At 61.9% G+C, this 53520-nt stretch carries 66 protein-coding genes (1 of these 66 only partly in view); 22 read left to right on the top strand and 44 right to left on the bottom strand.

Features of this window, described 5'->3' with window-relative positions; genetic code table 11:
* The first annotated feature begins 332 nt into the window (after window positions 1-332).
* Window positions 333-1481: a glutamine-hydrolyzing carbamoyl-phosphate synthase small subunit gene (gene carA, locus O3306_RS17020; RefSeq protein WP_272009480.1), complete on the top strand. Its 1149-nt coding sequence runs from the start codon at window positions 333-335 to the stop codon at window positions 1479-1481.
* Between the two features lie 144 nt (window positions 1482-1625).
* On the opposite strand, the gene rplT is transcribed toward carA, so the two are convergent.
* The 4 genes from rplT to pyk form a co-directional block, all read right to left on the bottom strand.
* Window positions 1626-1991 (bottom strand): 50S ribosomal protein L20, encoded by a 366-nt coding sequence (gene rplT, locus O3306_RS17025; protein WP_272009482.1) that lies wholly within the window; start codon window positions 1989-1991, stop codon window positions 1626-1628.
* 15 nt (window positions 1992-2006) lie between these two features.
* Window positions 2007-2207, bottom strand: a complete 201-nt coding sequence (gene rpmI, locus O3306_RS17030) for a 50S ribosomal protein L35 (RefSeq protein WP_272009484.1) — start codon at window positions 2205-2207, stop codon at window positions 2007-2009.
* A gap of 203 nt (window positions 2208-2410) precedes the next feature.
* Window positions 2411-2635: a hypothetical protein gene (locus O3306_RS17035; RefSeq protein ID WP_272009486.1), complete on the bottom strand. Its 225-nt coding sequence runs from the start codon at window positions 2633-2635 to the stop codon at window positions 2411-2413.
* Window positions 2636-2684: 49 nt separating this feature from the next.
* Window positions 2685-4130, bottom strand: coding sequence for a pyruvate kinase (pyk, locus tag O3306_RS17040; RefSeq protein WP_272009488.1), 1446 nt, complete (start codon window positions 4128-4130; stop codon window positions 2685-2687).
* 119 nt (window positions 4131-4249) lie between these two features.
* On the opposite strand from pyk, the gene O3306_RS17045 reads away from it, so the two are divergent.
* Genes O3306_RS17045 through O3306_RS17055 form a run of 3 tightly spaced genes read left to right on the top strand, consistent with a single transcriptional unit; the run spans window position 4250 to window position 5723 of the window.
* Window positions 4250-4990 carry an N-formylglutamate amidohydrolase gene (locus tag O3306_RS17045; RefSeq protein ID WP_272009490.1) on the top strand — a complete coding sequence of 247 codons (741 nt, stop codon included), beginning with the start codon at window positions 4250-4252 and terminating at the stop codon, window positions 4988-4990.
* An 18-nt stretch (window positions 4991-5008) separates the two neighbouring features.
* Window positions 5009-5350 (top strand): 5-carboxymethyl-2-hydroxymuconate Delta-isomerase, encoded by a 342-nt coding sequence (locus O3306_RS17050; RefSeq protein ID WP_272009492.1) that lies wholly within the window; start codon window positions 5009-5011, stop codon window positions 5348-5350.
* A 58-nt stretch (window positions 5351-5408) separates the two neighbouring features.
* Window positions 5409-5723 carry a DUF1244 domain-containing protein gene (locus O3306_RS17055; RefSeq protein ID WP_272009494.1) on the top strand — a complete coding sequence of 105 codons (315 nt, stop codon included), beginning with the start codon at window positions 5409-5411 and terminating at the stop codon, window positions 5721-5723.
* Window positions 5724-5762: 39 nt separating this feature from the next.
* Here the strand turns inward: O3306_RS17055 and O3306_RS17060 are convergent, their stop codons facing one another.
* From O3306_RS17060 to O3306_RS17075, 4 genes are all read right to left on the bottom strand, one after another.
* A complete protein-coding gene (locus tag O3306_RS17060; protein WP_272009496.1) occupies window positions 5763-6626 on the bottom strand; it encodes a D-amino-acid transaminase in 864 nt (287 codons plus the stop codon).
* A gap of 11 nt (window positions 6627-6637) precedes the next feature.
* Window positions 6638-7600: an N-acetyl-D-Glu racemase DgcA gene (gene dgcA / locus O3306_RS17065; RefSeq protein ID WP_272009497.1), complete on the bottom strand. Its 963-nt coding sequence runs from the start codon at window positions 7598-7600 to the stop codon at window positions 6638-6640.
* A gap of 75 nt (window positions 7601-7675) precedes the next feature.
* Window positions 7676-8677 carry an N-acetyltransferase DgcN gene (gene dgcN / locus O3306_RS17070; protein ID WP_272009499.1) on the bottom strand — a complete coding sequence of 334 codons (1002 nt, stop codon included), beginning with the start codon at window positions 8675-8677 and terminating at the stop codon, window positions 7676-7678.
* Window positions 8678-8814: 137 nt separating this feature from the next.
* Window positions 8815-8988, bottom strand: a complete 174-nt coding sequence (locus tag O3306_RS17075) for a hypothetical protein (RefSeq protein ID WP_272009501.1) — start codon at window positions 8986-8988, stop codon at window positions 8815-8817.
* A gap of 114 nt (window positions 8989-9102) precedes the next feature.
* Here O3306_RS17075 and O3306_RS17080 point away from each other — a divergent pair, with 114 nt between their 5' ends.
* From O3306_RS17080 to O3306_RS17090, 3 genes are all read left to right on the top strand, one after another.
* A complete protein-coding gene (locus O3306_RS17080; RefSeq protein WP_272009503.1) occupies window positions 9103-10062 on the top strand; it encodes an L-malyl-CoA/beta-methylmalyl-CoA lyase in 960 nt (319 codons plus the stop codon).
* A gap of 209 nt (window positions 10063-10271) precedes the next feature.
* The gene (locus O3306_RS17085) at window positions 10272-11069 is read left to right on the top strand and encodes an ion transporter (protein WP_272009505.1); all 798 of its coding nucleotides are present in this window, start codon (window positions 10272-10274) and stop codon (window positions 11067-11069) included.
* A gap of 79 nt (window positions 11070-11148) precedes the next feature.
* Window positions 11149-12381: an MFS transporter gene (locus tag O3306_RS17090; protein WP_272009507.1), complete on the top strand. Its 1233-nt coding sequence runs from the start codon at window positions 11149-11151 to the stop codon at window positions 12379-12381.
* An 8-nt stretch (window positions 12382-12389) separates the two neighbouring features.
* Here O3306_RS17090 and O3306_RS17095 read toward each other — a convergent pair whose 3' ends face one another.
* From O3306_RS17095 to ffh, 26 genes are all read right to left on the bottom strand, one after another.
* Window positions 12390-13325 (bottom strand): alpha/beta fold hydrolase, encoded by a 936-nt coding sequence (locus tag O3306_RS17095; protein WP_272009508.1) that lies wholly within the window; start codon window positions 13323-13325, stop codon window positions 12390-12392.
* Window positions 13322-14239 (bottom strand): ornithine cyclodeaminase family protein, encoded by a 918-nt coding sequence (locus tag O3306_RS17100; RefSeq protein WP_272009510.1) that lies wholly within the window; start codon window positions 14237-14239, stop codon window positions 13322-13324. The genes O3306_RS17095 and O3306_RS17100 overlap by 4 nt, the downstream gene beginning before the upstream one ends.
* Window positions 14236-14856 carry an HAD family hydrolase gene (locus O3306_RS17105; RefSeq protein ID WP_272009512.1) on the bottom strand — a complete coding sequence of 207 codons (621 nt, stop codon included), beginning with the start codon at window positions 14854-14856 and terminating at the stop codon, window positions 14236-14238. Before O3306_RS17105 ends, O3306_RS17100 begins: the two co-directional genes overlap by 4 nt.
* Before the next feature lie 3 nt (window positions 14857-14859).
* On the bottom strand, window positions 14860-15822 hold the full coding sequence (locus tag O3306_RS17110; protein WP_272009514.1) for a DMT family transporter: 963 nt from the start codon (window positions 15820-15822) through the stop codon (window positions 14860-14862).
* Window positions 15823-16086: 264 nt separating this feature from the next.
* A complete protein-coding gene (locus O3306_RS17115; RefSeq protein ID WP_272009516.1) occupies window positions 16087-16533 on the bottom strand; it encodes a YaiI/YqxD family protein in 447 nt (148 codons plus the stop codon).
* 80 nt (window positions 16534-16613) lie between these two features.
* Entirely contained in the window at window positions 16614-18047 is a 1434-nt protein-coding gene (gene sthA / locus O3306_RS17120) for a Si-specific NAD(P)(+) transhydrogenase (RefSeq protein WP_272009518.1), read from the bottom strand.
* A gap of 3 nt (window positions 18048-18050) precedes the next feature.
* On the bottom strand, window positions 18051-18884 hold the full coding sequence (gene fghA / locus O3306_RS17125; protein WP_272009520.1) for an S-formylglutathione hydrolase: 834 nt from the start codon (window positions 18882-18884) through the stop codon (window positions 18051-18053).
* Between the two features lie 158 nt (window positions 18885-19042).
* Window positions 19043-19975 carry an AEC family transporter gene (locus O3306_RS17130; protein ID WP_272009522.1) on the bottom strand — a complete coding sequence of 311 codons (933 nt, stop codon included), beginning with the start codon at window positions 19973-19975 and terminating at the stop codon, window positions 19043-19045.
* Between the two features lie 273 nt (window positions 19976-20248).
* A complete protein-coding gene (gene mbfA / locus O3306_RS17135; RefSeq protein ID WP_272009705.1) occupies window positions 20249-21226 on the bottom strand; it encodes an iron exporter MbfA in 978 nt (325 codons plus the stop codon).
* 188 nt (window positions 21227-21414) lie between these two features.
* Window positions 21415-22599: an amino acid aminotransferase gene (locus tag O3306_RS17140; RefSeq protein ID WP_272009524.1), complete on the bottom strand. Its 1185-nt coding sequence runs from the start codon at window positions 22597-22599 to the stop codon at window positions 21415-21417.
* Entirely contained in the window at window positions 22599-23456 is an 858-nt protein-coding gene (gene sseA, locus O3306_RS17145; protein ID WP_272009526.1) for a 3-mercaptopyruvate sulfurtransferase, read from the bottom strand. The genes O3306_RS17140 and sseA overlap by 1 nt, the downstream gene beginning before the upstream one ends.
* 114 nt (window positions 23457-23570) lie before the next feature.
* Complete coding sequence (locus tag O3306_RS17150) at window positions 23571-23846, bottom strand: hypothetical protein (protein WP_272009528.1); 276 nt, start codon at window positions 23844-23846, stop codon at window positions 23571-23573.
* 102 nt (window positions 23847-23948) lie between these two features.
* Window positions 23949-24425, bottom strand: a complete 477-nt coding sequence (smpB, locus tag O3306_RS17155) for an SsrA-binding protein SmpB (RefSeq protein ID WP_272009530.1) — start codon at window positions 24423-24425, stop codon at window positions 23949-23951.
* Window positions 24426-24690: 265 nt separating this feature from the next.
* Window positions 24691-24912 carry a 50S ribosomal protein L31 gene (gene rpmE, locus O3306_RS17160; protein WP_272009532.1) on the bottom strand — a complete coding sequence of 74 codons (222 nt, stop codon included), beginning with the start codon at window positions 24910-24912 and terminating at the stop codon, window positions 24691-24693.
* 11 nt (window positions 24913-24923) lie between these two features.
* Window positions 24924-25307: a 50S ribosomal protein L19 gene (gene rplS / locus O3306_RS17165; protein WP_272009533.1), complete on the bottom strand. Its 384-nt coding sequence runs from the start codon at window positions 25305-25307 to the stop codon at window positions 24924-24926.
* A 295-nt stretch (window positions 25308-25602) separates the two neighbouring features.
* Window positions 25603-25908: an EthD family reductase gene (locus tag O3306_RS17170; RefSeq protein WP_272009535.1), complete on the bottom strand. Its 306-nt coding sequence runs from the start codon at window positions 25906-25908 to the stop codon at window positions 25603-25605.
* Window positions 25909-25952: 44 nt separating this feature from the next.
* Window positions 25953-26759 (bottom strand): tRNA (guanosine(37)-N1)-methyltransferase TrmD, encoded by an 807-nt coding sequence (gene trmD / locus O3306_RS17175; RefSeq protein ID WP_272009537.1) that lies wholly within the window; start codon window positions 26757-26759, stop codon window positions 25953-25955.
* A 40-nt stretch (window positions 26760-26799) separates the two neighbouring features.
* Window positions 26800-27633: a hypothetical protein gene (locus O3306_RS17180; RefSeq protein ID WP_272009539.1), complete on the bottom strand. Its 834-nt coding sequence runs from the start codon at window positions 27631-27633 to the stop codon at window positions 26800-26802.
* A gap of 167 nt (window positions 27634-27800) precedes the next feature.
* Entirely contained in the window at window positions 27801-27959 is a 159-nt protein-coding gene (locus tag O3306_RS17185; protein WP_272009541.1) for a DUF1328 family protein, read from the bottom strand.
* Between the two features lie 84 nt (window positions 27960-28043).
* Window positions 28044-28571 carry a ribosome maturation factor RimM gene (gene rimM, locus O3306_RS17190; protein WP_272009543.1) on the bottom strand — a complete coding sequence of 176 codons (528 nt, stop codon included), beginning with the start codon at window positions 28569-28571 and terminating at the stop codon, window positions 28044-28046.
* 238 nt (window positions 28572-28809) lie between these two features.
* Window positions 28810-29214, bottom strand: coding sequence for a 30S ribosomal protein S16 (gene rpsP, locus O3306_RS17195; RefSeq protein WP_272009545.1), 405 nt, complete (start codon window positions 29212-29214; stop codon window positions 28810-28812).
* Between the two features lie 78 nt (window positions 29215-29292).
* Window positions 29293-29592, bottom strand: a complete 300-nt coding sequence (locus O3306_RS17200) for a chorismate mutase (protein ID WP_272009547.1) — start codon at window positions 29590-29592, stop codon at window positions 29293-29295.
* A 101-nt stretch (window positions 29593-29693) separates the two neighbouring features.
* Window positions 29694-30293 (bottom strand): GNAT family N-acetyltransferase, encoded by a 600-nt coding sequence (locus O3306_RS17205; RefSeq protein WP_272009549.1) that lies wholly within the window; start codon window positions 30291-30293, stop codon window positions 29694-29696.
* The gene (locus tag O3306_RS17210; RefSeq protein WP_272009551.1) at window positions 30290-30817 is read right to left on the bottom strand and encodes a GNAT family N-acetyltransferase; all 528 of its coding nucleotides are present in this window, start codon (window positions 30815-30817) and stop codon (window positions 30290-30292) included. The genes O3306_RS17205 and O3306_RS17210 overlap by 4 nt, the downstream gene beginning before the upstream one ends.
* On the bottom strand, window positions 30814-31347 hold the full coding sequence (locus tag O3306_RS17215) for a GNAT family N-acetyltransferase (RefSeq protein ID WP_272009553.1): 534 nt from the start codon (window positions 31345-31347) through the stop codon (window positions 30814-30816). Before O3306_RS17215 ends, O3306_RS17210 begins: the two co-directional genes overlap by 4 nt.
* 5 nt (window positions 31348-31352) lie before the next feature.
* Entirely contained in the window at window positions 31353-32864 is a 1512-nt protein-coding gene (gene ffh, locus O3306_RS17220; protein WP_272009555.1) for a signal recognition particle protein, read from the bottom strand.
* A gap of 572 nt (window positions 32865-33436) precedes the next feature.
* On the opposite strand from ffh, the gene O3306_RS17225 reads away from it, so the two are divergent.
* The 4 genes from O3306_RS17225 (at window position 33437) to O3306_RS17240 (ending at window position 36620) form a co-directional block, all read left to right on the top strand.
* Window positions 33437-33826: an MbcA/ParS/Xre antitoxin family protein gene (locus O3306_RS17225; RefSeq protein ID WP_272009557.1), complete on the top strand. Its 390-nt coding sequence runs from the start codon at window positions 33437-33439 to the stop codon at window positions 33824-33826.
* On the top strand, window positions 33786-34502 hold the full coding sequence (locus O3306_RS17230) for an RES family NAD+ phosphorylase (protein WP_272009559.1): 717 nt from the start codon (window positions 33786-33788) through the stop codon (window positions 34500-34502). Before O3306_RS17225 ends, O3306_RS17230 begins: the two co-directional genes overlap by 41 nt.
* Window positions 34503-34848: 346 nt before the next feature.
* The gene (locus tag O3306_RS17235; RefSeq protein ID WP_272009560.1) at window positions 34849-35730 is read left to right on the top strand and encodes a LysR family transcriptional regulator; all 882 of its coding nucleotides are present in this window, start codon (window positions 34849-34851) and stop codon (window positions 35728-35730) included.
* Entirely contained in the window at window positions 35727-36620 is an 894-nt protein-coding gene (locus O3306_RS17240; protein WP_272009562.1) for a DMT family transporter, read from the top strand. The genes O3306_RS17235 and O3306_RS17240 overlap by 4 nt, the downstream gene beginning before the upstream one ends.
* 19 nt (window positions 36621-36639) lie before the next feature.
* Here the strand turns inward: O3306_RS17240 and O3306_RS17245 are convergent, their stop codons facing one another.
* The 4 genes from O3306_RS17245 to O3306_RS17260 all read right to left on the bottom strand — a co-directional run bounded on the left by O3306_RS17245 (window position 36640) and on the right by O3306_RS17260 (window position 38590).
* The gene (locus O3306_RS17245) at window positions 36640-36822 is read right to left on the bottom strand and encodes a hypothetical protein (protein ID WP_272009564.1); all 183 of its coding nucleotides are present in this window, start codon (window positions 36820-36822) and stop codon (window positions 36640-36642) included.
* A 9-nt stretch (window positions 36823-36831) separates the two neighbouring features.
* The gene (locus O3306_RS17250; RefSeq protein WP_272009566.1) at window positions 36832-37068 is read right to left on the bottom strand and encodes a trypsin-like peptidase domain-containing protein; all 237 of its coding nucleotides are present in this window, start codon (window positions 37066-37068) and stop codon (window positions 36832-36834) included.
* Between the two features lie 130 nt (window positions 37069-37198).
* Entirely contained in the window at window positions 37199-37816 is a 618-nt protein-coding gene (locus O3306_RS17255; protein ID WP_272009568.1) for a hypothetical protein, read from the bottom strand.
* A gap of 438 nt (window positions 37817-38254) precedes the next feature.
* Window positions 38255-38590, bottom strand: coding sequence for an ArsR/SmtB family transcription factor (locus O3306_RS17260; RefSeq protein ID WP_272009570.1), 336 nt, complete (start codon window positions 38588-38590; stop codon window positions 38255-38257).
* 113 nt (window positions 38591-38703) lie between these two features.
* Here O3306_RS17260 and O3306_RS17265 point away from each other — a divergent pair, with 113 nt between their 5' ends.
* From O3306_RS17265 to O3306_RS17290, 6 genes are all read left to right on the top strand, one after another.
* A complete protein-coding gene (locus O3306_RS17265) occupies window positions 38704-39120 on the top strand; it encodes a universal stress protein (protein ID WP_272009572.1) in 417 nt (138 codons plus the stop codon).
* Window positions 39121-39334: 214 nt separating this feature from the next.
* A complete protein-coding gene (locus O3306_RS17270) occupies window positions 39335-39700 on the top strand; it encodes an AtpZ/AtpI family protein (protein WP_272009574.1) in 366 nt (121 codons plus the stop codon).
* Entirely contained in the window at window positions 39690-40475 is a 786-nt protein-coding gene (locus O3306_RS17275) for a F0F1 ATP synthase subunit A (RefSeq protein WP_272009577.1), read from the top strand. Before O3306_RS17270 ends, O3306_RS17275 begins: the two co-directional genes overlap by 11 nt.
* Before the next feature lie 97 nt (window positions 40476-40572).
* Window positions 40573-40809 carry a F0F1 ATP synthase subunit C gene (locus O3306_RS17280; RefSeq protein ID WP_085799500.1) on the top strand — a complete coding sequence of 79 codons (237 nt, stop codon included), beginning with the start codon at window positions 40573-40575 and terminating at the stop codon, window positions 40807-40809.
* Window positions 40810-40900: 91 nt separating this feature from the next.
* Window positions 40901-41485 carry a F0F1 ATP synthase subunit B' gene (locus O3306_RS17285; RefSeq protein ID WP_272009582.1) on the top strand — a complete coding sequence of 195 codons (585 nt, stop codon included), beginning with the start codon at window positions 40901-40903 and terminating at the stop codon, window positions 41483-41485.
* 4 nt (window positions 41486-41489) lie between these two features.
* On the top strand, window positions 41490-42047 hold the full coding sequence (locus O3306_RS17290) for a F0F1 ATP synthase subunit B (protein ID WP_272009584.1): 558 nt from the start codon (window positions 41490-41492) through the stop codon (window positions 42045-42047).
* Between the two features lie 554 nt (window positions 42048-42601).
* Here the strand turns inward: O3306_RS17290 and O3306_RS17295 are convergent.
* The 3 genes from O3306_RS17295 to O3306_RS17305 all read right to left on the bottom strand — a co-directional run bounded on the left by O3306_RS17295 (window position 42602) and on the right by O3306_RS17305 (window position 45811).
* Window positions 42602-43876, bottom strand: coding sequence for a bifunctional folylpolyglutamate synthase/dihydrofolate synthase (locus tag O3306_RS17295; protein WP_272009586.1), 1275 nt, complete (start codon window positions 43874-43876; stop codon window positions 42602-42604).
* The gene (accD, locus tag O3306_RS17300; protein ID WP_272009589.1) at window positions 43873-44826 is read right to left on the bottom strand and encodes an acetyl-CoA carboxylase, carboxyltransferase subunit beta; all 954 of its coding nucleotides are present in this window, start codon (window positions 44824-44826) and stop codon (window positions 43873-43875) included. The genes O3306_RS17295 and accD overlap by 4 nt, the downstream gene beginning before the upstream one ends.
* Window positions 44827-44923: 97 nt before the next feature.
* Entirely contained in the window at window positions 44924-45811 is an 888-nt protein-coding gene (locus O3306_RS17305) for a CPBP family intramembrane glutamic endopeptidase (RefSeq protein WP_272009591.1), read from the bottom strand.
* A 227-nt stretch (window positions 45812-46038) separates the two neighbouring features.
* Between O3306_RS17305 and ilvD the strand changes: the two genes are divergently transcribed.
* The 4 genes from ilvD (at window position 46039) to O3306_RS17325 (ending at window position 49817) form a co-directional block, all read left to right on the top strand.
* The gene (gene ilvD / locus O3306_RS17310; RefSeq protein WP_272009593.1) at window positions 46039-47796 is read left to right on the top strand and encodes a dihydroxy-acid dehydratase; all 1758 of its coding nucleotides are present in this window, start codon (window positions 46039-46041) and stop codon (window positions 47794-47796) included.
* A complete protein-coding gene (locus O3306_RS17315; protein WP_272009595.1) occupies window positions 47777-48595 on the top strand; it encodes a hypothetical protein in 819 nt (272 codons plus the stop codon). Before ilvD ends, O3306_RS17315 begins: the two co-directional genes overlap by 20 nt.
* 63 nt (window positions 48596-48658) lie before the next feature.
* Window positions 48659-49429: a DUF6478 family protein gene (locus O3306_RS17320; protein ID WP_272009597.1), complete on the top strand. Its 771-nt coding sequence runs from the start codon at window positions 48659-48661 to the stop codon at window positions 49427-49429.
* Window positions 49430-49439: 10 nt separating this feature from the next.
* Window positions 49440-49817 carry a hypothetical protein gene (locus O3306_RS17325; RefSeq protein WP_272009599.1) on the top strand — a complete coding sequence of 126 codons (378 nt, stop codon included), beginning with the start codon at window positions 49440-49442 and terminating at the stop codon, window positions 49815-49817.
* A gap of 218 nt (window positions 49818-50035) precedes the next feature.
* Here O3306_RS17325 and O3306_RS17330 read toward each other — a convergent pair whose 3' ends face one another.
* A complete protein-coding gene (locus O3306_RS17330; RefSeq protein ID WP_272009601.1) occupies window positions 50036-50710 on the bottom strand; it encodes a VPLPA-CTERM sorting domain-containing protein in 675 nt (224 codons plus the stop codon).
* Window positions 50711-50970: 260 nt separating this feature from the next.
* Here O3306_RS17330 and O3306_RS17335 point away from each other — a divergent pair, with 260 nt between their 5' ends.
* Entirely contained in the window at window positions 50971-51663 is a 693-nt protein-coding gene (locus O3306_RS17335; RefSeq protein WP_272009602.1) for a VPLPA-CTERM sorting domain-containing protein, read from the top strand.
* 200 nt (window positions 51664-51863) lie between these two features.
* Here the strand turns inward: O3306_RS17335 and O3306_RS17340 are convergent, their stop codons facing one another.
* Window positions 51864-53033 carry a DNA recombination protein RmuC gene (locus O3306_RS17340; RefSeq protein WP_272009604.1) on the bottom strand — a complete coding sequence of 390 codons (1170 nt, stop codon included), beginning with the start codon at window positions 53031-53033 and terminating at the stop codon, window positions 51864-51866.
* Window positions 53030-53520: the final stretch of a DNA mismatch repair endonuclease MutL gene (mutL, locus tag O3306_RS17345; RefSeq protein ID WP_272009606.1), read on the bottom strand. 1345 nt of this gene lie beyond the right edge of the window; 491 of the gene's 1836 nt are visible here — the last part of the coding sequence; the start codon falls outside the window, past its right edge — the gene reads right to left on this strand; the stop codon is at window positions 53030-53032. The genes O3306_RS17340 and mutL overlap by 4 nt, the downstream gene beginning before the upstream one ends.

A 53520-nucleotide genomic window follows, 5' to 3' on the forward strand; every position in this document is an offset into this window, starting at 1 on the left:
CGAGGCCATGAAGTTCTTTACCAACGTCAAGACATACTCCCTGCCGTGGCCCAATTGACAAAAGCCACAGATTCTCCAGAAACTGCGGGGCTCACAACCTGAGTCCCGCTTTTTTTGTAGTGTGACGCTCACCGATCGGGATGGTGGGTTTCGCAACCCTGCCGCCCAAGCCTCCAGTGGCGGACCCGCTGGCAAAGTGATATGGGTGGATGCGTCGCGCGAATGTCGGTGCGGGCCTGCGCGAACCGCCGCGCTCCCTCTTGACCCCTCCGGACGACGCCCCTAGACATGCGCAGATTTGCCCGCTCGCTTCATATAACGGAGAGCCACCCATGGCCGATGCAACCCAGTCCCGTCCCACTGCCTGTCTTGCTCTGGCCGATGGTAGCGTTTTTTACGGGCGCGGCTTTGGCGCGACTGGCGACACCGTGGCGGAGCTGTGCTTCAACACGGCGATGACCGGGTATCAGGAGATCATGACCGACCCTAGCTATGCTGGGCAGATCGTGACCTTCACCTTCCCGCATATCGGCAATACGGGCGTGAACGTCGATGATGACGAAGCCGCCGATCCGGTGGCCGAGGGCATGGTGGTCAAGTGGGATCCGACCGAACCGAGCAACTGGCGCAGCACCCAAACGCTGGATGACTGGCTGACGCGGCGAGGGCGTATCGCCATCGGCGGTGTCGATACCCGCCGTCTGACCCGCGCGATCCGCCAGCAGGGCGCGCCGCATGCGGCACTGTCGCACGATCCGGACGGGAATTTCGACATTGCGGCACTGGTCGAAAAGGCGCGCGGGTTCGCGGGCCTCGAAGGCATGGACCTGGCAAAGGGCGTCACCTGCGCACAATCCTACCGTTGGGATGAGATGCGTTGGGCTTGGCCCGAGGGCTACACGCGCCAGAGCAACGCAAAGCACAAGGTCGTGGCTGTGGACTATGGCGCAAAACGCAACATCCTGCGCTGCCTGGCCAGTGCGGGATGTGATGTGACCGTCCTGCCGGCAACGGCAACGGCTCAGGATGTGCTGGCGCACAAGCCCGATGGCGTGTTCTTGTCCAACGGCCCCGGCGATCCCGCGGCGACGGGCAAATACGCAGTGCCGATGATCCGCGATGTGCTGGCCGCAGACCTGCCGGTCTTTGGCATCTGCCTCGGCCATCAGATGCTTGCGCTGGCACTGGGGGGGCGTACGGTCAAGATGAATCACGGTCATCACGGCGCCAACCATCCGGTCAAGGACGTGGAGACCGGCAAGGTCGAGATTACGTCGATGAACCACGGTTTCGCGGTGGATGGCCAGAGCCTGCCCGAGGGCGTCATGGAGACTCATGTGTCGCTCTTTGACGGGTCGAACTGCGGGATTCGCATGAAGGACAAGCCGGTGTTTTCGGTGCAGCACCACCCCGAGGCCAGCCCCGGCCCGCAGGACAGCTTTTATCTGTTCGAGCGTTTCGTCGCGTCGATGAGCGCCTGACACGAAGTACGGCCCCCCCGGTTACCGGTTTGCCTGTGGCGCAGATGCGGTTGCCGAGACGCCGGAAAATACCCCTGAAATGAAAAAGGCCCGGACAGTGATACTGTCCGGGCCTTTGAATTCATGTGGTCGTGGTAAGCCGGATCAGGCAGGCAGTGCTGCCTTGGCCTGATCGACGATTGCCGCGAATGCCGCAGGCTCGTGCACGGCCAGATCGGCCAGAACCTTGCGGTCCACTTCGACACCGGCCAGCGACAGGCCGTTGATGAAGCGGCTGTATGTCAGCGCTTCGTCATGGCTGCGCACGGCGGCGTTGATCCGCTGGATCCACAGGGCGCGGAAGTTGCGCTTGCGGTTCTTGCGGTCGCGGGTCGCGTACTGGTTGGCCTTGTCGACGGCCTGTGTGGCCACCTTGAAGGTGTTCTTGCGACGGCCATAATAGCCTTTTGCGGCCTTGATGACTTTCTTGTGACGGGCGTGGGTAACAACCCCACCTTTGACTCGTGCCATAGTGTGATTCCTCCCCTAGCGCGAATACGGCATCATCGGCTTGATGATTTGCTCATCAGCCTTCGACAACGTGGTGGTTCCGCGCGCGTTGCGGATGAATTTCTTGGTGCGTTTGATCATGCCGTGGCTTTTGCCTGCCTGACCTGCGATCACACGGCCCGAGGCCGAGATCTTGAACCGCTTCTTGCAGCTCGATTTCGTCTTCATCTTGGGCATTTCCGGCTCCTCTTTGAGTTCGGTCGAAAACGCGCGACTCGGCATGCCACATTGGCCGGACGCGCGGGTGAAGTATGGCGTATAAAAGGGGCGCGCCGTTAGTGCAAGGGGGAATGCTGGTGATCCGTACTGCCGTGGTCCCGGCGCGTTTCCCCGCGTGTCCATCCTGCGAGAGCAAATTTATCCAGTGTGGCGCAAAGCCGTCAGCGAATGATTCCGGCGATCACGCGGATAAAGGCGTGGGGGATATCCTCCAGCCGGAATTCGCCCGGGTGCAACTGGATCGCGTAGACCACCAGACAGCCCGCCGCGATCAGCACCACCGCCGCGACACGCGGCGCACGCCCGTCGGAAAAAGCAGAGATGATGGACGGGATGGAAAAGATGGTCAGCACGATGCCGATCACCAGCAACAGGTCGGTTTTCATCGCGGCATCACTCCTCTTGAGGGGGGGCATTCCGCGCCCATACCGCAGGTTAGCCCGGATCGGTCGCGTAGATCAAACTTTCCTGACAGGGGGCGACGCGCAGGATGTTGGTTGTGCCCGGCACGTTGAATGGGACGCCGGCCGTGACCACGATCTGATCCAGCGTTGTGGCATAGCCCTGCGCGCGGGCGGCACGCGCGGCGTTAATCACCGCTGCCTTGAACCGGCTCAGCTCTTCGGTCATCACCGTGTTCACGCCCCAGGTCAGCGCCAGCCGCCGGGCCGTACCCATCACCGAAGTCATCGCGATGATCGGCACGCGCGGACGTTCGCGCGCGGTCAGCAGCGCGGTCGTGCCGGACTGGGTGAAGCAGCAGATCGCCTTGATATCCGTCGTCTCGGCGATTTCGCGGGCGGCGGCCACGATGCCGTCGGCAACCGTCGTGCGCGTAGCGGTACGCGAGGCCTCAATGATCTGGGTGTAGGTCGGATCGCTTTCGACCTCGCGGGCGACGTTGTCCATCGTTGTGACCGCCTCGATTGGATAACTGCCTGCGGCTGATTCGGCCGACAGCATGATCGCATCGGCGCCTTCGTAGATGGCGGTTGCCACATCGCTGACCTCGGCGCGGGTGGGGACCGGTGCGGTGATCATCGATTCCAGCATCTGGGTGGCCACGATGACCGGCTTGGCTGCGGCACGACATGCGCGGACCAGACGTTTCTGGATTGGCGGCACGTTCTGCACCGGCAGTTCCACGCCCAGATCGCCGCGTGCCACCATGATGCCGTCAGATGCAGCGAGGATGCTGGCGAACCGCGTAACGGCCGACGGCTTTTCGATCTTGCTGAGGATTGCGGCGCGTCCGCGCGCCAGTTCGCGCGCCTCCTCCACGTCTTCGGGCCGCTGCACAAAGCTGAGCGCGAGCCAGTCGACGCCCAGTTCGCAGACGAATTCCAGATCCTTGCGGTCTTTCTCTGACAGCGCTGCCAAGGGCAGTTCGACGTCCGGCACGTTGACGCCCTTGCGGTTCGAGATGGTGCCGCCCACCATCACCTCGCAATTGGCGTGATCGGCACCGCAGGACGTAACGCGCAGACGAATCTTGCCGTCATTGACCAGCAGCGACGCGCCCTCGCGCAGTGCCGCGAAAATCTCGGGATGGGGCAGGCAGACACGGGAGACATCGCCCTCGGCCTCGTCCAGATCAAGACGGAAGGACGCGCCCGCTTCCAGATCGACTTCATTTGCGGCAAAGGTGCCAACGCGCAGCTTTGGCCCTTGGAGGTCAGCAAGAATCGCGATCGGGCTGTTCAGGTCTTTTTCGATCTGGCGAATGATCCGGTGCTTTTCACGGATCGATTCATGCTCGCCATGGCTCATGTTCAGCCGGAACACGTCTGCGCCTGCCTCGTGCAGGGCGCGGATCGTATCGTAATCCTCTGACGCGGGGCCGAGTGTGGCCACGATCTTGACGTTGCGGTGCCGCCTCATGCTTTGGTGTCCTTCTGGTCGTTTTTCGTTTGGTACCGTTATCGCTAACGGTGTGCCAGTGGTTTGTTGCGCTGTTCGCGCTTACAGCCTAGATGGTTACCTAAGAAAGTGACACCCGAATGACTTATTATCCCTTCGAGGTTATCGGCGCGGACCGGCCTGCGCGCTGGCTGGTAACTTGTGATCACGCGGCCAATACGGTGCCGGATTTCGTGAGCGGCGGCGACCTGGGCGTCGCGCCTGAGGATATGGCGCGCCATATCGCCTATGACATTGGCGCCGCAGGCCTCGCGCGCGCGTTGGCCGAGGCGCTGGATGCGACCGCGATCCTCAGCAATTTCTCGCGGCTTGTGATCGACCCCAACCGGGGCGAGGATGACCCGACACTGTTGATGAAGCTCTATGACGGCACCATCATCCCCGGCAATCGTTACGCCGACGAGGCCGAGCGCGAAGCGCGGCTGAACGCGCTCTACCGGCCCTACCACACTGCGCTGGCCGAGCTTTGCGCCCGGCGCGCCGATACGGTGGTCGTGTCGGTTCACAGCTTTACGCCGCAGTTCAAGGGCCGCGCGCCGCGCCCGTGGCATGTGGGCCTGCTTTATGCCGCCGATACGCGGCTGGCCAAGCCGTTTCTGGAGCTTTTGAAGGCAGAGCCGGACCTGTGTGTTGGCGACAATCAGCCCTATTCGGGGCATTTGCCCGGCGACAGCATCGCGCGCCACGCGATTGCCTATGAACGGCCCAACATCCTGATCGAGCTGCGCAACGACCTCATAGCGACCGAAGCCGAACAGGTGGCATGGGCACAGCGTCTGGCGCCAATGATGGTGCAGGCTGCCGAGATCGCTAATGTTTGATTCAATCCGGAGACTGCCATGCCCCATGTGATAATCGATCACTCCGCCGACATCGGCGATGCCGCGACGCTGGATGCGCTGTGCGAGGCGGTGTTTCAGGCGCTGGCTGCCCATTCCGCGATCCCGCATCCCGCGGCGCTGAAAGTTCGCACATTGGCGGCGGGCGCACAGCGTCTGGGCACCGAACCGCAAAGTTACGCCCATGCCACGCTGTTGCTGTTGCCGGGCCGGTCGGCCGAGGTGAAGGCCGATCTGGCGCGGGTGATCCTCGACGTTCTGGTGGCGGTATTGCCGGATGTGGGCAGCCTGTCGGTCAATCTGGCCGAACTCGACGCTGCCTATGTCAAACGGGTTCTGTAAAGCACGCGCCACCCGCCCTATATTGATGGGAATATTTGGCCGACCGAGGAGAAGACCCATGGATGATCAGACCCGTATCGAGTTGGAAGCTGCTGCCTTCCGGGCCCTGCGCACGCACCTGATGGAAAAACGCACCGATGTTCAGAACATCGACATGATGAACCTCGCCGGGTTCTGCCGCAACTGTCTGAGCCGCTGGTATCAGGAAGCAGCAAATGAGCGCGGCATCGAGATGGGCAAGGACGAGGCACGCGAGATTTTTTACGGCATGACGATGGACGAATGGAAATCGAATTATCAGACCGAGGCCGGAGACGCGAAGAAAGAGGCGTTCAAGGTGGCGTTCGCGGAAAATGTCGGAGACAAGACCTGAAGCCAGCCTGAACATGTGCACCGTGTGAAGGCGCGCTTCTCAGATCGCCGCCTTCAGGCTCTCTTCCAGGTAAATCTCGCGCAGCCGCCGTGCCACCGGTCCCGGCGTGCCGTCACCGAGGGCTACGCCGTCGACCTCCACCACCGGCATGACGAAGCCGCTGGCCGACGTGGTGAATGCCTCCTCCGCGCCTTGTGCCTCTTCGATCGTGAAGCTGCGCTCCTCGACCTCCATCTGCGCCTCGCGGGCAAAGCGCAGCACGGCGGCGCGGGTGATGCCGTGCAGGATGTCGTTGCTGAGCTGGCGGGTAATGATCCGACCGCCCTTGATGATATAGGCATTGTTTGATGTGCCTTCGGTCACGTACCCGTCCTCGACCAGCCACGCATCGTCACAGCCAGCCTTCTTGGCCATCATCTTGCCCATCGACGGATAGAGCAGCTGCACCGTCTTGATGTCGCGGCGGCCCCAGCGGATATCCTCGATCGAGATGATCTTGACGCCGGTCTTTGACTGCGTGGAATGGGCCAGCCCCGGTTTCGACTGGGTGAATAGCACGACCGTTGGTTCGGTGGTCTCGGGGTCGGGAAAGGCGAAATCACGGTCACCGTCGCTGCCGCGGGTGATCTGCAGATAGATCAGCCCTTCCACCAAGTTATTGCGCGCCACCAGTTCGCGGTGCACTGCCAGCAGATCGTCAAAGCAGGCAGGCTTCTTCATGTCCAATTCGCTCAGCGACCGCTCCAGTCGTTTGACGTGGCCCGCGAAGTCGATCAGTTTGCCGTCCAGCACGCTGGTGACCTCATAGACCCCGTCAGCCATGAGGAAACCGCGATCAAAGATCGAAACTTTCGCCTCGGTTTCCGGCATGTAATCGCCATTCAGGTAAACGGTGCGGGTCATCTCAGCTCTCCTTAGCCCCAGAGCGTGGCACTTGGTGGATGCACGCCATGCTCGTCGAATGTTAGCGGTGCGTTCCGGTCTTCTGCCAGAAGCAGCGGGCCGTCAAGGTCGGTAATCATGGCGCCCTGCGCCACCAGCGTGGCGGGCGCCATGGCGAGGCTGGAGCCGATCATGCAGCCGACCATCACCTTGTAACCTTCGGCCAAAGCGGCGCGGCGCAGTTCCAGCGCCTCGGTCAGCCCACCGGTCTTGTCGAGCTTGATGTTCACAACGTCATACTTGCCCTTGAGGGCGGGCAGGCTGGCACGGTCATGACAGCTTTCGTCGGCGCAGACCGGTACCGGGCGGTCCATCCCGATCAACGCATCATCCTCGCCCGCAGGCAGTGGCTGTTCGACCAGTGCGACACCCAGTCGCACCAGATGCGGCGCGAGATCGGCATAAACCTCTGCCGACCAACCCTCATTGGCGTCGACGATAATGGTCGATTTCGGCGCGCCCGCGCGAACGGCTTCCAGCCGGGGCATGTCATCTGGCGTGCCCAGTTTGATTTTTAGTAGCGGGCGATGCGCGTTCTTGGCGGCCTGTGCCTGCATGGCTTCGGGTGTGTCCAGCGACAGGGTATAGGCCGTGATCTCGGGGCCGGGGACGGGCAGACCGGCCAGTTCCCATGCGCGTTTTCCGGCGCGCTTGGCCTCCAGATCCCACAGCGCGCAATCCAGTGCGTTGCGTGCCGCCCCTGCTGGCAGCGCATAGAGGCCCGCGCGATCCACCGGCACGGCCACGTTTTCGATTTGTGCGGTTACCGATTCCAGGCTTTCGCCGTAGCGTGCATAGGGCACGCATTCGCCCATGCCCTGATGGGTGCCATCGCTCACGCGTACGGTCAGAACTTTGGCTTCGGTTCGCGATCCGCGCGAAATGGTAAAGACCTGCGCCAGCCTGAACACATCGCGTGTGACAGTGATTTGCACGGCACCCACCTCTTCTTCTTTGGTCAAATACTCCCGCCGGAGGCTCCATGCGGGGCCATCGGCGCAGTTGCCTGATTACAGTGCGGCCAGCGCATCCACCAGCAGATCCGACCCATAGCGGTAAGGGTCGGTTGCGGGCAGGGCCATACGCGCCGACACTTCGGCCAGATAGGCGCGGGCATCGGCGTCGGTCATGTGCTGGGTGTTGACGGATATGCCTACGACCTTGCACGCCGGGTTTGCGATTTGCGCCAGTGGCAGGGCGGTATCGCGCAACATCTCCAGCGATTGTAGCTTGTAACCGGGCAACCCGCGCATGTGTTTGCGCGTCGGTTCGTGACACAGGATCAGCGCATCGGGCTGGCCGCCATGGATCAGCGCCATCGTGACGCCGGAATAGGAGACGTGAAAGAGGCTGCCTTGCCCCTCGATCATGTCCCAGTGATCGTCGTCATTGTCGGGCGAAAGGTATTCGATCGAACCGGCCATGAAATCGGCCACGACCGCATCCAGCGGCACGCCGTGACCGGTGATCAGGATGCCGGTTTGACCGGTGGCGCGGAAGGTTGCCTTCATGCCCCGCGCCGTCATGTCGCGTTCCATCGCCATGGCGGTGTACATCTTGCCGACCGAACAATCGGTGCCTACGGCAAGGCATCGTTTGCCCGTCCGTTTCACGCCGCTGGCGATGGGATAGCCGTCAGTGGGCACGCGCACGTCGTGCAGCGTTCCGCCATAAGTCTGCGCGGCGGCGACCAGATCGCCCTCGTCGCGCAGCAGGTTGTGCAGGCCCGCGGCTAGGTCATAGCCCATGCGAAGCGCCTCGATCAGCAGATCCTTCCACGCTTGGCTGATCACGCCGCCACGGTTGGCCACGCCGATCACCAGCGTTTTGGCACCCGCGTCCAGCCCTTCTTGCAACGTCATTTCCGCCAGCCCCAGATCGGCACCACAATTCGGAAGCCGGATCTGGCCGACGGCATTCTCGGGGCGCCAGTCGCGGATGCCGATGGCGACCTTGGCAGCCAGCATGTCGGGCGCGTCGCCCAGGAACAGGAGGTATGGTGTCTCAATCATGGCAGCGGTCCTTGGTCAGAAATATTTGCCGGCAAAATTGCACGGGTTTCACGCGATATCATATCAAATCGTTAGCCTGTGGTGGAATTAGAGCAAGAAAGTTCGATGATTTAGCCATTTTGGTTCAGATACTTCTATCACGGCCGTGCATAGCGTCGCGCGATCCCGATGATCATCACCGCCAGCGAGGCGACGCCGATCATGATCTGAATCCCCCGACCATTTCCAAGCGAGACGATGTCGGGGCCAATCTGCATGCCGCTAAGCTGACCTAGTTGCAGCAGAGAGGCCATCGCGTCGCTGGCGGGCATGCTGCGCTGCAATGTAAAATGCCGCAACTGCAAATCTACCTTGCGTACGGCTGCGCAATTAAATAAAAAACGAGGCATATTTTCCGCAATATTCTAATCCGAAAGGCCCGCAACATGAGCTTTCGTCTGCAACCTGCCGCCCCCGCCCGCCCGAACCGCTGCCAACTCTTCGGGCCGGGATCGAATGCCAAGCTGTTTGAGAAGATGGCCGCCAGTGCTGCGGATGTGATCAATATCGATCTGGAGGATTCCGTATCGCCCTCTGACAAGGATCGGGCGCGTCGCCAGACGATCGAAGCGATCAATACGGTGGATTGGGGCAAAAAATACCTGAGCGTGCGGATCAACGGGCTGGACACCGGGTGGTGGTATCGCGATGTGGTGGAGCTGCTGGAACAGGCGGGTGACCGGTTGGACCAGATCATGATCCCCAAGGTGGGCTGCGCGGCCGATATCTATGCGGTTGACGCGCTGGTCACCTCCATCGAGCGGGCTAAGGGGCGCACCAAGCCGATCAGTTTCGAAGTCATCATCGAAAGTGCCGCCGGCATCTCTCATGTCGAGGAAATCGCCGCTGCCAGCCCGCGTTTGCAGGCGATGAGCCTTGGCGCGGCTGACTTTGCCGCGTCGATGGGCATGGCGACCACCGGCATCGGCGGCACGCAAGAGAACTACTATATGCTGCACGAGGGCGTGAAGCATTGGTCCGATCCGTGGCACTGGGCGCAAACCGCCATCGTCGCCGCTTGCCGCACGCATGGGCTGTTGCCCGTCGATGGCCCGTTCGGTGATTTTTCCGACGACGAAGGCTTTCGCGCGCAGGCGCTGCGGTCTGCCACGCTGGGCATGGTGGGCAAATGGGCAATCCATCCCAAGCAGATCGCGCTGGCCAACGAGATTTTCACCCCGACCGAGGAGGCCGTGGCAGAAGCGCGCGAGATCCTTGCGGCAATGGAAGACGCCAAGGCCAAGGGCGAAGGTGCCACCGTCTACAAGGGGCGCCTAGTGGACATCGCCAGCATCAAGCAAGCCGAGGTGATCGTGAAACAAGCCGAGATGATCGCCGCCAACTGACGTCTCACTGGCAAGGGCGCGCGCCGAGGGGCGCGCGCATTTTCACCATTTGCGTACACGCAGATCGGGGGCTCTGCCCCTAACGTTGGATAATCATTTAATTTCCAACGCTCCACCCGGGATATTTTGGGCCGCAAGGTGCAGCATAGTTGCGCTTGCGTGCATGCGCCCGGCACCTCATATGGCGTGCAGGCAAAGGTATGGGCAAGATGAACGTATTTCGACAAAAACTGGCCGCATTTCTGGAGCGTCCTGCGGTGCGGCAGGTCATCATCGGCGTGATCGTGTTCAACGCGATCCTTCTGGGCCTGGAGACGTCGGACACCGTGATGTCGCGTTTCGGCGGATTGGTCGTCGCGCTCGATGTCGCCTGTCTGGCGTTTTTCGTGGCCGAGATCGCAGCCAAGCTTGTTGCCCGCGGGGCCCGCTTCTTTCGCGAAGGCTGGAGCCTGTTCGATATGATAATCGTCGGCATTTCACTGGTGCCTGCCGGGCAGGGGCTGTCGGCTTTGCGGGCGCTGCGTATCCTGCGGGTGCTGCGGGTGATTTCGGTGGCGCCGAGCTTGCGCCGGGTGGTCGAAGGGTTCGTGACCGCGCTGCCGGGTATGGGCTCGGTGTTTCTGCTGATGGCGATCATCTTCTACATCGGGGCGGTGATCGCGACCAAGCTGTTTGGCGGCGCATTTCCCGAATGGTTCGGGACGCTGGGCCGGTCGGGCTATACGCTGTTTCAGATCATGACACTCGAATCGTGGTCGATGGGGATCGTGCGCCCGGTTATGGATGTTTACGTCTGGGCCTGGGTGTTCTTCGTGCCATTCATCATGGTCACGACCTTTGCCGTGGTGAACCTGCTGGTGGGTCTGATTGTGAATTCGATGCAGGATGCGCATCATGCGGAAGACACCGCGAATACCGATGCCTACCGCGACGATGTGATTGAGCGTCTGGCGGCCATCGACGAGCGGCTGGAGGCATTGGCGCGTCGGGATGACCGGGTCGGGTGATTGTATCGATCACATTTGTTGATTTGACGGCTGTTCAGCCCGCTCTAGGCTGCGCAGGGTGAGATAGGTGGAGCGCGCGATGGACAGACCGTCCCCTTTGATGAGCCCCGTATTGATCGCGGCTTGCGCCATCATCATGGTATCCTTTGCAATCCGCGCCGCCTTTGGCGTGTTCCAGATCCCCATTGCAGAGGAATTTGGCTGGCTTCGGGCAGAGTTCAGCCTGGCGATCGCAATACAGAACCTGGCCTGGGGAATCGGGCAGCCGATTTTCGGGGCGATTGCGGAAAAGATCGGCGACCGCAAGGCGATCGTGATCGGAGCGCTGGTTTATGCGGCGGGGCTGGTCTTGTCGTCCTTCGCGGTCACGCCGGGGGCGCATCAGGTCTACGAGATCCTTGTCGGGTTTGGCATCGCGGGCACCGGGTTTGGCGTGATCCTCGCGGTGGTTGGCCGGGCCAGTTCTGACGAGCATCGCTCGATGAGCCTGGCGGTGGCCACGGCTGCGGGATCGGCCGGGCAGATTTTCGGCCCGCCGCTGGCCGAGGCGTTGCTGACTGTGACCAGTTGGCAGATGGTCTTCGTGATCTTTGCAGGGATGGTCCTGTCGGTGTTGCTGGTGTTGCCGCTCATGCGCGCACCGGTTCGGAGTGGCGGCCCGGTGATCGAGGAAAGCATGGGGGCGATTGTCGGCAAGGCGCTGCGCGACCCCAGTTTCACGCTGATTTTCCTGGGATTTTTCAGCTGTGGCTATCAACTGGGCTTCATCACCGCACATTTCCCGGCCTTCGTGACCGAGATGTGTGGTCCGATCGACCCCGGCGGGATGCTCTACGGGATGGGAATCACCAGCACTTCGGCGCTGGGGGCGGTGGCGATCTCGGCCATTGGGTTCGCCAATATCGTAGGCACGCTGACGGCCGGGTATCTGGGCAAGCGGTATACGAAAAAATACCTGTTGGCGGGGATTTACACGCTGCGGACCTTTGTCGCGGCGGCGTTCATCATGACGCCGATCACCCCGGCCACGGTGCTGCTCTTTTCCGTCGGGATGGGGTCCTTGTGGCTGGCGACGGTGCCGCTGACCAGCGGTCTGGTCGCTCAGCTCTATGGCCTGCGCTACATGGGCACGCTCTATGGGATCGTCTTTTTCAGCCACCAGTTGGGCAGCTTCCTTGGGGTCTGGCTGGGCGGGCGGATGTATGACGCTTACGGCGATTACAACGCAGTCTGGTGGATCGGTGTCGGTGTCGGCGCCTTCAGCGCCATCGTGCATCTGCCGGTCAAGGAAAAGCGGTTGGCCGCAGCGTAGGCCGAGCCTCAGACACGCAGCCCGTCAGGCCTGACAAGATGCGTGTGCAATGCCGCTACGACGGTGGGATCGTCCGTATAGGGCAGGGTATGGCCCGCGCCGTCAATCACCACATTCACGGCATTCGGGTTCAGCTCTGAAAGCGTTTCCTTGCAGGCGAGCGGGATCACATCGTCCGTTTCGCCCCAGATCGCCAGCACCGGCAGGCCCGCGTCGGCAATCGCGCGATGCTCGTCGCCAAGAGGTTCATCGAGGATACCGCGCAGCGAGCGAAGGATGGCGGGCAGGAAGCCACGATCATTGATCTGGTCAACCTGCACATCGGTGATACCGGGGATCGAACTGGGCAGGCTCCGCTCGGCATTGCAGGCGCGCCGCATCGAGCGGGCGTAAACAGTGAGCATCAGCCAGTTGCCGAAAAGACCAAGGTTGGCAATGAGCCGCGATGCAGGCCCGAGGTCATGGCCCAGCCCGGCGGGCGCAATCAGAACGATCTGGTGCAGCATGTCGATGTGGCGCGCGGCAAAGGCGGGCACGATGGCACCGCCCATCGAATAGCCGAGCAGCGTGATCTTGGGCGGCGCACCCAGTTCTGTCAGCAGTTCTTCGAGTTGACGGACAAAGAAATCGGAATCCTGTGCGCCGCGTACCCGATCAGACAGGCCACGCCCGTAAAGGTCGTATGTCAGCACGCGGTATCCCTGGTCCACCAAAGCATCCGCGATCCGGTCCCAGACCAGGCTGGGAGTGGTCAGGCCATGCACGCAAACTGCCACCGGGCCGCCCTCGGGCCCGCGCCAGCGATAGTAGGTGGTGCCGCGTGACAGTGTGGCGAAACCGCCGGGGGCTGCGGCCTTGCGCGCGTCGGACACCGGGCAGCGCAGCGCCTCGCGAATAAACGGCGCTGCCGCAAGGCCCGCCAGAATCGCGAGTAACCAGTTCATTTCGCCGCGTGCCACGCATCGAGAATGTATCGGCTGGTCATCAGATCGAGATGCGCGCCACCGCCGTTCTTGAACAGGGTGATTTCGTTATCCGAGGTGCGTTTGAACTTTTCGGGCTCATAGTAATCCGCCCGTATGTCGTCGCGGGCGATCACGCCGGCCTCCAGCGGGATCTTGATCTCGCCGATATGACCCACGGTCGTTTCATAGCTGTCAACAAAGATGCGGGCACGGGCCATTGCGGTATCGTCCACCTCGCGCATGTCCGGGCGATAGGCGCCGATCAGGTCGATATGCTGGCCGGGCTGGAACCATTCGCCCTTGATCAGTGGTTCGGTGCTCATGGTGGCCGACGTGACGATATCGGCGGCACGCACAGCCGTTTCCAGATCATCCGCGACTTTCAGGCCGGGACAATCCGCGACCATGGCCTCGGCATTGGCGCGGGTCCGGTTCCAGACGGTGAATTCGGGATCGGGGAAAGCCGCCCGATAGGCCTGCCAGAGATTGCGGCCGACCGTGCCGGCCCCCACGATCAGAATGCGCTTGCTGTCGGGGCGGGCGAGCTGGCGTGCCGCAAACAGGCTGTCGCCGGCTGTCTTCCACTTGGTCACCAGATGAAAGTCGATGATCGCGGCCAGCGTGCCGACCGTGTCGTCAAACAGGCTGACCGCACCGTTGATCATCGGCGCGCCCTTGTCAGGGTTGCGCGGAAAGATGGTGGCGGATTTGACCGCCAGTCCCATGCCGTCGATCCATGCCGCGCGGCTGAGCAGCGTATCGGGATCGCGGTAGAGGAAGCTGTCGGCGATCTCGGCCTTGGGCAGGCTGTGGCCGTGTGCGAAAGCATTGCACAGCCCCAGCCAGTCGAGATTGGCCTCGCCTTCGTCAAACGGAATCATGGTGACGCTCATATTGCTTCCTCTTTGGTCAATAGTCCGGCAGAGACCAGACACTGCGCAAATCCGTCGGGGCTGTCAAAGAGATGGGTCTGCCAGCCGCGCGCCTGCGCTGCCTCGATATTGTCGGCCCGGTCGTCGGTGAACAGCAGTCTTTCGGGCGCGATGGCGCAATCGGCCTCGACCGCCGCATAGATTGCCGGGTTGGGCTTGATCAGGCCCATTTCACCCGAGATGTAGTGCCGGTCGAAGGTCCGCAGGAACGGGAAGGCCGCACAACTGAGTGGGAAATTCTGCGCGCCGAAATTCGACAGCGCAAAAACCGGGATGCGGCGTGCCTTGAGAGCCGCCAAAAGGCGCACCGAACGGGGAATGGCCGGTTGCGCCAGATCGGTCCACGCGTCGCGAACCAGCCGAATCGCGTCTTCCCAGCGGGGATGGCCCTGCGCCACCTCCTCGACCGTCGCGGCAAAGGGTGCGCCCGCGTCGATCCGGTCCATCATCTCGTAAAACGGCACCTCGGCAAAGATTGCCTTGCGCGCCGCCGCGCCGATCCGGGCGTCAAAGAACCGTTCGGGTTGCCATTCAATCAGCACGTTGCCGATGTCGAAAATCACTGCGTCGATCTGCATGTGTCACCTGCGTGGTTGTGGCGGGGGTGGCGGCGTGCCAGCGTTTGTGTCGCGCCAGAGCAGGTAGAGGCCGGAAAGCACGATCAGCGCAATCCCCGCCCAGGCGTTCGGTTGCGGCCATGTGCCGAAAACAGTCACCCCCCAAAATATCGCCAGAGGCATGGCAACATATTCAAACGGGGCGGCAAAGGCCGCCTCGCTCAGCCGGTAGGCCTGACTGACCAGAATGCTGCCTGTGACTCCGGTGACGCCCAGCATGACAATGATCGCGATATCTTCAGGCGCCAGCGGTTGCCAGGCGCGCAGCAGGAATGCCAGCGATGGATGTGCGGAGGCTGCATAGCGCCCATCGCCCAGCACCAGACCGAACGCCGCGCTGGCGATGATGAAGGTCGCAAGAATGTAGAAAGCCATCGTGGCCGCACTTTCCGTCTCGCGGATGCGGCGGGTGATCATGTGCATCGATCCGTAGAGTACGGCGGACAGTGCCGGCAGCAGCGAGGCGACCTGAAAGGCCGATGTGCCCGGCTGCACGATCACCAGCACGCCGGCAAACCCGATGGCGATCGCCACCCAGCGGCGCGGGCCGACTGTCTCGCCCAGAATCAGAACTGACATTACGGCGATCGCCATTGGCGAGACGAAAAAGATCGCGATCGCATCGGCGATGGGCAGAGCCGCCAGCCCGAGAAACAGGCACATGTTGGCGCAGACCACCAACGAACCACGCAGCAGATGCGCCTGCAGGCGTCGGGTTCGAATGAGGCTGAGGCCGCCACTGAAGGGCATGACGAAGCAGAGGAAGAATGTCATGCCGACCAGCGAGCGATAAAACACCACCTGATGCAGCGCATAGTCGTCGCTGAGAAATTTGATACCCATGTCGTTGAACGAAAAGCACACCATGGATGCCAGTGCGCAGAGCGCGCCAATGATGTTGTTACGTCTTATCGTCTCGGCTGTCATGGGGGCCTTCGGGTGATGGGCCGACGCGGCGCGGAATGCGCGTGGGTCATTTCCGCCCAGAAGGCGCGAGAGGGGCGCGATTGTAAAGACCCTGTCGGCTGAAACGGTTCAGCCCGAGGCGAGCGCGACAGCCATCGCATCGAGGTGTCGGACGTCGCTGCCGCGCGCGCGATCCATGTGGCCGTTTCCAAAAACGTGCCCATCCCATGGGCGGCAGCCATGCGGTCGCTCCTATTGCTATCGCTTCAGGAGCATAACACGGAACTAGGCCGACGCGGCTCGCAGCGCCCGTTCCAGAGCATCAAGGAAACGCGACCGGTCGGCTTTGCTGAATCCCTTGCCGCCCCCCTGGCGGAACGGATCGGCGGCGCGGATATCGGCCATCAGATCGCGGGTGGCCAGGATATTGCCGATATTGGCTTGGGTCAGCGCCTCGCCATTGTGTTTGAGCACGCTCGCGCCGTTCTCGATACAGCGCGCGGCCAGTGGGATATCGCCGGTGATGACGATGTCGTCCGGTCCGGCGCGATCCGCAATCCACATGTCGGCAACATCGGGGCCATCGGGCACGATCACCGTTTCCACCAGCGGGTTCTGCGACGGGCGCAGACCGCCATTGGAGACGATGAACATCTGCACCTTGTGCCGGGTGCCCACGCGCTCGACTTCATCCTTGACCGGGCAGGCATCGGCATCGACATAGATCGGCATCGGTGGCTCCTAGGCGGGGTCAGAAAATTCGCCGAATTTTCTATGAATAGTTTTCTTCGGCGAAGAAAATGGCGTCTGGATCATCCGGGCTTCTTCGTATCGCTCCGCGAGACCTTGTATTCTTCGGGGATCGGCATGCGGTTGAAGGCATCCAGACCCGCGATCTTGTAGGCTTCGGCCAGCGTGGGATAGTTGAACGTATTCTGGACAAAGTAATCCACCGTGCCCTTGAGGTTCAGCACCGCCTGCGCGATGTGGATCAGTTCGGTGGCACCCTCGCCAACGATCTGCACACCCAGAACGCGCCGGGTCTTGAGCGAAAAGAGCATTTTCAACATGCCGTGCTCCAACCCCATGATATGGCCGCGGCTGGTTTCGCGGAAGCGCGCAACACCGACCTCATAGGGAATGCCGCGTTCCTGCATTTCCTCTTCGGACATGCCGCAGGTGCTGATTTCTGGGACCGAATAGATTCCGTAGGGGAACCACGGGCTCTCTGGCAATGTCGGGGTGTCAAGCGCGTGACAGGCGGCCACGCGACCCTGCTGCACAGCGGTGGAGGCCAGGCTGGGATGGCCGATCACGTCGCCCGCGGCATAAATGTGCGGCACAGTCGTCTGATAGGTCTTACGGTCTACTGACAGGCGGCCACGGTGGTCGGTCTCCAGCCCCGCCGCTTCCAGTTCAAGACCTGCCGTCGCGCCCATGCGTCCGGCGGCAAAGAGCAGCATCTCGCTGCGCACGTGGCGGCCATTGGCGAGGGTCACTTCGACATGCCCATTCGCATCCTCAATCTTGTCGATTGCTGATCCGAGCCGCAGGTCGACGCCGTTCTCGCGGATCTGATGGGTGAAATCACTTATCAGGGTCCGGTCGATGAAATCCAGAAAGCTGTCGCGTGGCTCGATCAGGGTCACACGCACATCCAGTGCCGAGAACATGGTGGCGTATTCCACACCGATCACGCCGGCGCCGACCACCGTCAGGCTGCGCGGGATTGTCGCCAGTTCCAGAAACTCGTCACTGTCCACGATGGTGGTGCCGTTGAAGGGTACGTTGTCGGGGCGATGCGTCCGGGTGCCGGTGGCGATCAGGAAACGGTCCGCCGTCAGCTTCGTGACATCGCCGGCTTCGGTCGCGACCTCGATATCGCGCGGGCCGGTGAACCGCGCCAGTCCGTGCAGCGTATCCACGTGATTGCGGGTGAACTGGTGCTCCAGTACGTCGACCTCGTAATCGAGCGTCTTGTGCAGCCGGGCCTTGAGATCGCTCGCGTCGATGTCCTCCTTCACCCGGTAGGAGCGTCCGTAAAAGCTGCGCTCGCGCCAGCCTGACAGGTTCAGTACCGTTTCGCGAAGGGTTTTGGACGGGATTGTGCCGGTATGCACCGACACCCCGCCCAGCCTGTCCTTGCGGTCGATGACCAGCACGCGGCGCTTCAGCTTGCCCGCCTGGATCGCGGCAGAGCGGCCTGCTGGCCCCGATCCGATGACGATAAGATCGTAATGGCTCATCGTTCAGACCCCATAGAGCGCCTCGGCATGGAACGCGATGTGGTCTTCCATGAAGCTTTGTACAAAGAAATAGCTGTGATCGTAGCCGGGTTGCATGCGGATCGTGGCGTGCTGGCGGCGGGCGGCGGCGGCTTCGGCCAGCGTTTCGGGGCGCAGAAGATCGACGAACTGATCCTGTGTGCCGGTATCGGTCAGCACAGGCCCGTCAAAGCCGCGTTCGCGCATCAACAGGCTGGCGTCATGGGCTGTCCATGCCGCCTGATCGTCGCCTAGGTAGGCGCCCAGCTGCTTGCGGCCCCAGTCGCTGCCGGTGGGGTTGCAGATCGGTGAAAAGGCCGAGACCGAGGCATAGCGCCCGGGCAGGCCCATCGCCAGTGTCAGCGCGCCGTGGCCGCCCATCGAATGGCCGGTGATCGCCTGCCGGTCCGCGTCGATGGCGAAATTTTCCGTGATCAGGGAAGGCAATTCTTCTGCCACGTAATCCCACATCCGGTAATGTGGCGCCCAGGGATTTTGCGTCGCATTCACGTAGAACCCCGCGCCCTTGCCCAGATCATAGGCGTCGTCATCGGCCACGTCGTCGCCGCGCGGACTGGTGTCGGGAAACACTAGCGCGATGCCCTGCTCGGCGGCCCAGCCCTGTGCGCCGGCCTTGGTCATGGCGTTCTCGTGCGTGCAGGTGAGCCCCGACAGATACCAGAGCACCGGCACCGGGCCTTCGCGCGCCTCGGCGGGCAGGAAGAGGCCGAATGTCATGTCGCATTTGCATGCGTCCGAAGTGTGGGAATAGACTCCCTGAACGCCACCAAAACAGGCGTTTTCCGAAACCGTTTCCATGTCACATCTCCCATATCCGATTTTTCGCCCCGAGATGTATCAGTGCCGCCCGGTCCGTGAAACGTCAAAAGCGGCATTTCCGGCGCGAGGCGGCCCGGATTGATGCCGCAGGGCGGGGATGTTTCCTCGTCGCTGCCGCAAGATCACCCTCTGAATGGTCAGTAGAGCGTGTTCACCCAGCCGATCACCAATGACACCGTCGCGACCGCCGCGCCGGTCGAGAGCAGGATCGACGCCGAGACGCGTTGCGGCGCCACGCCGTAATGCCGGGCCAGAATATAAACATTGCCTGCCACCGGAAGCGCAGCGGCGGCGATCATGACGGCGGCCGAATAGGGCTCGACATGGAACAGGAAAAGCGCCGAGAACGCGACGAAAGCGGGGTGCAGGATCAACTTGCACGCGGTCAACCAGACAGCGACGGACATCCGCTCGGCGGATTTGCTGGCCAATGACGCGCCGATCGCGAATAGCGCGCCGGGGGTTGCTGCGGCCCCCAGGATAGTGAGGAAATCGTTCATCGGGCCGGGGATCGGTAGGCGCAGGCCCGACCATGCAAGGCCCAGAGCGATCGAGACGATCATCGGGTTTTTCAGCAGCCCCAACCCGACGGTGCGCAGGATGCGGATGCTCACCCGGCCGTCGCGCGATCCGGTGATCAGGATCACAATGAGCGAGCCAAAGACAAGAAGATCGACCGCAAGCACCATCATCACCGGCGCAATCGCGGCCTCGCCCATCAGCATGACCAGCATCGGAATGCCCAGAAAACCGACATTGCCGATCACCGCGCATTGCGCCTCGACCGAGGCGACCTCGATGTTCAGCCCGCGCAGAAAGGCGACCATCGTGGCAATGATGTAGACGAACGCGGTTGCCCACAGATAGGCCATCACGAAGCGCAGATCGAAGATATCGGCAAGGCTGAGATTGGCGGCAAAGCGGAACAGCATTGCCGAGAGGGCAAAATAGAACACGAACTTGGTCAGCCAGCCGGTCGCCTCGTCCGAAAAGAAGCCGGTTTTTCCCGCGCCGAAGCCCAGCCCGATAATCAGGAAAAAAGGTATGGTCTGAAAGAAGATGGCGAGCATGGGCGCTTGGTAGCATCGTTTTGGGGTAGGTCAATCCATAGCGGTTTTGCTGACTGCCATCCGAGGTGTTATCATCTTTGCGGGGATTGTCGGGGGGCGAGGCCATTTCATGGGGCTTCGCCATCTCTTGGAGACTGCGGTTTTAGGCTGTTCGCGCTGCCAATCACGGGCCGTCCCCTGCCATCGTTTCGCTACGCGCGCGCCAGCCTCCGACAAGGCCGCGCCGGAGAAAGACACATTCTGCGGTGACGATTGCGCGCGGCCTGTTTGGTCTCAGCCGCTGCCGATCAGCACACCTGCGGCAAAGACCAGCGCACCGCCCAGCACCACCTGGAAGGCCGCGCGAAAGAACGGGGTTTCCATGAACTTGTTCTGAATCCAGGCAATCGCCCAAAGCTCGACGAAAACCACGATGAAGGCGATCACGGTCGCGGTCCAGAAATCCGTGATCAGGTAGGGCAGGGCGTGGCCCAGCCCGCCTATGGTGGTCATCGTGCCGCTGGCGAAACCGCGTTTGGTCGGGCTGCCGCGCCCCGATAATTCTCCATCGTCGCTGGCCGCTTCGGTAAAGCCCATCGAGATGCCCGCACCGACCGAAGCGGCCAACCCCACGAGGAACGTGGTCCATGTGTCGTGGGTGGCAAAGGCGGTGGCAAAAATCGGTGCCAGCGTGCTTACCGATCCATCCATCAGCCCGGCCAGACCCGGCTGCACCCAGGTCAGGATGAATTGGCGCTTTGCTGTCGCGTCCTCGGATGCTAGGGCGTGCGGGTCGAGGTGTCGAGCCTCCAGTTCTTCGGCGCTCTGCTGGTGCCCGGCCTCTGCGGCGGCCAGATCGCCCAGCAATTTGCGCGTGGCGGCGTCGGTGCTGCGCGCCGCCGCCTTGAGGTAGAACTGCTCTGCGTCCTGCTCCATCGCGGCAGCTTCGGTGCGGATGCGTTCCAGTCCGAGATTCTCGATCAGCCAGACAGGGCGGCGGGCATAAAACCCGGCCACATGTTCGCGGCGGATCAGCGGGATCACCTTGCCAAAGCGGGCCACATGCAGGTCGATCAGCTGTTGGCGATGGATATCTTCCTCGGCGGCCATGCCGTCGAATACCTCGGCGCTGCCGGGGTAATCGGCGCGGAGCCGCTCTGCATAGCTGCGGTAGATGCGTGCGTCATCCTCTTCCGAAGAGATTGCAAGCGCCAAGATTTCTTGCTCGCTCAAATCCCTGAAGCGTCGGCGTTGGGTCAGACCGGGGATCATGTGCACCTCACTCATTTAGAATGGTTCTAAGATATGGCGGGCGTGTGGGCGTTTGCAAGGCATCTTGCCTCAAGGCGGGGCTCGTTCAGGTAGTCACGATGTTCCTGGCCCGCTACCGCGCCTGAGCCACGAGGCCGCTTGAACCTCGTGGCCGTCATTCATGGAAATCGTCGTAAATTGCCGACGGGTCAGGCACCGACCTTGATCATTGCGCTGGCCAGCAACGGAACGGATTCGTCATTCAGCCCGGCGATGTTGATGCGGCTGTCTCCGACCATGTAGATCGCGTGATCGGCCCTGATCTTCTCTACCTGCGCGCTAGTCAACCCCAGGCGCGAGAACATGCCGCGATGCTGCGCGATAAAGCCGAACCGGTTGGAGCCCGAAAGGCGCTGCAATTCATCCGCAAGCTGTTGGCGCAAGGCCAGCATGCCGGTGCGGATATCTTCCAGTTCGGCCAGCCAGTCGGCCCGCAGGTCCGCATCGCGCAGAACATGCGTGACCAGCCGCGCACCGTGATCGGGCGGGAACGAATAGTTCTGTCGGTTGAGATGCGTCAGGTTGCCCTGGACCACGCTGCGGAGGCTGCTGTCCTGCGTGACCGCCATCATGATACCGGTGCGCTCGCGGTAGATGCCGAAGTTCTTCGAACAGCTCGCGGCGATCAGCGTCTCGGGGCAAGATGATGCCACCAAGCGCGTTGCCTTGGCATCGGCCTCCAGACCGTCGCCAAAGCCCTGATAGGCGATATCGACCATCGGCACTGCGCCGGTCTGGTTCAGCAGGTCGACCACCGCCTGCCATTCGGTCAGGTTGAGGTTGGCGCCGGTCGGATTGTGGCAGCAGCCATGCAGCAGGACAATGTCACCTTTGGACACTTTGCCGAGGTCTTCCATCATCCCGTCGAAATTGACACCGCCAGTCGCACTGTCGAAATACCGATAGGGCACGGCCTCGATCCCGAGATGGCGCAGGATGCTCAGGTGGTTGGGCCAGGTCGGGTCCGACACAAAGACCTTCGCCTCGGGGTTGGCCATCTGGACCAGTTCAAAGGCCTGCCGCAGTGCGCCGGTACCGCCCGGGGTTGCGATCGCGGCGACATTGCCGCGCGCTACGCTGGTGCCGAGCACGAGTTCGATCATCAGGTCGGAGAATTCCGGATCGCCTGCCAGATTGACATAGCTCTTGGTGGTTTCTTCCTCCCACCATTGCTTTTCGGCCTTTTTCACGGCGCGCATGATCGGGGTCTGACCGTGCGCGTTCTTGTAGACGCCAACGCCAAGGTCGATCTTGACCGGGCGCGGATCTTCCCGGAAGGCCTGCATGAGCATCAGGATCTTGTCGGGGGACTGTTCGGTAAGTGCGTTCAGCATCAGGCGTCTCCGGTTGCAATCGGCACGGTGGGCGAGGCACCCCATTCGGCCCAAGAGCCGTCATAGAGCGCGTGATCAGTTTTGCCGATTCGCTCCAGCGAGAGGTTTATGATGGCGGCGCTGACCCCCGATCCACAGGTCGTGATCACCGGCTTTGACAAGTCCACGCCAGTGGCGCGGAGGATATCGCGCAGCGCATCGGCGGACTTCATCGTGCCGTCCTCGTTCAGCAATTCGGTATAGGGCAGGCTCTTCGATCCGGGGATGTGCCCAGACCGCAAACCTTCGCGTGGTTCCGGAGCCTCGCCACGAAACCGTGCCGCAGAGCGGGCGTCGAGAATGGTGTAGTCGCCCAGCTTGGACGCGGCGGCGACCTGAGTGACGTCCTTGACCAGATGATTCTGCCGCCGCACGGTCATGTGTCGGTCACGTATCAATGGCGGCATGTCTTCAACAGGGCGGTTCTCGGCTTGCCATTTGGGAAATCCGCCGTCCAGAACGGCAATGTTCTGCTGGCCCATCAGCTTGAACAGCCACCAGATGCGCGCGGCCGAAAACAGGCCCGCGCCGTCATAGACCACCACCTGATGCCCGTCTCCGACACCCATAGCGCGCAGACGTGACATGAATTTCTCGGTCGTTGGCGCCATATGTGGCAGGGCCGAACGGCTGTCAGAGATATCATCGATATCGAAAAAACGCGCGCCGGGGATATGGGCCGCGTCATATTCGGCCTTGGCGTCGCGATCGGTGCCGGGCAGATACCAGCTCCCATCGAGGATACGCAGATCGGGATCCTTCAGATGGGCGCCCAACCAATCGGTAGACACCAGTGTTTTTGGATCGTCTGTCGCCATGTGGGCCCCCGCATTCCTGACTGCGTTCTGGGTACATCCCGACGCAGTGCAAGGCAAGACCGGCGGACTCGCTTCAGGGGAAACGATCGCGCCCGGAATCCCGGGCGCGCGCGCTTATTTGCCGATTGCGTTGCGGATGGTGCCGATGACCGCCAGCAGGGCACCGCCGCCAACGCCGCCCGACAGGAGCGGGCCGATGATTCCGGCGATATCCAGACCGCTACCCGCGACGGCATCTCCACCCATCATCGACAGGGCCTGCGCACCGATTCCGCCGCCCAGAATTCCGACGATGGAATTGCCCAAAACGCCGAGGTTCAGATTCTTCATCACGCCGCCCGCAGCATTGCCGCCAACCGCGCCCGCGATAATCCCTATAAGTAGGTCCATGTCATATTTCCTCTATGTTTGGGCCGTGCATATAACACTAGCCCATTCGCGGCGCTTGAGGTCAGGGGAAAAATGTCGGGCCCGCATCACCTGGCGCGTGGCTCAGCGGTGATCCTTGAGCAGGCGCTGCTTCTGCCGGCTCCAGTCGCGCTTGGCCTGAGTTTCGCGCTTGTCCACGGTCTTCTTGCCCTTGGCGATGCCGATCTTCAGCTTCGCCAGCCCGCGGTGATTGAAATAGAGCACCAGCGGCACCAGGGTCATGCCCTTGCGCTGGGTGTCGTTCCAGAGCCTTGCCATCTCGCGTCGCGAGACCAGCAGCTTGCGCCGCCGCTTCTCTTCATGGCCAAAGGTCTTGGCCTGTTCGTAGGGCGCGATGTAGCTGTTCACCAGCCACAACTCGCCGTCGTCAACGGCGGCATAGCTTTCGGCAATGTTGGCGCTGTTGGCGCGCAACGATTTGACCTCGGATCCCTCCAGGATGATGCCGCATTCGATGTCATCCTCGATGGCATAATCGAAGCGTGCACGCCGGTTCTCGGCGATCACCTTGTAGTTGGGATTGTCTTTTTCCTTGGCCATGCGCCTGACTTATGCACCGCGCGGCGCGATGTCCAGCGCGCGCGCTTGCATCTTCTGGCTGAAACTATCCTCGCCGAGGCATTCCGGCACAGCAGCCGGGCCTACGGTTGGCCGACCACTCGAAACCCCGAGCAATAACCCCATCGAATGCCCCAACGGTCCCGCCTGTGGTGCGCGTGGCATCAGGCCGCATTGGTAGTGCTGCAAACGATAAACGCCGCCCCGATCAGGGGGCGGCGCTTCTTCACTGTCCATTGGTCGGGGTTCAGAATCCCAGACCCTCGTATTTTTTCTTGAATTTCGAGACGCGGCCGCCGGTGTCCATCAGGCGGCTGGTGCCGCCAGTCCAGGCCGGGTGCACCGTGGGGTCGATGTCGAGCGACAGCTGGTCGCCTTCCTTGCCGTAGGTCGAGCGCATCTGAACGATCGTGCCATCTGTCATCTTGACGTCGATGACGTGGTATTCGGGGTGAATGTCTTTTTTCATCTCAGCAAACCTTACGCTTTTGCGCCCGCTTTGGGCTTGTAGTTGGCCACTTCGGCGATCCGGGCCGATTTGCCGCGACGTGCACGCAGATAGTAGAGCTTGGCGCGCCGGACACGACCGCGGCGTACCACGGTGATGCTGTCGATATTGGTCGAATAGAGCGGGAAAACGCGCTCGACGCCTTCGCCGAACGAGATTTTGCGCACGGTGAACGATCCGGCAATGCCCGAGCCGTTCTTACGGCTGATGCACACGCCTTCGAAGTTCTGCACACGGACGCGGGTGCCTTCGGTCACCTTGAAGCCGATGCGCAACGTGTCGCCGGCCTTGAAATCGGGAATCTCGGTCCCGAGCGAGGCGATTTGTTCGGCCTCGATCTGAGCGATAATGTCCATCGCTTCTCTCCTAAAATGCTTGCGGTTTTGGTCCGCAAAGTGTTTGCGCGTTCTCAGAGCTCTTGGGCTTCGTCCGGGTCCCTGCCGCAGATGCGACAAGCCCGCCAGAGATCAGATCGTCGTTTCCGTTCTTGTGCCTTTCGGCGCCCGTGATCTGCAACATTTGCGCTGCGCGTGCTCCGTCCGAAGAAAACGGGAATCGCTTGGCGCGGGGCAGGCCCCGGTACGGGCGCGATAAACCAGAATTGCGTGCCGAATTCAAGGCCATTCCTCCGGCCCCTGGCAAGTGCGCCGCTCAGAGCACCTCGCCGATCATCATCTGGGGGGTAACATCGGTGAAATTGGGGATATCTTCGACCAACGGGCCGATCTCGCCCATCGCGGCCCCGAAGGCGGCGGCGTCCGCAAAGACCAGCGTGGCGATGGCGTGATAGGCTGCGGGGGCGTTTTCCGGCCCCGAGATACCCCTTGTGACCAATGTGTTTTCCAGATGCGCGCCGAACTGCGCGGCAACCTTCGGCAGGTGCGTTTCCGTATAATAATCCATATCGAAATGGCTGCGTTCTGTAGCGGGGTAAATGACTTGTAGCGACACGCTCATTGGAATTCCTTTTTCAATGCAGAGGCATGTTAACAGATACTGTTTCAACCGTCCGCATTGCTGTTTCGGGCGCACCAGGCCTGCCACAGATCGGGGCGGCGGGCTGCGGTCAGCGCTTCGGCTTCGGCCTGGCGCCATTTGGCGATCTCGGCGTGATTGCCGGACATCAGCACGGGCGGAATCGGACGGCCCTGCCATTCGGCGGGGCGGGTATATTGTGGGTGCTCAAGCAGTCCGTTGGCGTGGCTTTCATCCTGGGTGCTTTCGGCGTTGCCCAGAACGCCCGGACGCAGACGAATGGCAGCGTCGATCATCGCCTGTGCCGCGATCTCGCCGCCGGTCATCACGAAATCGCCCAGCGACACCTCGGTCGCGCCGTAATGTTCGATCACCCGTTGGTCCAGCCCCTCGAAACGGCCGCAGATCAGGGTCACGCCGGGGGCGTCGGCCAGGGACTGTGCCATCTGCTGATCGAAAACCCGGCCGCGCGGGCTGAGATAGATCAGCGGCGCGCCCTGTGGTGTGTTCTCCAGCGCGGCCTCGATGGCCGCCCCCATCACATCGGCGCGCAGCACCATGCCCGCGCCACCGCCGGCGGGCGTGCCATCGACATTGCGGTGCTTGCCAATGCCGAAGCGGCGCAGATCGACGGTATCAAGGCTCCATAGCTCGTCCTTGAGCGCGCGCCCGGTCAGGCTCTCGCCCAGCACGCCGGGAAAGGCTTCGGGCAGCAGGGTGATCACCTGCGCCCGCCACGCGTTAGCCAGACGCGGGTTGTGCGTCATCAGCTCTTGCGGGGTCAGCGTGGGCCTGATGGATTTGCGACCGTGGGATTTGGGCGTGTCGGACATGGGCCAGCCCATACCGCGACGGTGCCACGCTGCGCAAGGCTCAGCTGTGCAAGGGGCCGAGGCCGATATAGCGGTGGATGCGCGCGGCGATCGGTGCCACGTCCGGGGCCAGTGGCTGCGCGTCGGCAAACCAGTCGGCGCCGGGCATCGCCTCTTGTGGCGCCCCCTTGTCCATCAGCATGGCGGCGATCTGCGCTGCCTCGGCGCGAACCGCAGGGTGCGGCGCGCTCAATCCGCCCTCGATGCAAAGCGCCACGAAGCTCTCGTGGCTTTGGGCGGGCCAGACATCGGGACGCGCAAGATAGCGCAGCAGCGCCAGATCAAAGGCATCACTACCTTCGCGAAAATCCGCGAGCAGGACCTGAAGGGTTGAGGCGGGATTTTCGGCCTCGATAGTGTCGAACAGGTCGGGTGCAGAGGCGGCCTCTATCGACGCATCCCAAAGCCGGGCGCGCAATGCCTCGGCCACACGGGCAGCGCTGCTGCTCTGCGAATCCGCGTCGCCGGTAAAGCTGTGGAAATTGGTGATCGCAGCTAGCGCGTCGTCCAGCACCTTATCCAGCTCAGGTCGATGACGGTAGCGGTGCATGCCGAGGGCAGCGGCACCTGTTGCAAGGCCAATGGGAAGCCAGAGCGGGAGCGCAAGCGCGCCTGTCAGCGCGGCGCCCATGCGCCCCAACCCGAAAAGCGCGCTACAGATGCCGATCTGCACCACCACCAGCGCCCCGAGATGGGCCAACCCCGACAGGTGCGCTACGTCAAGAGGGCGGGTCACAATTAGGTAGAGTGTGAAGATGGCGGTAAAAACGCCGATTGCGCCAATCGGCGCGGCACTCCATCCCGACAGGATCGGACCTGCGTAGAGTGGCGCCATTACCATCACCAATCCGGCGCTTGTGTAGCGTGCAGGCAGCCTCACCCGCATATTTGCGCGAGGCTTGGCATGTCAGTATCAGCGAGGGTCGGAAACGGGCGGATCATGGGGAATATTTTAAGACCCGCCCGGTCTCGCGCAAAGTGTTTTCTGGAAAGCTGGCGGCGCTATAAGGCGAGGACACCAAGTGCCAGAAGCAGCAACACCACCAGTGCCACCACGATCAGCAGTTGCGCCAGCGACAGTGCCATGCCTGACAGCCGGCCAAAGCCCAGAAGTGCGGCGATTGCCGCAATGGCGAGAAGAGTGATAATCCAGCCCAGCATGGCGTTATTCCTTTCAATAATCGGTGCCACTCCGGCACCGTGAACAAGGGAATAACGACGCGCAGCGGCGTATGGTTCCCGCCGTTAAGGCGTTTCGGGGTCAGGGAAGAGCCCGTCGGGCGGATCGGCCACGATGCGACCACCGGCCAGATCGACCGTCGGCACGGCGGCACGGGTGAAGGGCAGCAGCACCGTCTCGCTTGTGCCGGGCTGGGCGATTTCCAGCAGGTCCGACGCCCCGTGATTGAGCACGGTTTTCACATGGCCCAGTGACACGCCGCCGGTGTCGAACACTGCAAGCCCCTGAAGATCGGCATGGTAGTACTCATCATCCGGCAGGCTCGGCAGGCGGTCACGGTCAGTGTAGAGGCGTACGCCGCGCAGCGCATCGGCGTCTTCCTTGGTGGTGACGCCGCTGAGGCGGGCGGTAAAGCCGTTCTTGGCCTGGCCGGTCAGTGTTACGGTGAAGGACCGCGCGCCGTCTTCGGTGTGCAGCGGGCCGTAGGTGGCAATGTCTTCGGGCTGGGCGGTAAAGCTCTTGAGGCGCACTTCGCCGCGTACGCCGAAGGCGCCTGCGATGGCACCGATGCAGATGGTCATGTCTTTGCTCATCTTTTCTCTACCTTCAGTGTGCCGGTGGGGTCTTCCCGCCCGGATCACGTGCCATAAACGGGTGATCGCCCCGCGACGCGTACGGGGGCCATGCAAAACGTGTCGAGGCACCGCGTTAGCGGCGCCTCGTCCACGAGATCAGTGCGAAAGCGGCGCAGAGAGCGCCGCCACACCATCAGATCGATCAGACGGTGTCGGAAACCCGCAGCAAACCCCGGCGTTTCCGTCGTCACCTGACTTACTCCTCGGCGGCTGCGTCGTCCGCAGGAGCGTCCGCAGCGGGGGCGTTCGCGGCCTCGGCAGCAGCAGCGGCCTTGGCGGCTTTCTCTTCTGCGCGGTCGGTCGCTTTCTTGCCCGGCGTGCCCTTCTTGGGGTTGCTGCGCTCTTTCTTCGGAACGACGCCAGCGGCTTCGAGCATGCGGGAGATACGGTCTGTGGGCTGTGCGCCCTTGCTCAGCCAGTACTGCACGCGCTCCATGTCCATCTTGACGCGCTCTTCGCTGTCCTTGGGCAGAAGCGGGTTGTAGGTGCCCAGCTTCTCGATGAAGCGCCCGTCACGGGGCATGCGGCTGTCGGATGCGACGATCCGGTAGAAGGGGCGTTTTTTGCTGCCGCCGCGGGCGAGACGAATTTTCATGGCCATGTGAGTGTTCTCCTGTTTATGGCGTTGGGGTGGTGGGGGTAACCCCACCCGACGTTGGGAAACGCACCAAAGATGCGCTCAGGTTTGGTGACTTTTGTGGTGCTGGATGACTTCAGCGATGATGAAGTTCAGAAACTTCTTGGCAAATTCCGGGTCGAGATCGGCCCGGGTTGCCAGGTCTTCTAACCGTGCGATCTGCTCGGCTTCGCGCGCAGGATCGGACGGGGGAAGGTCGTGTTCGGCCTTGAGCCGGCCCACTGCCTGGGTGTGCTTGAACCGCTCGCCCAGGGTGTAGACCAGGATCGCATCGAGCCGGTCGATGCTCTCTCGGTGGCCTTTGAGCAGCGCCGCCGCGCGGGCGGTTGGATCATCGGACATGGGTGGTCTCCTGAAAGCAGGTTGAGGCCGTCGGCAGGACGTCGGTATCGCGTCGGTATTGCGTCGGTGCCGCAACGGCGTCTGCGGGGCGTGGGGCAAAGTCAGTCAACGGGCATCCCCTTGGGTGAAAAGATCGGATTGCTGTACTGGCTGATCTCCATCTCGATCCCGTCGGCAAGCTGGCCGGATTTCAGCCGCTCGGGCGACGGGTGGCGATACACCGCGTCATTGCCGTCGATCGTGGCGGCCTGTGTGTCCTTGACCGCACCCAGCCGCTCGGCCAGCCGGATGCTGTCGAGGTTCTTGGGGTCGATATAGCTGACCGCGCCTTCCCAGGCGAAGGCTTCGTAGAGGTGGCGCCGTGCCGCATGGGTGGCCTCCAGGGCGAAGCCCTGTCCGGCCTCGCCCGGCCAGATGATCCAGGCGATCTCCCGCTCGGGCCAGCCTGCGGGCGACCAGCCCCCTGCCATGCCCAGTGTGCGGTCGTCATCCTTGTGGTGGATCATCCACATGCCGTAGCCGCGAATGTCCCAATGGCCGATCTCGGCGGCGTAGAGCATCCACGCCTCGTATTTGTTCAGCGGCCCGCCCATGAAGCGCGAGCGGTAGGAACTGAAGGTTGCCTTGAAGTCCGGGTAGTCCTCGGGTTCCGGGCCGCGCAGGATCAGGCGGCGGGTTTTGATCTCGGGAATCTGGATCATGCCGCGTCGCCTATCGCTGGATGGCGGTAGATCTGGCAGGGCTGGCCCAGCAGTTCGCCATCGGATTCAAACTGTGCGCCGAGGCGATGTGCAAGCCGTATCGAGCGGGTATTCTCGGCATTGATATAGGAGATGACCCGATCCAGCCCCTGATGCCGCGCGGCATAGCAGCGGGCGGCCTGTGCCGCCTGATAGGCAAGGCCACGCCCCTCGAACCCGTCATAGATATGCCACGCCAACTCGGGCTCGACCCAGCCATCATTGAGGATCATCCCGACCCGGCCCGCCACCTGACCCGAGGCCCGGTGTTCGACAATCCACATACCGTAGCCGCGCAGCGCCCAATGGCCCACCCCGGCGAGGAAGGCACGCCAGCAGGTCCAGCGGTCATGCGGACCGCCGACAAAGCGCGCGCGCTCGGATCCGCCGAACGCAGCGACCGCCCCGAAATCGCTTTCGCGGTAGCCGCGCAGGATCAGGTCCGGTGTGTCGATGGTGGGAATGGCGATCTCGGGCAGGGTCATCCGCACAACGCCTCCGGTCCCGGGTGGCGATAGAGCAGGTCTTCGCCCATCTGCACGTTGGTGTAGGTCCGCTCGTAGCGGGCGCCAAGCCGTTCGGCCAATGCGATAGAGCGGGTATTGCCGGGCACGATGTTCGATGTGAGCGTGGTAAAGCCCAGTTCGTCATAGGCCCATTGGCGCGCGCGTGTTGCCGCCTCACGGGCAATTCCAAGACCTTCAAACCCGTCAAAGACCACCCAGCCAAGTTCTGGCTCGGGCCAGCCTTCGGGATTCCAGATGCCGGTGATGCCGCAGGGCTGGCCGGTCTCTTTCAGCTCGATGGTGAAATAGCCGTAACCGTGCAACGCCCAATGCCCGATATTCAGCGCGAACCAACGCCACGCCTTTGGGCGGTCTTCTTCCACGCCAAAGCCGTCCGCTCGTACCGGATCTGTCAGAAACGCGACATATGCGTCAATATCCCGAGCCTCTGGCAGGCGCAGGACAAGACGGTCGGTCTCAATCCGGTGAGAGGGGAGGGCGAGGCTCATCTAACTTATTTCTTCTTGCCGAAGCCTGACAGGCCGGGGGGCAGGGTCATGCCGCCGCCGCCCAAACCGGGCAGCCCGCCGCCTGACATCTTGCCCATTTGCTTGGCGGCTGCTTCCAGCGCCTTGGGGTCCATGCCTGCGGCCATCTCTTCGGGGCTGGGGCCGCCCTTGCCGAACATGCCCTTCATGGCCTGTTTCAGCATGCCGCCTTTGCCCATCTTGCCCATCTTCTTCATCATGTCGCCCATCTGGCGGTGCATCTTGAGAAGCTTGTTCAGTTCGGCCACATCCTGACCGGCGCCTTTGGCAATCCGTTTCTTGCGGCTGGCCTGCAAGATTTTGGGGTTGGCGCGCTCTTTCTTGGTCATCGACTGGATCATGGCGATCTGGCGCACGAGGATCTTGTCGTCAAAGCCCGCGTCCTGCACCTGTTTGGCCATCTTGCCCATGCCGGGCATCATGCCCATTACGCCTTCCATGCCGCCCATCTTCTGCATCTGTTCGAGCTGCATTTTCAGGTCGTTCATGTTGAACTGACCTTTTTGGAAGCGGCGCATCATGCGCTCGGCCTGTTCGGCCTCGATGGTTTCCTGTGCCTTTTCCACGAGGCTGACGATGTCGCCCATCCCGAGGATGCGGCCCGCGATGCGTTCCGGCTCGAACGTCTCGATCGCGTCCATCTTTTCGCCCAGGCCGACGAAGCGGATGGGTTTGCCGGTGACGGCGCGCATGCTGAGCGCCGCGCCGCCGCGGCCATCGCCATCCATCCGGGTGAGGACGACGCCGGTGACGCCGATCTGGGCGTCAAACTCGGTGGCGACGTTGACCGCGTCCTGACCGGTGAGACCATCGACCACCAGCAGGGTTTCGCGCGGGTTGGCCACGTCGCGGACGGCGGCGGCCTGTGCGATCAGCTCTGCATCGATATGCAGGCGACCAGCGGTGTCGAGCATGTAGACGTCATAGCCGCCAAGGCTGGCCTGGGTCTTGGCGCGTTTGGCGATCTGGACGGGATCTTCGCCCTTGACGATGGGCAGGGTATCGACTCCAATCTGGAGGCCGAGGATCGCCAGCTGTTCCATCGCGGCCGGGCGGTTCACGTCGAGTGACGCCATCAGTACGCGCTTGCCTTCGCGTTCCTTAAGCCGTTTGGCCAGCTTGGCGGTGGTGGTGGTCTTGCCCGAGCCTTGCAGACCGACCATCAGGATCGGGGCGGGCGCATTGTCGATCTTGAGCGCGCCGGGGTCGCCCTCGCCGGTGAGGGTGGCAACCAGCGTATCGTGCACGATCTTGACGACCTGCTGGCCGGGGGTGATGGATTTCGTGACGGCCTGCCCGGTGGCCTGCTCCTGCACGTGTTTCACGAAGTCGCGGGCGACGGGCAGCGATACGTCGGCCTCGAGCAGGGCCACGCGGACCTCGCGCAGGGCGGTTTTCACGTCATCTTCGGAGAGCGCGCCCTGTTTGGTCAGGCGGTCGAAGACGCCAGAGAGGCGTTCGGACAGATTTTCAAACATCTCAAGGGCTCCTTATGCCGCTTTGCCCAAATTATGGCCCCCCGAGAATAGGAAGGACCGGCCCAAATGCCAATGTCCCCCGTGGGCGCAACGCGCTGACGGAGGGCGATCCCGGCCAAACGGCCATGGGACCGGAAGTTTTGACGGACTCCCGGAGTTGCGCGGCTTTTATGTCGAGGGGCGGGGGTGAGTCAAGCCCACGTCCAAGTGCGGGAGGGGGCTGCGTTGGGGGCTCGCTTTGGTTGGGAGGTGTGGTGGCTGTCAGTTCGAAGTGGACATGGATGTCCTACAGCTCAACGCGGAAACCAGACCTTCGCCGCGTCTGGCGAGAACGGCGGCGATACGCAGATTTGGGCTGTTGCCATAAATCCTCGTCAATACGGTGGTCCTATTTTTGGGTTTGTCTTTTCAGCCCTGAATTCGTGAAATTTGCCAGAGATACGCCTTTTCCCTTGTTTCCTCAGAAAGTTTTACCCATATTTATCTCATGAGACACGCGGGGGCGCCCTGCGGAATAGTCGAAACCAATAATCAATAAGAACAAATGAGCCGCAAAGGCCCGAACAGGAGACATGAGTGTGAGAGAGGCTACCATAAATGGCGCTCAGAGTGACGAGCGCGAACGTATCGTGACGTCTGCATTATGCAAAGCCGTTCGGAAACTAGGTTTCACCCAAGCAGAGTTGGCAGACATTCTGGGCGTAAGCAAATCAACCGCATCCCGTATCATGAGTGGGACACACATACTGAAAGAAAATCAGAAAGATTATGAGATCGCAGTGATATTCTTGAGGATCTTTCGTTCCCTTGACGCCATTACAGGCGGTGAAGATCGTGTGAATTTGAGCTGGATGCGCAATGAAAACACGGCTTTGAGCGGCGTACCTGCTGCTATGGTCAAAAACCTGACGGGACTGATGAATGTCGTTACCTACTTGGACGCTCAACGAGCTAAGATCTGAGGCAAGGCCGTGGGAAGGGAAAGCTTGGCGGCTGGTTGAAGCCCAAAATATCATCTCAACACGCAAACTTGTTGAGAACGTGCACGAGCAGAATATCCTTGACGAAATTCTGGACGAGAGCAAACCAAGGGTACCAGAATCCTGTCGGCATTTAAATTTCCTTTTGTTTACGCCGTTTCGCTATCGGCCCTACCCACATGGTTCGCGCTTTCGTCCAGCTGGCGTGACGGACGGTGTCTTTTATGCTGCGCAGGAATATGAAACTGCCGTTGCGGAGTTGGCGCACTATCGAATGAAGTTCTACCAAGACAGCCCCGGTCTTGAGGCACCGGGCAGCGCGCCAGAGTACACAGCGTTCCAAGTAGATGTGAAAACGCCATTCGCACTCGACCTGACCGCCGATCCATTCGTTCAGTACGAAGAGGTTTGGACCCGTCATACGGATTACGGCCCATGCCAAGCTCTTGCGAAGACGGCCCGTGAGGCCGGTGTCGAAGTTATCCTTTCACGCTCGGTGCGCGATCAGCATGGCCGCAAGAACGTGAACATATTGTCCTGTGCGGCCTTTGCGAAACCCAACCCACTCCAAGTGCAAACCTGGCGTATTTTGGCAAACGGCGAGAGCGCAACAGCATATTGTCGATCTCCAAAAACGGTCCTTGAATTTGCCGCGTGAGCGCATAAGGCGCATTTCGAAGGTCACATTATCGGCCGTGTTGATTGATTGCTTAACCACGAGTCAAACGTCTTCCCAAACCATCATTGGCAAGGTTAGGATCGCAGCGCGGACTTCCCAAATCCCGCTCCCCGCGCCTTGTCACCATCGGAGCAAGACGTAGCCTTGATCAAACCCGGTTCCTCACCGCCACAACCTGTATCTTCGGGCTGCCATATCTCCGGCACCATCTGAAAACCCGCGCTAGCGGGACGGTTTGTGTGGCTGGCCGCGGGAAATAAACTTGCATTTTCGAACCAATAGGCGAGAACTGATGTGGGTATGTTAACAGTCGCACAGAGCAAAGATGGACAACTGGGACGAGATCAGAACCGCCTTTAACGTGGCGCGGGTGGGCACTGTCAGCGGTGCGGCCGAGGTGCTGGGCGTGCATCATGCGACCGTGATCCGTCATATCGACGCGCTGGAGGAACGGCTGGGGGTACGGCTGTTCCAGCGGCATGCGCGGGGCTATACGCCCACTGACGCGGGTGAGGACCTGTTGCGCGTGGCGCAGGCGACGGATGAGCAGTTTGCACAGCTTGCGGGGCGGATCAAGGGGCAGGGTGATGCTGTCTCGGGCGAGCTTGTGGTGACGTCGCTGGGCGGGCTGGGCCATCTGATCGTGCCGGTTCTGGCCGGGTTCCAGCGCGCCTATCCCGACATCATCGTGCGCTACCTGACCGGCGACCGGCTGTTTCGGTTGGAATACGGCGAGGCGCATGTGGCCATCCGCGCGGGCAACGCGCCCGATCAGCCGGACAATGTCGTGCAACAGTTCTTTCGCCAGCCCATCGCGCTGTTTGCCAGCGAGACCTATATCGCCGAGCATGGCATGCCGGGCAGCGTTGCGGATTTTGCCGGGCACCGCTTTGTCAGTGCCGATGATCCCAAATCGCGCGCGCCCTTCGCCCGCTGGCTGCGCGAAAACGTGCCCGCAGAGGCGATCGTGTTTCGCAGTGGCGACGTACATGCGCTGCGCCGGGCGATTGCAGAGGGGGCGGGCATCGGTTTCATGTCGCGCCTGCAGGCCGCCGAAATGCAGGGGCTGGTCGAGGTTCACCCGCCGCTGGAGGAATGGTCGACGCCGCTCTGGCTGGTGACGCATATGGACCTGCACCGCACGACCAAGGTGCAGGCGTTCCTGGGATTTCTGAAAGACCATGCGAAAGCCTGGGCGAGCGTATGACGCGGGTTTTGGCCGGGCATCTGGCGATGCTGTGTTTTTCGGGGCTGATTGCGGGGTCGTTCGCGCTGGGGTCGATGGCCGCCGTTCATATCGCGCCCACGGCCCTGAATGCCGTGCGTTTCGCGATCGCGGCGGTGATCGTCGGCGTGGCGGCACTGGCCACCCACGGGCTGCCGCGCACGGCCCTCGTGGCGCCGTGGCGATACCTTGTGCTGGGCGGGCTGATGGGCATCTATTTCGTGCTGATGTTCGAGGGGTTGAAGACCGCGCCGCCGGTATCGGCAGCGGCGGTGTTCACCCTGACGCCGCTGTTCTCGGGTGCGGCGGGCTATCTGCTGCTGCGGCAGATCACGACCCGGCGCATGGTGCTGGCGCTGAGCGTGGGCGCGGTGGGTGCGCTCTGGGTGATCTTTCGCGCTGACCTGTCGGCACTGCTGGCCTTCGAGATCGGGCGCGGCGAAGTGATCTATTTCTGGGGTTGCATCGCACATGCGCTTTATACGCCGCTGGTGCGCAAGCTGAACCGTGGTGAGCCGCCGGTCGTGTTCTCGTTCGGCACGCTGGTGGCGGCGGCGGTGATCCTTATGGTTGCCGGAGCGGGCGATATCGCGGCGACGGATTGGACCGCGCTGCCCGGCATCGTCTGGATCACGCTGATCTATGTGGCGGTGTTTGCCAGCGCGGCCTCATTCGTGCTGCTGCAATTCGCCTCGCTGCGCCTGCCGAGCGCCAAGGTGATGGCCTATACCTATCTCACGCCCAGCTGGGTGTTGCTGTGGCAGGCAGCCCTTGGCCATGACCTGCCGCCGGTTCTGGTGCTGGTGGGGCTGGGCTTGACCATCGTGGCACTGCTGTTGTTGCTGAAGGACGAGGAAGCCGGCATCGCCTGACCGGGGGACAGGGGGCGTATTACCGGCATTCTATGAACACGGTGATGTCGGAGGCATGTGCGCCCAGTTCCACGGGTGTCGGAATATCGCCCGGTGTGCCGATGGTAATCGGAATCGTGTTCTGGGCGAGAAAGAGCTTGGCGATTTCCCCACGTACGGCGAAGTTCACGTTTTCGGGGACAGAGCCTGTCGCCTCCTGCACGAAGTCCTGTCACAGCTTGGCGACGACCACGCCGACGACCAGGCCGGCACTGTCGATCAGCGGGCCGCCGGAATTGCCTGCCTGTACGGCTGCGGAAATCTGCATGTTGAAGGCGTCGCCCCGGATTCCCTTGAGTGATGACACCACCCCGCGCGTCACGTTGAGACCGTCAAGCACGCTGCTCAGCGGGTAGCCTGCCACCAGCACGTCGGAATTGAGTTGCGCAGGCGCAGTTTTCGACGACATGTGAGTTGGTCAGGATGTCGCCGTGCGGGTTCACGACAAAGCCCGTGCCGCTGCTGGCGGTGGTGGTTTCGGGCCGGGCGGCGCTGACGCTGGGCGCCTCGGGGACAGGTTCGGGGATGGGTTTCGTGTCCTAGTCGCCAATTCCCAGATGCAGGTTCACGATGCGGTCAAGCATGCCATCTTTGGAATGCTCGATAGGCGCGCGCCGCCCCGGTGCGAGGCTGGCCGCCACCGCGTTCAGAAGGCCCTGATCGGTCTGTGCCGCCGACAGGATGATCGTGGTCCACCCGCTGTCTACATAGTCCGACCGGATATAGAGCAGCCGATTGTTCCCGCGGGTCGAGGTGATCCAGGTCCCGTCCCGGCGGACGGTATAGGGCGTGTCGTCGGCAGGCTGATCCAGGCCGAACGCGTGGTGGGATTTGACCCCCGCCAGATCCGTCCGGCTCGCGGCGATGGCAAGCGAGCTGCGGGTATGGTGCCAGTTCTCGAACGAGCCGCTGTCCGGCTCCTCGTAGTAGGCAATGTGCGGGAACAGCAGCGACATGCCGTAAGTCTTGAGGTAATCCATGTCCCAGCCGCTGAACGCGATGCGCTTGCTCATTCCGAGCGATAGCTCGGCAAGGTGGTCATTGATCGGCGCGGTATCGAAACGCTCATAGCTGTAGCGCGTGAGTGCCTTGCGGCTGCCGGCGCCCCACTGACCGTCCAGCAAGCCGACATACAGGTTCTCGAAGGCGAGTGCCATCTGAAGGTACCGTTTGTCATCGGTGGTCAGCTGACTGATCTGGACCGGTTCGAAAAGGACGCTTTTACTGGCGTCAGTTTAGTCCGCCCTTGCCGGCAACGGGGCAAAGGCAACCGCCAACAGCAGGCATAGGGTGAAAACGAAACTTGGCAATCGCATGAAACTCTCCGTCTTGCTTGAACGGCGCGAATATTTGGCCGACAGGCGCGCGGCGTCAAGTCCCAGGGGCGCGGCCGGGGCGATCCTGATTTGTATAGCTCTGGTGCCGCTCTTGTCTGTCGGTTGTGCGTCGGATCTGGCTGCCCATGGGAACCAAATCGGCGGCTGCGCAGTTAAACTGTGACAATCAAGGAGAGGAAACCCAAATGCGTAGTATTATTTATCTTGTCGGCCTCGTCGTCATCGTTCTGGCCATCGTGCAATTCGTGCTGTGACGCCCTATTCGTAGGGCTCTTCGTTCAGTTCGGCCTTCAGGAACCTTTCAAAGGCGTCGAGGTTCACCGGTTCGAACTGGCCAAAGCCCTGCATCCAGACTGACGCGGCTTTCAGCGCGCCCGGCTCCAGCTTGCACCATTTCACACGCCCGCGCCGCTCTTGCGAGATCAGGCCGGCGCGGCTGAGGATGTTGAGGTGTTTGGATATGGCTGCAAGGCTCATCTCGAACGGTTCTGCCACATCGGTCACGGCCATGTCATCCTCGAGCAGCATCGCGAGGATGGCGCGGCGCGTGGGGTCCGCAAGGGCGGCAAAGACTAGGTCGAGCGGGTCGGTCATGGCTCGCCCTAGCGCCTTGCGGGGCCAACCGTCAACTGCCGCGATGGCGGGCTTGATGCAACGCAAGGCGCGCGGCCGCCTCCCGGCGCAGAATGCGGCAGGGAGGACACACAATGTATCATCACATCATGGTGCCGGTCGATCTGGCCGAGAAGGACCGGCTGGCGCGCGCTATCGCGGTGGCTTGCGATCTGGCAGGGCATTATGGCGCCCGCCTGACGCTGGTCAGTGTCAGTGGTGGGCTGAGTGCGGTCGTGTCGCATAACGCCGTCGAGTACGGGCGCCGGCTTGCGGATTTTGCGGCAGAGCTGTCGGCCGCGCATGACATGACCGTCGAAACCCTGAACATTCCGACCCCCGATCCCGCCGTCGATGTGGATGGCCACCTGCGCGGGGCGATCGCCTCGCTGGGGGCCGATCTGGTGGTCACGGGCTCGCACATGCCGGGCTGGTCGGACTACATCATCGCGTCCCATAGCGGGCGGCTGGCTGCGCATGCGCCGGTCTCGGTGATGGTGGTGCGCGGCTAGCGGTGGCGGATACTCAACCGGATGGTTGAATATGTCAAAGGGGGCTGTCCGGGCGCTGCGGGTGCCGTGGGCGTGTCGCGCGAAGATTCTCGTCGGATTAAAAATCATTATAATTCAATATCTTGCGTGGTGTGATTTGCCGCGGGCAGCGCGCTTGACTCGGGCGCGGCCCGCGCATAGCACTGTCGCCAACGTTCCGTGGGAGGTTGTGCGCGTGACAGACCCCGATCAGGCCGAGCGGCTGAAGGCGCTGGAGGCGAAGATCGAGGCGCTGAAAGGTCCCGTGCAAACAAAGAAGCACACGGATGAGCACTATTCCCAGGCACATCTGGCCTGGCGCATGGTGATCGAATTGGTGGTCGGTCTGTTGATCGGCTTCGGCATGGGGTACGGGCTGGACAGCCTGTTCGGGACACTCCCGATCTTCCTCGTGATTTTTACACTGCTGGGGCTCGCAGCCGGCATCAAGGTGATGATGCGCAGCGCGACGGAGATCCAGCAGACCCAGGTGGCCGATACGGCCAAGGACAATACGCCGGTCGAAACCGGCGGAGACGAGAGGGCGAGAAATGGCGACTGAAACCCACGAGGGCGCTGAAAAAGGCATGGAACTGGTCTTTCACCCGATGGATCAGTTCATCGTCAAGCCGCTCTTTGGTGAGGGCGCCGTGGGTGTTTTCACGGTGACCAACGTAACGCTCTGGATGGCGCTGGCCCTGCTGGCGACAATCGGCCTGCTGGTGCTGGGCACCTCCAAGCGGTCGACGATCCCGACCCGGATCCAATCGGTGGCAGAACTGTGCTACGGGTTCGTTCGCAAGATGGTCGAGGATGTCGCGGGCAAGGATGCACTGCCGTACTTCCCCTATATCATGACGCTGTTCATCTTCATCGTATTCTCGAACTTCCTGGGTCTGCTGCCCGGCGCCTTCACCACCACCAGCCACATCGCCGTGACGGCAGTGCTGGCGATGCTGGTGTTCCTGACGGTGACCCTGATGGGCTTCTTCAAGCACGGGCTCGGCTTTCTCGGTGTGTTCTGGATCAGCTCGGCACCGCTGCCGCTGCGCCCCATCCTGGCGCTGATTGAAGTGATTTCCTACTTCGTGCGCCCGGTGAGCCACTCCATTCGTCTGGCGGGCAACATGATGGCCGGCCACGCGGTGATCAAGGTTTTCGCGGCCTTTGCCCCGATGATCCTGATCGGCTGGATCGGTGTTCTGGTGACGCCGCTGAGCATCATCGCGATCACAGCGATCTACGCTCTCGAAGTGCTGGTGGCCTTCATCCAAGCCTATGTCTTTACCATCCTGACCTGTGTGTATCTGAAGGATGCGCTGCATCCGCACCACTAAGGGACCGCCGGGCAGAAGCCCGGCACACGAAACAACCGCGGAATGATCCGCATACGAACATCGAAAACAACTCAATTCCATCGTAAGGAGAAATCAAATGGAAGGTGACGTCGTACAAATGGGCGCATACATTGGCGCGGGTCTGGCCTGTACTGGCATGGGCGGTGCTGCTGTTGGTGTGGGCCACGTTGTGGGCAATTTCCTGTCGGGTGCCCTGCGCAACCCGTCGGCAGCTGGCGGTCAAACGGCCACCATGTTCATCGGTATCGCATTCTCCGAAGCGCTGGGGATCTTCTCGTTCCTCGTGGCACTTCTGCTGATGTTCGCCGTCTAAACCACTGGGTATATGATCCTTACGGGCCGGGCAGGGGTGATGTCGCCCCTGCCTGGTGCAACTGGAACGTTTCCTTCTGGAGGACGACGACATGGCGACCGAAACCACAGCTGCTGCTGTTGAAGGGCATGTAAGCCCTGTCGGGCTTGAAGAGGCCGGCAAGTGCGTGGACAGCCACGGCGGCGCCATCGGCATGCCGCAGCTTTGCCCCGAGTGGATGGGCAACCAGATATTCTGGCTTGCGGTCACGCTCGTCGTGATCTTCTTTGTGCTGTCGCGTATTGCGTTGCCGCGCATCGCGGCCATTCTGGCGGAACGCCAGGGCACAATCACCAATGATATCGCTGCTGCCGAAGACCTGAAGGCCAAGGCAGTGGAAGCCGAGATCGCCTATAACAAGGCGCTGGCCGATGCGCGCTCTGACGCGCAGAACATCATCGCCGAAACCAAGGCCGGGATCAAAGCCGAGCTTGACGAGGCGCTGGCCAAGGCCGATGCCGAAATCGCGGCCCGGACTGCGGAAGGCGAAAAGAAAATCGCCGAAATCCGTGCCGGTGCGCTGGAAAGCGTCGGTGAGGTGGCCAAGGACGCAGCTCTGGCAATCGTTGCCGCAATGGGCGGCAAGGCCGACGCCAAAACCGTCGATGCGGCCGTCGCGTCGCGAGTGAAAGGGTAATATCATGCGCAAACTTGCCATTCTCATTGCCCTGACCTCTGCCAGCCCGGCCTTTGCCGCTGGTGGCCCGTTCTTTTCGCTGACGAACACGAATTTCGTGGTCACGATCTCGTTCATTCTGTTTGTTGCGGTGCTGCTCTACCTCAAGGTTCCAACCATGCTGGGCCGGTTGCTGGACAAGCGCGCCGACACCATCAAATCAGAACTGGAAGAGGCACGGGCCCTGCGCGAAGAAGCGCAGACCCTGCTGGCCAGCTATGAGCGCAAGCAGAAAGAAGTTCAGGAGCAGGCGGATCGCATTGTCGAGCACGCCAAATCCGAAGCTGCGGCTGCGGCAGAACAGGCCAAGGAAGATCTGAAGAAGTCGATTGCCCGCCGTATGCAGGCCGCCGATGAACAGATCGCCTCTGCCGAAGCGGGCGCGATCCGCGAAGTGCGCGACCGTGCCGTGACAATCGCCATCGCCGCTGCGCGTGAAGTGATTGCCAAGCAGATGACAGCTGCCAACGGCAACAAGCTGATCGAAGACGCTATCGAGACGGTCGACGCCAAGCTGCACTAAGCAGGTCGATCTTCAGGCATACAAAAGCCGCGCCAGAGATGGTGCGGCTTTTTTCGTTTGTCGCGAATGCTGCCCCCAGAAAAGGAAAGGGAGCCGTTGAACCGGCTCCTCAATCGCTCCTGCCACGTTGTTCTTGGGTCTGCCTGTGTCCCTCGGTCCTGTTCAGTGCGTCAGTATGATCTTTTTCTGGCCAGCCTTGGATCGGCTGGTGCGCGCGAGCGGGCCGCGATTGGCGCGGGCGCGGTCTGTGCGATGTTGGAAACTGTCAAAAAGTGGCGCAGGGCGGAGCCAGCTATCGTGGGAAGGTCATGCAATGTTTGCAGGATCGTCCGAATGCCATTTCTCATTACTGCCCGGTCCCCTCGTCGCAAAAGTGTGTTTTTCAGGCTGCAAGCCTGTCACGCTTTGGTCGTAGCCATATATATAGAGCGCTCCGCGCAATTCCGTCAACATAAAGTAGGTTAACGCAAGGGGTGGCGGGGCTGTTTCCGGAGCCCAAAGACCCAAAAAGCGAGTCGTTTCCAGACGTTGCCGGAAATGACTTTTTCAAACTATCAGCCGTTTTCGCGCAGGACGTGTCCGGCCAGGTAGAGCGATCCGCAGATCAGGATCCGCGCGCGCGGTTCTGATGCGACAATCGCGGCCAGCGCCTCGCGCAGCGAAGCGGCGGTGCTGGCGGGCATTCCGGCCTGTCGCGCGGCCTCGGCGGTGGCTTGGGCGGGCAGGGTGTTGGCTTCGCCGGGGATGGCGACGGCGGTCAGGCTGGCGGCCTGCGCGGCCAAGGGGCGCAGGTAGCCGCTCACGTCCTTGGTATTGAGCATGCCGCAGATCAGATGCGTGGGGCGTTTGGGCAGGCTGGCCAGATGCCGCCCCAGGGCGATGCCTGCCGCGGCATTGTGCCCGCCATCGAGCCACAGCTCGGCGTCGGGTGCGGCCTCGGCCAGGGTGCCGTGACGCAGATGTTGCATGCGGGCTGGCCAATGTGCCTCGGTGACGGAGGCAATATAGGCCGCATCGCCCTTGTTCAGATGCCGCAGGGCCGCCAGTGCCGCACCGGCGTTCTCGATCTGGTGGTCGCCGGGCAGGTTCGGGAGGGGCAGGTCCAGCAGGCCGGCCTCGTCCTGAAACACCAGTCGGCCGTTTTCGGCATAGGCGTGCCAGTGCTGACCGTGGGCGAGCAGCGGCGCGCCAAGCCGGGCAGCGGTTGCCTCGATCACTTCCAGCGCCTCATCGGGTTGCGGGCCGACGACACAGGGCACGCCGCGCTTGATGATCCCAGCCTTCTCGCCGGCGATGGCCGCCAGCGTGTTGCCGAGATATTGTTCATGGTCGATCGAGACCGGCGTGACGATTGTCAGGGCGGGCTGCGCGATCACGTTGGTTGCGTCCAGCCGCCCGCCGAGCCCGACTTCGAGCAGCGTATAGTCGGCCGGGGTGCGGGACATTGCCAGCAGGGCGGCGCAGGTCGTGATCTCGAAATAGGTGATGCTGTCGGTACCGTTGGCGCGGTAGCATTCATCCAGCACGTCGGTGAGCGCATCTTCGGTAATGAGATGGCCCGCGATGCGGATACGTTCGTGGAACCGCGCCAGATGCGGCGAGGTGTAGGCATGCACGCTGGCCCCGGTGCCCTCCAGCCCGGCGCGCAGCATCGCCTGCGTGCTGCCCTTGCCGTTGGTGCCCGCGATGTGAATGACCGGCGGCAAGGCATCCTGAGGATTGCCCAAGGCCGCGAGCAGCCTCCAGACGCGGTCCAGCGTGAGATCGATGATCTTGGGGTGCAGGGCCATCATCCGTTGCAGGATGACGTCTGATCCTGACGCGCTCATGCTTTGGGGTCAGCCTCTGGCGTGGCGGGCGCGGCCTCTTTGGCGGGCTCCTCTGCCGGGGTTTCGCGCTCCGGGGCCGGCAGATCGCCGACAATGACCGGTGGCAGGTTCAACAACATGCGGGTGATCTTGATCAACTCGTCACGCATCTGAGGGCGCGGGGTCACCCGGTCGAGCATCCCGTGGTCCAGCAGGTATTCGGCCCGTTGAAATCCATCGGGCAGTTTCTCGCGGATCGTTTGTTCGATCACGCGCGGTCCGGCAAAGCAGATGAGCGCGCCTGGCTCGGCGATCTGCACATCGCCCAGCATCGCATAGGACGCGGTCACGCCGCCGGTGGTGGGGTGGGTCAGAACGACGATATAGGGCAGGCCTGCTTCCTTGAGCATCTGCACGGCGACGGTGGTGCGTGGCATCTGCATCAGCGACAGGATGCCTTCCTGCATGCGCGCGCCACCTGCGGCGGAGAACAGGATCAGCGGGCGCTGAAGTTTGACCGCCTGCTGGGCCGCCGCGATGATCGCGTTGCCGACATACATGCCCATCGACCCGGCCATGAAGGAAAAGTCCTGCGCCGCGGCAACGATGGGGGTGCGCCCGATCTCGCCTATGGCGACCAGCATCGCCTCTTTCTCGCCGGTTGCCTTCTGAGCGGCTTTCATCCGGTCGGGATAGCGTTTCTGATCGCGGAAATGCAGCGGGTCGGTGGCTGGTGCGGGCACGTCGATCTCGGAAAACACGCCGCCGTCAAACAATGATTTGAATCGCTCGCGCGGTGCGATGTGCATGTGATGGCCACAGCCGGTGCAGACGCCGAGGTTCTGCGACAGTTCGCGGTGAAACAGCATGGTGCCGCACTCGTCGCATTTGCTCCAGAGGTTCTCGGGCATCTCGCGGCGCGAAAAGATCGAGTTGATGCGCGGACGCATGTAGTTGGTGATCCAGTTCATGTCAGATCGGCCCCTTGGCAATGCGATTTGCACTGAGATAGGACGGCGCGCGGCAAATTGCAATTCATGCATTCCCGCGTATTGCATCCGGCCCGGCCTAGACCCGCAGCGCCACCCGTGCCGCCAGCCAACTGCACAGCAGCACCATCAGATCGACCGGCATCCATGTCAGGATGAACCCGGTATCCGAGAGGCCGTAGGGATATGTATAAAGGGCCAGACCGTCGAACACGCCCTCGGGCGCGGCCAGCAGCAATGCGTTGGTATTGTTGACCAGATGCAGGGCAATCGCCGGGCCAAGCGTGCCGGTGCGGGCGGTCAGGTCGGCGGCGGCCAGACCAAAGAACCCGGCCCAGACGACCACCACCCAGGCGTTTTCGCCCATCTGGCCGGGGGCGTAGTGAAGTGCTGCAAAGAATACCGAAGGCAGGCCCATCCAGAGCAGGGGGTGGGAAAACCGTGCGGCAAGCTGGCTTTGCAGATAGCCGCGAAAGACGATTTCTTCGGCGCTGACCTGAAGCAGGACGCCGAGCAGCGCCGGGGCGAGGAATGCCAGCCAGATATCCAATGGCAGATGCGGCGCAGGGGTCAGGGCGGGGGGCGCGGGCATTGCGGTCAGCGGCGCGGTCAGCAGCACAATCGCGACCAAGGCACGCCAGAATTGCCGTAGGGCCAGCGTGGGCGGCCCGAACAGGCTGCGCAATTCCCTTGTGTGCAGCAGTAGGAGGGTGAGCCAGACCGCGATGATCAACAGCCCGAAAATGTAGAGATTCACGAGTGTGCCCCAGGGGGTGCTGGCATACTCGACCCCGCGCCCGTCACGGCCCCAGGCCGCAGGCGGCAGCCAGGCCCGGCAGAGTTCGCTATAGATCGATGCCATGACCACGAAGAGGGCGGAAATCAGGGCAATGCCTGCGCCGAGGCGCCACAGTTCCTGGCTGCCACGGGCGGGTGCGATCAGCAACTGATGGGGCGCGTACTTCATGGCGCCATGCTAATGCGTTTCGGCGGGTATTTGCATCCGGGAAAGTGGCGAAATACGGAATATCCTGTGAATGTGATGGGTGTTTCGCGCCCGGTTGGTGCCCCGAAATGCGCGCGAAACACCCCGCTGCGGGCGGTATTCGGGCGCAATCGGGCGCGTGCCCGCGCTTGCACGCTGCGCGCCGCTCGCCTATGCCAATGCGGAACACTGCATCGCGAGGCCAAACCATGACTAAGTTCGACAAATCCAAACTGCCCAGCCGCTATGTAACTGAAGGCCCGGCGAAGGCGCCGCACCGTTCCTACATGTACGCGATGGGCGTGAGCGAAGAAGAGATTCACCAGCCTCTGGTTGGCGTCGCGACCTGCTGGAACGAGGCCGCGCCGTGCAACATCGCGCTGAGCCGGCAGGCGCAGGCGGTCAAGATGGGCGTCAAGCAGGCGATGGGCACACCACGCGAGTTCACCACGATCACCGTGACGGACGGTATCGCGATGGGCCACGAGGGCATGCGGTCGAGCCTGGCGAGCCGCGAGGCGATTGCCGATACGGTCGAACTGACGATCCGCGGCCATTCCTATGATGCGATCGTCGGCCTGGCGGGCTGTGACAAGTCGCTGCCGGGGATGATGATGGCGATGGTACGGCTGAATACGCCTTCGGTGTTCATCTATGGCGGTTCGATCCTGCCGGGCAAGGCGCCGCAGGTCGAAGAGATTCCCGCCGATTTCCGCAGCCGCGACCTGACCGTGCAGGACATGTTCGAGGCCGTCGGCCGCCACCAGAACGGCACGATGTCTGATGCCGCGCTGGATATGCTGGAGCGCGTGGCCTGCCCCAGCTCGGGCGCGTGCGGCGGGCAGTTCACTGCCAACACCATGGCCTGCGTCAGCGAGGCAATTGGTCTGGCGCTGATGAACAGCTCTGGCATGCCGGCCCCCTACGAGAGCCGCGACCAGTATGGCGAAGCGTCCGGCCGGGCGGTCATGAACCTGATCGAGAAGAACATCCGCGCCCGCGATGTGGTGACGCTGAAATCGCTGGAAAACGCGGCGCGCGTCGTGGCCTGCACCGGTGGGTCGACCAATGCGGGGCTGCACCTGCCCGCGATTGCACATGAGGCCGGCATCGACTTCTTCCTCGAAGATGTGTGTGAAATTTTCCGCGACACGCCCTATTTCGTCGATCTGAAACCCGGCGGCGCATACGTCGCCAAGGATCTGTATGACGTTGGCGGCATTCCGGTGGTGATGAAGGAGTTGCGCAAGGCGGGGCTGATTCACGAGGATTGCGTGACCGCCAGCGGCCGCAGCATCGGCGAAGAGCTGGACATGATCACCCGCGAGGCCGATGGCAAGGTGATCTATCCGATCGACTCACCGCTGACCAAGACCGGCGGCGTTGTCGGGCTCAAGGGCAATCTGGCCCCCGAAGGGGCGATCGTCAAAGTTGCGGGCATCCCGTCGCAGAATCAGGTCTTTACCGGCCCGGCGCGGGTGTTCGAATGCGAAGAGGACGCCTTTGAGGCGGTGCAGAACCGCGCCTATGAGGAAGGCGAGGTGATTGTCATCCGCAACGAAGGCCCGGCAGGCGGCCCCGGCATGCGCGAGATGCTGGCCACCACGGCGGCGCTGAGCGGTCAGGGCATGGGCAAGAAAGTTGCGCTGATCACCGACGGGCGTTTTTCGGGCGCGACGCGCGGTTTCTGCGTCGGCCATGTCGGCCCCGAAGCTGCACATTGTGGCCCTATCGCGCTGCTGCAAAACGGCGACATGATCACCATCAATGCGATCACCGGCGAACTCAGTGTCGATCTGAGCGACGAAGAACTGGCGGCCCGCAAGGCGGTCTGGCCCGGCCCGCGCGAGACGCTCTATGCCTCGGGTGCGTTGTGGAAATACGCGCAGCTTGTGGGCTCGACCTACAAGGGGGCGGTGACCCATCCGGGCGCCGAGGCGGAACGCCATGTCTATATGGACATCTAGCGGGGCTACCCTTCGGGGGCGCTCTCTGCGCGGTTTGCGCATGGCCTTGATGCTGGCGGCGGTCCTGCCGCTGGCGGCCTGTCTGGAAGGCGCGAGCCCGGATGCAATGGGGTTTAGCGCGGCGCAGATCGACAAGGACGCGCCGCTGAGCCGCGTTACGTTCTTTCGGGGTGAGGTCGTCGTCGCGGGGCCAAAGGGGTACTGCATCGACAGCACGTCGGTGCGCCGCCGCGCGGCCAGCAGCTTTGCCTTGCTGGCCTCCTGCCGCCACCTGGCCAGCGGGTCGTCACAGGCCCCCTCTCCGGCGGTGATCACGGTATCTGTCCTGTCTGCCGATCCCGGTGCCACGCAGCCGAGTGCGGCCGAAATCAGCCAGAGCCTGGCTCCGGCGCGCATTCTGGCCGAGATCGATGGCGATGGCATCTCTCTGGTTCATGTGGGGCAGGGTGGTGATGCCGGTATTCCCGGCGGCGACGCGCGCTATTGGCGGGCGAGCTTGGTGATCAACGGGCATCTTGTCGGCCTTGCCGCCTATGGCCGGGCGGGCAGTGCTGCTGCCGGGCGCGAGGGCAAGCATCTGCTGATCGCCATGGCCGAACAGATGCGCGACGCCAGCCCGCGCCCGTCACGCCAGCCGGACACGCCGCCCGCGGTCACGCAGAGCCCCAAGCCCGTGACAACGGGACAGGCGGATGTAACAGGCACGGTTCGCGTCAACCACGCGACTGCCACGCCACAGCCGGCCAATCCGGACGGGATACAGGCGATATTGTCTGGATTGTTTCGAAAACGTAGTTAATCCTCTGGAAGGGACTGGCAAGGCAAGATAAAACATTGCCAGAACGCGAGGGGGCCGGACAGAATGCAGATGCGCAGTGCATTGGGGGACTGGATCGTACTTCGGCGCGCTGCCCGCCGTTGGACCAAGGCCGCCCGGCGTGCGTCGGACATGTCCCTGAAAGAGCTGCGGCGCGAACGAGCCAACGCGCGCAAGCTGCTATATTCCCTGAATGAAATGATGGCGGTGGCCGAGAGCCGGCTTGCCTTGCCGATGATCGGCAGCCACGCCTTTCCCAGACCGCACGGCACTGACTGGGCCTGGCGCCCGTCGCTGTGGTGCATGCCGCTGCCCAGCCCCGGCATATCGTCGGCGCAGAGCAAGTCGAAGCTGGGCGATGAGCTGATATTGTTTCATGATTGTGCACATTCCGAGCTGACATTGCGGCAGGTGCGCAACCAGCGCGAGGCCGATCTGGCGCCGTTCGGGCTGCGCATGGACGTGTTCAACTTTGATGGCTCGTTCCTGTCGGTGGTTCTGGATCTGCCGCACGGCGCGGTGGACGGGCTGAAGAAAAACCACCTGATCCGGCTCAACACGATTGTCGAAATGGAAAAGCCGCTGGAGATATTTGCCCGGCTCAATATCAAGCACGGCCCCAACACCGAACAGATTGTGCGCGAACTGCCGCTGCACGAGGACGATATCGTGGTGGAATTCGACCTGGCCTATTCCAACCTCAATGAGAAGCGGATCGAGCGCGCCTGGCTGGACCTGATCTTTGAGAACCCGCAAATGAGTCAGGTCACCTTGCGCGACGTGACGCTGAGCCGCCGCCTGCGGGCTGATTTCTGAGGAGGCTGAGATGAGCGAATTCACCCTGACCAAGACCCGGCTGTTCGAGGGCGTGTGGGAAGGCGTGCTGACCCATGACGGCGAGGGTAACGCCCAGCCCCGGATCGAGGTTACGCATCTGGGCGAGGCGGTCGAGGGTGTCCAGGTGATCGAGAATGCGGATGCCGCGCATTGGGTGCTGCGGGTGCCGATCCCGGCGCATATGATCGCCGACGGCGTGCAGACCTTCCTGATCCGCGAAACCAGCGGCGATGCGGTGCTGGGTAATTTCTCGCTGATTTCTGGAGAGGCGCTGGCCTATGACATCCGCGCCGAGGTGACATTGCTGCGCGAAGAGCTGGACATGCTCAAACGCGCGTTCCGTCGGCATTGCCTGGAGACGATGTGAGGGGCGGGGTCAAGGAAAATGGGAGAACTGCACCGCATTCTCCTTGATGCGGATCACGCTTGCCTGTGTCCCTTCCGGCAAAATCGAAAGGGACTGGCATGGGGCGAGCGTTGTCAGGTGTGGATAGTGTAGCTTCCGACAGCCCAAACAGGGTGTCGAGGGGAGTCGTTCCGCAGCCAGACTGCCTCGTGGACTCCCGCAAAACTGGGTGCTTTGCGTCAGGTGGACTTGCGCCGACGCGCAGCAAAACCAAGAGTACCCATCGCGGCCAGAAGAAGCGGTAAAGCCGCAGGCAAGGGAACTACAGAGGGCTGCGCAAGAGTGCCGCTGATATTCACTTCGTGCAAAGAGACCTGATCCCCTCCAGTTCCAAACAGTAGTCGAAACTGGTCCGCCTGAACGTTACCGAAGGAGAGGCTATATGCCTCCGCAGCGCCACTATGCGACATCCCCAAGGCTCCTGTTGAGGTTGCGACACTCGACATCCAGCTTCCGCCATCGAGCCTGTACTGAAGCTCGATTTGCGTTAGTGAACTGTAAGATCTGGATGACAGGAAAGTAAGGCTATCCAAGACGTAATCTGTCCCACCATTCATTGAGAATGTGAGGTTTTCCAGACCCAGCGTCGGCCAACGATAAATACCATTGTACTGGCCGGTCTGATTGGGCGAAAGGGGAGAATACCCATCTTGCAAGACGGTCGCTGCCGTAGCCAACGCCGTCCCGCCATGACCGAATTCGTCGGCAGCATTCCAGTCGGTTCGTCCAAGCGTCCAACCATTACTAAGGCCGGTGAGGCCGTATTCAGTCTGGCTTATGGGCGCTGACTGTGCCGCTCCTGCCAAAAAACAAAGCGCGAACGCTACCGCAAATTTCTTCTTGAAAAGATTCATAAAATTACCCTCAAATTACACACTCACTTCTAGCATATGGCATGCGGTGGGTAATTGAGTCAATTTTTTACGTCGCCATTAACAGAGCCCGCTCGTGACAAGAATGGACGTTCTTGGCGGCGGGCACCCAAGGGCCGATATTCACAAAAAAGTTGACTCATATCAGAGGGATGGTACTATATTTCCTCAGGAATTCGGTTTTTTTTAAAAAAATTTGATTGTGCAAAGGCACGTTCGCTTCTAATTGATGGGGTTAATCCATGGCTAGGAAGAATACTGTAATCAATGCGGCAACAATAGCGGCGGGTTTGATATTTGGTGCCAATATTCCCGCATATGCGGGCACTGTATCACTATTTTCAGACCAAGCCTCGCTGGAGGCTGCGACCGGGACTCTGACAGTTGAGGACTTTGGTCCTACTTCCCATTTTCCAATCACCTCTGGCATTTTGAACGACGCCACCGCCGAAGCTGGGATCATGCCTGGGGACATTGTCAGCGGTGTGACTTTTTCTACCGCGGTAGGAACAGGTAACTTCTTTAACATTGACGGCGGTGGTGGGTTCAATGGTGGATTTCTCGACGGAATCCAGAATCCTTTTACGCCACTACATATTACTTTCGACACTCTGAAAGGCGGCTTTGGTTTTGTGGCCAACGGGTTAATGCCTAGCTTTGATCTCACAATCAATTTTGATGGCGGCGGAAGCTTTACCGACAACTTCTCGGCGGGGTCTAACTTGACCTATCTGGGGTTTGCCAGCGATGCGAGAGACATCTCATCGATTTCTTTGATCAATACTCGACCCGGTTCGTTCGCTTTCGCCTTGGATGACTTTGGGTTCACGGACGCGGCGACCACTCCGGTGTCGCCAGTACCGATCCCCGCGAGCCTGCCGTTGCTGCTTGCCGGACTTGCCGGATTGGGTGCATTAAAGCGTAAACGCCGCTAATTATACCTTCGGCAGTATCACAGCAAAGGACCGCAAATGCGGTCCTTTGTCGTTTTCATGCGTCTGTCACACCCTCGGGATGTGAAAGTGCCGGCGCATAGAGGACGCCACAACGCGACAGTGAAACTCAAGGTGAGTGCTGCCTTTGTCCGAGGTTCGCGGCTGCTGGATGTGGATCGTCCAGCGGCGACAAAGGGCTCTCAGATGTCTTTCGCCAGCTTCATGATCGTCGGCTCGGTCTCTGGGGCCAGCTCCTCGAAATCGAAATTGTCCAGCCGCCGGGCGCGGCGGCCGGCCTTGTCGGAGGAAATCTTGATTTCGGCGATGTCCTTGGAGGCCTGACCGAAATGGCGGTCCAGGTTTTCGACCCGGCTACCGAGGCGTTCCACGTCGGCAAAGAGCAGGCCCAGTTCGCGGCGGATGGCGCCCGCCTGTTCGCGCATGCGGGCATCCTTGAGGATCGCGCGCATGGTGTTGAGCGTGGCCATGCAGGTTGTGGGCGAGACGATCCAGACCCGCGCGGCGAAGCCTTCACGCACCAGCTCGGGGAAGTTGGCGTGCAGCTCGGCATAGACCGCCTCGGACGGCAGGAACATCAGCGCGCCATCGGCGGTTTCGCCGTCGAGGATATATTTGTCCGAGATGTCCTTGATGTGTTTCTTCACGGAGGCGCGCAGGAATTTCGCGGCCTCGTTCGCCTCCCAGTCGGTGCCGGCACGGCGCAGCGCCTCGTAGGCCTCTAACGGGAATTTGCTGTCGATGCAGATGGGCCCCGGCGGGTTGGGCAGGTGGATCAGGCAATCGGCCCGTTTGCCGTTGGATAGCGTGTGCTGCATCGTATAGCTGTCTTTGGGCAGGGCCTTGAGCACGATGTCATTCAGTTGGATTTCGCCAAACGCGCCGCGCGTCTGCTTGTTGCTGAGAATGTCCTGCAGCGTCAGCACGTCGCCTGACAGCTTGGTGATGTTGGCCTGTGCCTTGTCGATGGTCTGTAGTCGCTGTTGCAGATCGCCGAGCGATTGTGCGGTCCGGCGGGCAGAGCCACTGAGGTTCTCGTTCATCTTTTCGCTGACCGCAGCAAGGCGCTGTTCCATCAGTTGCAGCATGTTGGATTGCGCGGCTGATTGCGCTTCGGCGACATGGGTGAGGCCGCCTGCCAGCTGATGCTGTCCGTCGCTGAGGCCCTGCACGCGGGCCTGCATCTGGTTGATCTGCTGGGCGAGCGGCTCGGACAGGCGGGCCGAGCGGGCAGCGGCGCGCACCGCCATGACCAGCAGGGTGAGGATCAGCAGAAGGATCACAGCCCCGGCGAGGGCGGCGATGACAAGCGGATCGTTCAGGGAATACTGGGTGGCGCCGATCTGGATCATGTGCGGCCAAAGAGCCTTTCGATATCGCTGAGAGCGAGGCGGACATAGGTGGGGCGGCCGTGGTTGCACTGGCCGGAATGCGGTGTTGCCTCCATCTCGCGCAGGAGTGCGTTCATCTCGTCCGCCTGCATGCGGCGGCCCGAGCGGATCGAGCCGTGACAGGCGACGCGGCTGAGGATTGCGTCGATGCGGATGCCAAGGGTGTCGCTGTCGTTCTGATCGGCCAGTTCGTCGAGGATATCGAGGATCAGCGCGCGGGCATCGACGGGGCCGAGGATGGCGGGCGTTTCGCGAACGGCGATGGCACCGCCGCCGAACGGCTCTATCCCGAGGCCGAAGCTGGCGAGGTCGTCTGCGATGGTCATCAGCGCGGCGCAGTCGGACTCGGAGAGGTCGACGATCTCGGGGATCAGCAGCGCCTGTGCCGCGACGCCGTTTTCCGCGCGCTGGCGTTTCAGGCGCTCGTAGACCAGCCGCTCGTGGGCGG

The sequence above is a fragment of the Roseovarius sp. ZX-A-9 genome (assembly GCF_028369135.1).
GTDB lineage: Bacteria > Pseudomonadota > Alphaproteobacteria > Rhodobacterales > Rhodobacteraceae > Roseovarius.

Bases quoted from the DNA above. Each gene is read 5' to 3' on its own strand.
- carA (WP_272009480.1), top strand. From the start codon at position 333: ATGGCCGATGCAACCCAGTCCCGTCCCACTGCCTGTCTTGCTCTGGCC.
- rplT (WP_272009482.1), bottom strand. From the start codon at position 1,991: ATGGCACGAGTCAAAGGTGGGGTTGTTACCCACGCCCGTCACAAGAAA.
- rpmI (WP_272009484.1), bottom strand. From the start codon at position 2,207: ATGCCCAAGATGAAGACGAAATCGAGCTGCAAGAAGCGGTTCAAGATC.
- O3306_RS17035 (WP_272009486.1), bottom strand. From the start codon at position 2,635: ATGAAAACCGACCTGTTGCTGGTGATCGGCATCGTGCTGACCATCTTT.
- pyk (WP_272009488.1), bottom strand. From the start codon at position 4,130: ATGAGGCGGCACCGCAACGTCAAGATCGTGGCCACACTCGGCCCCGCG.
- O3306_RS17045 (WP_272009490.1), top strand. From the start codon at position 4,250: ATGACTTATTATCCCTTCGAGGTTATCGGCGCGGACCGGCCTGCGCGC.
- O3306_RS17050 (WP_272009492.1), top strand. From the start codon at position 5,009: ATGCCCCATGTGATAATCGATCACTCCGCCGACATCGGCGATGCCGCG.
- O3306_RS17055 (WP_272009494.1), top strand. From the start codon at position 5,409: ATGGATGATCAGACCCGTATCGAGTTGGAAGCTGCTGCCTTCCGGGCC.
- O3306_RS17060 (WP_272009496.1), bottom strand. From the start codon at position 6,626: ATGACCCGCACCGTTTACCTGAATGGCGATTACATGCCGGAAACCGAG.
- dgcN (WP_272009499.1), bottom strand. From the start codon at position 8,677: ATGATTGAGACACCATACCTCCTGTTCCTGGGCGACGCGCCCGACATG.
- O3306_RS17075 (WP_272009501.1), bottom strand. From the start codon at position 8,988: ATGCCCGCCAGCGACGCGATGGCCTCTCTGCTGCAACTAGGTCAGCTT.
- O3306_RS17080 (WP_272009503.1), top strand. From the start codon at position 9,103: ATGAGCTTTCGTCTGCAACCTGCCGCCCCCGCCCGCCCGAACCGCTGC.
- O3306_RS17085 (WP_272009505.1), top strand. From the start codon at position 10,272: ATGAACGTATTTCGACAAAAACTGGCCGCATTTCTGGAGCGTCCTGCG.
- O3306_RS17090 (WP_272009507.1), top strand. From the start codon at position 11,149: ATGGACAGACCGTCCCCTTTGATGAGCCCCGTATTGATCGCGGCTTGC.
- O3306_RS17095 (WP_272009508.1), bottom strand. From the start codon at position 13,325: ATGAACTGGTTACTCGCGATTCTGGCGGGCCTTGCGGCAGCGCCGTTT.
- O3306_RS17100 (WP_272009510.1), bottom strand. From the start codon at position 14,239: ATGAGCGTCACCATGATTCCGTTTGACGAAGGCGAGGCCAATCTCGAC.
- O3306_RS17105 (WP_272009512.1), bottom strand. From the start codon at position 14,856: ATGCAGATCGACGCAGTGATTTTCGACATCGGCAACGTGCTGATTGAA.
- O3306_RS17110 (WP_272009514.1), bottom strand. From the start codon at position 15,822: ATGACAGCCGAGACGATAAGACGTAACAACATCATTGGCGCGCTCTGC.
- O3306_RS17115 (WP_272009516.1), bottom strand. From the start codon at position 16,533: ATGCCGATCTATGTCGATGCCGATGCCTGCCCGGTCAAGGATGAAGTC.
- sthA (WP_272009518.1), bottom strand. From the start codon at position 18,047: ATGAGCCATTACGATCTTATCGTCATCGGATCGGGGCCAGCAGGCCGC.
- fghA (WP_272009520.1), bottom strand. From the start codon at position 18,884: ATGGAAACGGTTTCGGAAAACGCCTGTTTTGGTGGCGTTCAGGGAGTC.
- O3306_RS17130 (WP_272009522.1), bottom strand. From the start codon at position 19,975: ATGCTCGCCATCTTCTTTCAGACCATACCTTTTTTCCTGATTATCGGG.
- mbfA (WP_272009705.1), bottom strand. From the start codon at position 21,226: ATGATCCCCGGTCTGACCCAACGCCGACGCTTCAGGGATTTGAGCGAG.
- O3306_RS17140 (WP_272009524.1), bottom strand. From the start codon at position 22,599: ATGCTGAACGCACTTACCGAACAGTCCCCCGACAAGATCCTGATGCTC.
- sseA (WP_272009526.1), bottom strand. From the start codon at position 23,456: ATGGCGACAGACGATCCAAAAACACTGGTGTCTACCGATTGGTTGGGC.
- O3306_RS17150 (WP_272009528.1), bottom strand. From the start codon at position 23,846: ATGGACCTACTTATAGGGATTATCGCGGGCGCGGTTGGCGGCAATGCT.
- smpB (WP_272009530.1), bottom strand. From the start codon at position 24,425: ATGGCCAAGGAAAAAGACAATCCCAACTACAAGGTGATCGCCGAGAAC.
- rpmE (WP_272009532.1), bottom strand. From the start codon at position 24,912: ATGAAAAAAGACATTCACCCCGAATACCACGTCATCGACGTCAAGATG.
- rplS (WP_272009533.1), bottom strand. From the start codon at position 25,307: ATGGACATTATCGCTCAGATCGAGGCCGAACAAATCGCCTCGCTCGGG.
- O3306_RS17170 (WP_272009535.1), bottom strand. From the start codon at position 25,908: ATGAGCGTGTCGCTACAAGTCATTTACCCCGCTACAGAACGCAGCCAT.
- trmD (WP_272009537.1), bottom strand. From the start codon at position 26,759: ATGTCCGACACGCCCAAATCCCACGGTCGCAAATCCATCAGGCCCACG.
- O3306_RS17180 (WP_272009539.1), bottom strand. From the start codon at position 27,633: ATGGCGCCACTCTACGCAGGTCCGATCCTGTCGGGATGGAGTGCCGCG.
- O3306_RS17185 (WP_272009541.1), bottom strand. From the start codon at position 27,959: ATGCTGGGCTGGATTATCACTCTTCTCGCCATTGCGGCAATCGCCGCA.
- rimM (WP_272009543.1), bottom strand. From the start codon at position 28,571: ATGAGCAAAGACATGACCATCTGCATCGGTGCCATCGCAGGCGCCTTC.
- rpsP (WP_272009545.1), bottom strand. From the start codon at position 29,214: ATGGCCATGAAAATTCGTCTCGCCCGCGGCGGCAGCAAAAAACGCCCC.
- O3306_RS17200 (WP_272009547.1), bottom strand. From the start codon at position 29,592: ATGTCCGATGATCCAACCGCCCGCGCGGCGGCGCTGCTCAAAGGCCAC.
- O3306_RS17205 (WP_272009549.1), bottom strand. From the start codon at position 30,293: ATGATCCAGATTCCCGAGATCAAAACCCGCCGCCTGATCCTGCGCGGC.
- O3306_RS17210 (WP_272009551.1), bottom strand. From the start codon at position 30,817: ATGACCCTGCCCGAGATCGCCATTCCCACCATCGACACACCGGACCTG.
- O3306_RS17215 (WP_272009553.1), bottom strand. From the start codon at position 31,347: ATGAGCCTCGCCCTCCCCTCTCACCGGATTGAGACCGACCGTCTTGTC.
- ffh (WP_272009555.1), bottom strand. From the start codon at position 32,864: ATGTTTGAAAATCTGTCCGAACGCCTCTCTGGCGTCTTCGACCGCCTG.
- O3306_RS17225 (WP_272009557.1), top strand. From the start codon at position 33,437: ATGAGTGTGAGAGAGGCTACCATAAATGGCGCTCAGAGTGACGAGCGC.
- O3306_RS17230 (WP_272009559.1), top strand. From the start codon at position 33,786: ATGTCGTTACCTACTTGGACGCTCAACGAGCTAAGATCTGAGGCAAGG.
- O3306_RS17235 (WP_272009560.1), top strand. From the start codon at position 34,849: ATGGACAACTGGGACGAGATCAGAACCGCCTTTAACGTGGCGCGGGTG.
- O3306_RS17240 (WP_272009562.1), top strand. From the start codon at position 35,727: ATGACGCGGGTTTTGGCCGGGCATCTGGCGATGCTGTGTTTTTCGGGG.
- O3306_RS17250 (WP_272009566.1), bottom strand. From the start codon at position 37,068: ATGTCGTCGAAAACTGCGCCTGCGCAACTCAATTCCGACGTGCTGGTG.
- O3306_RS17255 (WP_272009568.1), bottom strand. From the start codon at position 37,816: ATGGCACTCGCCTTCGAGAACCTGTATGTCGGCTTGCTGGACGGTCAG.
- O3306_RS17260 (WP_272009570.1), bottom strand. From the start codon at position 38,590: ATGACCGACCCGCTCGACCTAGTCTTTGCCGCCCTTGCGGACCCCACG.
- O3306_RS17265 (WP_272009572.1), top strand. From the start codon at position 38,704: ATGTATCATCACATCATGGTGCCGGTCGATCTGGCCGAGAAGGACCGG.
- O3306_RS17275 (WP_272009577.1), top strand. From the start codon at position 39,690: ATGGCGACTGAAACCCACGAGGGCGCTGAAAAAGGCATGGAACTGGTC.
- O3306_RS17280 (WP_085799500.1), top strand. From the start codon at position 40,573: ATGGAAGGTGACGTCGTACAAATGGGCGCATACATTGGCGCGGGTCTG.
- O3306_RS17285 (WP_272009582.1), top strand. From the start codon at position 40,901: ATGGCGACCGAAACCACAGCTGCTGCTGTTGAAGGGCATGTAAGCCCT.
- O3306_RS17290 (WP_272009584.1), top strand. From the start codon at position 41,490: ATGCGCAAACTTGCCATTCTCATTGCCCTGACCTCTGCCAGCCCGGCC.
- O3306_RS17295 (WP_272009586.1), bottom strand. From the start codon at position 43,876: ATGAGCGCGTCAGGATCAGACGTCATCCTGCAACGGATGATGGCCCTG.
- accD (WP_272009589.1), bottom strand. From the start codon at position 44,826: ATGAACTGGATCACCAACTACATGCGTCCGCGCATCAACTCGATCTTT.
- O3306_RS17305 (WP_272009591.1), bottom strand. From the start codon at position 45,811: ATGAAGTACGCGCCCCATCAGTTGCTGATCGCACCCGCCCGTGGCAGC.
- ilvD (WP_272009593.1), top strand. From the start codon at position 46,039: ATGACTAAGTTCGACAAATCCAAACTGCCCAGCCGCTATGTAACTGAA.
- O3306_RS17315 (WP_272009595.1), top strand. From the start codon at position 47,777: ATGTCTATATGGACATCTAGCGGGGCTACCCTTCGGGGGCGCTCTCTG.
- O3306_RS17320 (WP_272009597.1), top strand. From the start codon at position 48,659: ATGCAGATGCGCAGTGCATTGGGGGACTGGATCGTACTTCGGCGCGCT.
- O3306_RS17325 (WP_272009599.1), top strand. From the start codon at position 49,440: ATGAGCGAATTCACCCTGACCAAGACCCGGCTGTTCGAGGGCGTGTGG.
- O3306_RS17330 (WP_272009601.1), bottom strand. From the start codon at position 50,710: ATGAATCTTTTCAAGAAGAAATTTGCGGTAGCGTTCGCGCTTTGTTTT.
- O3306_RS17335 (WP_272009602.1), top strand. From the start codon at position 50,971: ATGGCTAGGAAGAATACTGTAATCAATGCGGCAACAATAGCGGCGGGT.
- O3306_RS17340 (WP_272009604.1), bottom strand. From the start codon at position 53,033: ATGATCCAGATCGGCGCCACCCAGTATTCCCTGAACGATCCGCTTGTC.